Source organism: Flavobacterium poyangense, from assembly GCF_011751075.1.
Classification (GTDB): Bacteria; Bacteroidota; Bacteroidia; order Flavobacteriales; family Flavobacteriaceae; genus Flavobacterium; species Flavobacterium poyangense.
In genome coordinates this window covers 1-57,671 of the sequence record NZ_JAALLN010000025.1, presented here as the reverse complement: position 1 = coordinate 57,671, position 57,671 = coordinate 1, and the positions used below count along the sequence as shown (strand labels likewise).

General features: G+C 34.5%; 59 protein-coding genes and 3 tRNA genes (1 of these 62 running past the window's edge). 38 read left to right on the top strand and 24 right to left on the bottom strand.

Features of this window, described 5'->3' with window-relative positions:
- The 3 genes from G3A47_RS21555 to hpt all read right to left on the bottom strand — a co-directional run.
- Positions 1-144, bottom strand: partial view of a hemolysin family protein gene (locus G3A47_RS21555; protein ID WP_166926214.1) — the 5' end (the start) only. Its footprint begins 1,131 nt before the window's first position; 144 of the gene's 1,275 nt are visible here — the first part of the coding sequence; it begins with the start codon at positions 142-144; its stop codon lies beyond the left edge, outside the window.
- Positions 145-354: 210 nt separating this feature from the next.
- Positions 355-927 (bottom strand): adenylate kinase, encoded by a 573-nt coding sequence (locus G3A47_RS21550; RefSeq protein ID WP_166926212.1) that lies wholly within the window; start codon positions 925-927, stop codon positions 355-357.
- Between the two features lie 79 nt (positions 928-1,006).
- On the bottom strand, positions 1,007-1,537 hold the full coding sequence (gene hpt, locus G3A47_RS21545) for a hypoxanthine phosphoribosyltransferase (RefSeq protein WP_166926210.1): 531 nt from the start codon (positions 1,535-1,537) through the stop codon (positions 1,007-1,009).
- 692 nt (positions 1,538-2,229) lie between these two features.
- On the opposite strand from hpt, the gene G3A47_RS21540 reads away from it, so the two are divergent.
- The 7 genes from G3A47_RS21540 to G3A47_RS21510 all read left to right on the top strand — a co-directional run bounded on the left by G3A47_RS21540 (position 2,230) and on the right by G3A47_RS21510 (position 8,610).
- Positions 2,230-2,781: a hypothetical protein gene (locus tag G3A47_RS21540; RefSeq protein WP_166926208.1), complete on the top strand. Its 552-nt coding sequence runs from the start codon at positions 2,230-2,232 to the stop codon at positions 2,779-2,781.
- Positions 2,782-2,835: 54 nt separating this feature from the next.
- Positions 2,836-3,990 carry a 5-(carboxyamino)imidazole ribonucleotide synthase gene (locus G3A47_RS21535; RefSeq protein ID WP_166926206.1) on the top strand — a complete coding sequence of 385 codons (1,155 nt, stop codon included), beginning with the start codon at positions 2,836-2,838 and terminating at the stop codon, positions 3,988-3,990.
- A gap of 350 nt (positions 3,991-4,340) precedes the next feature.
- Complete coding sequence (purE, locus tag G3A47_RS21530; protein WP_166926204.1) at positions 4,341-4,823, top strand: 5-(carboxyamino)imidazole ribonucleotide mutase; 483 nt, start codon at positions 4,341-4,343, stop codon at positions 4,821-4,823.
- Between the two features lie 408 nt (positions 4,824-5,231).
- Positions 5,232-5,459 carry a hypothetical protein gene (locus G3A47_RS21525; RefSeq protein ID WP_166926202.1) on the top strand — a complete coding sequence of 76 codons (228 nt, stop codon included), beginning with the start codon at positions 5,232-5,234 and terminating at the stop codon, positions 5,457-5,459.
- Complete coding sequence (locus G3A47_RS21520; protein WP_166926200.1) at positions 5,459-5,746, top strand: type II toxin-antitoxin system RelE/ParE family toxin; 288 nt, start codon at positions 5,459-5,461, stop codon at positions 5,744-5,746. Before G3A47_RS21525 ends, G3A47_RS21520 begins: the two co-directional genes overlap by 1 nt.
- 108 nt (positions 5,747-5,854) lie before the next feature.
- Positions 5,855-7,882 carry a M3 family metallopeptidase gene (locus G3A47_RS21515; protein ID WP_166926198.1) on the top strand — a complete coding sequence of 676 codons (2,028 nt, stop codon included), beginning with the start codon at positions 5,855-5,857 and terminating at the stop codon, positions 7,880-7,882.
- Between the two features lie 68 nt (positions 7,883-7,950).
- The gene (locus G3A47_RS21510; protein ID WP_166926196.1) at positions 7,951-8,610 is read left to right on the top strand and encodes a SanA/YdcF family protein; all 660 of its coding nucleotides are present in this window, start codon (positions 7,951-7,953) and stop codon (positions 8,608-8,610) included.
- Between the two features lie 369 nt (positions 8,611-8,979).
- Here G3A47_RS21510 and G3A47_RS21505 read toward each other — a convergent pair whose 3' ends face one another.
- Both G3A47_RS21505 and G3A47_RS21500 read right to left on the bottom strand, forming a co-directional pair.
- Entirely contained in the window at positions 8,980-10,785 is a 1,806-nt protein-coding gene (locus tag G3A47_RS21505; protein WP_166926195.1) for a hypothetical protein, read from the bottom strand.
- A 282-nt stretch (positions 10,786-11,067) separates the two neighbouring features.
- The gene (locus G3A47_RS21500) at positions 11,068-11,487 is read right to left on the bottom strand and encodes a DUF1842 domain-containing protein (RefSeq protein ID WP_166926193.1); all 420 of its coding nucleotides are present in this window, start codon (positions 11,485-11,487) and stop codon (positions 11,068-11,070) included.
- 755 nt (positions 11,488-12,242) lie between these two features.
- On the opposite strand from G3A47_RS21500, the gene G3A47_RS21495 reads away from it, so the two are divergent.
- From G3A47_RS21495 to G3A47_RS21470, 6 genes are all read left to right on the top strand, one after another.
- Complete coding sequence (locus G3A47_RS21495) at positions 12,243-12,746, top strand: GbsR/MarR family transcriptional regulator (RefSeq protein ID WP_166926191.1); 504 nt, start codon at positions 12,243-12,245, stop codon at positions 12,744-12,746.
- Positions 12,747-12,837: 91 nt separating this feature from the next.
- The gene (locus G3A47_RS21490) at positions 12,838-13,185 is read left to right on the top strand and encodes a hypothetical protein (RefSeq protein ID WP_166926182.1); all 348 of its coding nucleotides are present in this window, start codon (positions 12,838-12,840) and stop codon (positions 13,183-13,185) included.
- A gap of 19 nt (positions 13,186-13,204) precedes the next feature.
- On the top strand, positions 13,205-13,588 hold the full coding sequence (locus G3A47_RS21485) for a hypothetical protein (RefSeq protein ID WP_166926180.1): 384 nt from the start codon (positions 13,205-13,207) through the stop codon (positions 13,586-13,588).
- A 58-nt stretch (positions 13,589-13,646) separates the two neighbouring features.
- A complete protein-coding gene (locus G3A47_RS21480) occupies positions 13,647-14,468 on the top strand; it encodes a thiol-disulfide oxidoreductase DCC family protein (protein WP_166926178.1) in 822 nt (273 codons plus the stop codon).
- Positions 14,468-15,382, top strand: coding sequence for a TIGR01777 family oxidoreductase (locus tag G3A47_RS21475; RefSeq protein WP_166926176.1), 915 nt, complete (start codon positions 14,468-14,470; stop codon positions 15,380-15,382). The genes G3A47_RS21480 and G3A47_RS21475 overlap by 1 nt, the downstream gene beginning before the upstream one ends.
- Positions 15,379-15,837, top strand: coding sequence for an SRPBCC family protein (locus tag G3A47_RS21470; RefSeq protein ID WP_166926174.1), 459 nt, complete (start codon positions 15,379-15,381; stop codon positions 15,835-15,837). The genes G3A47_RS21475 and G3A47_RS21470 overlap by 4 nt, the downstream gene beginning before the upstream one ends.
- A gap of 112 nt (positions 15,838-15,949) precedes the next feature.
- Here the strand turns inward: G3A47_RS21470 and G3A47_RS21465 are convergent, their stop codons facing one another.
- Positions 15,950-16,363 (bottom strand): DUF1842 domain-containing protein, encoded by a 414-nt coding sequence (locus G3A47_RS21465; RefSeq protein ID WP_166926172.1) that lies wholly within the window; start codon positions 16,361-16,363, stop codon positions 15,950-15,952.
- A 571-nt stretch (positions 16,364-16,934) separates the two neighbouring features.
- A complete protein-coding gene (locus G3A47_RS21460; protein ID WP_166926222.1) occupies positions 16,935-17,747 on the bottom strand; it encodes a hypothetical protein in 813 nt (270 codons plus the stop codon).
- A 135-nt stretch (positions 17,748-17,882) separates the two neighbouring features.
- Here G3A47_RS21460 and gcvP point away from each other — a divergent pair, with 135 nt between their 5' ends.
- From gcvP to G3A47_RS21430, 6 genes are all read left to right on the top strand, one after another.
- Positions 17,883-20,732: an aminomethyl-transferring glycine dehydrogenase gene (gcvP, locus tag G3A47_RS21455; protein WP_166926170.1), complete on the top strand. Its 2,850-nt coding sequence runs from the start codon at positions 17,883-17,885 to the stop codon at positions 20,730-20,732.
- Between the two features lie 313 nt (positions 20,733-21,045).
- Positions 21,046-22,104, top strand: a complete 1,059-nt coding sequence (locus G3A47_RS21450) for a 3-oxoacyl-ACP synthase III family protein (RefSeq protein ID WP_166926169.1) — start codon at positions 21,046-21,048, stop codon at positions 22,102-22,104.
- A 142-nt stretch (positions 22,105-22,246) separates the two neighbouring features.
- A complete protein-coding gene (locus G3A47_RS21445) occupies positions 22,247-22,768 on the top strand; it encodes a class I SAM-dependent methyltransferase (RefSeq protein WP_166926167.1) in 522 nt (173 codons plus the stop codon).
- Between the two features lie 110 nt (positions 22,769-22,878).
- On the top strand, positions 22,879-23,727 hold the full coding sequence (locus G3A47_RS21440) for a glycosyltransferase family 2 protein (RefSeq protein ID WP_166926165.1): 849 nt from the start codon (positions 22,879-22,881) through the stop codon (positions 23,725-23,727).
- A 77-nt stretch (positions 23,728-23,804) separates the two neighbouring features.
- Complete coding sequence (locus tag G3A47_RS21435) at positions 23,805-24,551, top strand: MlaE family ABC transporter permease (protein WP_166926163.1); 747 nt, start codon at positions 23,805-23,807, stop codon at positions 24,549-24,551.
- The gene (locus G3A47_RS21430) at positions 24,551-25,312 is read left to right on the top strand and encodes an ABC transporter ATP-binding protein (RefSeq protein ID WP_166926161.1); all 762 of its coding nucleotides are present in this window, start codon (positions 24,551-24,553) and stop codon (positions 25,310-25,312) included. The genes G3A47_RS21435 and G3A47_RS21430 overlap by 1 nt, the downstream gene beginning before the upstream one ends.
- Before the next feature lie 563 nt (positions 25,313-25,875).
- Here the strand turns inward: G3A47_RS21430 and G3A47_RS21425 are convergent.
- The 12 genes from G3A47_RS21425 to G3A47_RS21370 all read right to left on the bottom strand — a co-directional run bounded on the left by G3A47_RS21425 (position 25,876) and on the right by G3A47_RS21370 (position 34,644).
- Complete coding sequence (locus G3A47_RS21425; RefSeq protein ID WP_166926159.1) at positions 25,876-26,478, bottom strand: SprT-like domain-containing protein; 603 nt, start codon at positions 26,476-26,478, stop codon at positions 25,876-25,878.
- A gap of 82 nt (positions 26,479-26,560) precedes the next feature.
- A complete protein-coding gene (locus G3A47_RS21420; RefSeq protein WP_166926157.1) occupies positions 26,561-27,238 on the bottom strand; it encodes an SDR family NAD(P)-dependent oxidoreductase in 678 nt (225 codons plus the stop codon).
- Between the two features lie 35 nt (positions 27,239-27,273).
- A complete protein-coding gene (locus G3A47_RS21415; protein WP_166926155.1) occupies positions 27,274-28,242 on the bottom strand; it encodes a M20/M25/M40 family metallo-hydrolase in 969 nt (322 codons plus the stop codon).
- 23 nt (positions 28,243-28,265) lie between these two features.
- Positions 28,266-28,904, bottom strand: coding sequence for a hypothetical protein (locus tag G3A47_RS21410; RefSeq protein WP_243860536.1), 639 nt, complete (start codon positions 28,902-28,904; stop codon positions 28,266-28,268).
- A gap of 23 nt (positions 28,905-28,927) precedes the next feature.
- Positions 28,928-29,962 carry an ATP-grasp domain-containing protein gene (locus G3A47_RS21405; RefSeq protein ID WP_166926151.1) on the bottom strand — a complete coding sequence of 345 codons (1,035 nt, stop codon included), beginning with the start codon at positions 29,960-29,962 and terminating at the stop codon, positions 28,928-28,930.
- 11 nt (positions 29,963-29,973) lie between these two features.
- Positions 29,974-30,684, bottom strand: coding sequence for an NRDE family protein (locus G3A47_RS21400; RefSeq protein WP_166926149.1), 711 nt, complete (start codon positions 30,682-30,684; stop codon positions 29,974-29,976).
- Complete coding sequence (locus tag G3A47_RS21395; RefSeq protein WP_166926147.1) at positions 30,672-31,160, bottom strand: DinB family protein; 489 nt, start codon at positions 31,158-31,160, stop codon at positions 30,672-30,674. Before G3A47_RS21395 ends, G3A47_RS21400 begins: the two co-directional genes overlap by 13 nt.
- Positions 31,161-31,162: 2 nt before the next feature.
- Complete coding sequence (locus G3A47_RS21390; protein ID WP_166926145.1) at positions 31,163-31,549, bottom strand: DoxX family protein; 387 nt, start codon at positions 31,547-31,549, stop codon at positions 31,163-31,165.
- Between the two features lie 7 nt (positions 31,550-31,556).
- The gene (locus G3A47_RS21385; RefSeq protein WP_166926143.1) at positions 31,557-32,015 is read right to left on the bottom strand and encodes a YHS domain-containing (seleno)protein; all 459 of its coding nucleotides are present in this window, start codon (positions 32,013-32,015) and stop codon (positions 31,557-31,559) included.
- Positions 32,016-32,021: 6 nt separating this feature from the next.
- Complete coding sequence (locus tag G3A47_RS21380) at positions 32,022-32,618, bottom strand: peroxiredoxin-like family protein (RefSeq protein ID WP_166926141.1); 597 nt, start codon at positions 32,616-32,618, stop codon at positions 32,022-32,024.
- A gap of 94 nt (positions 32,619-32,712) precedes the next feature.
- Positions 32,713-33,390, bottom strand: coding sequence for a Crp/Fnr family transcriptional regulator (locus tag G3A47_RS21375; protein ID WP_166926139.1), 678 nt, complete (start codon positions 33,388-33,390; stop codon positions 32,713-32,715).
- A gap of 111 nt (positions 33,391-33,501) precedes the next feature.
- Positions 33,502-34,644 (bottom strand): acyl-CoA dehydrogenase, encoded by a 1,143-nt coding sequence (locus G3A47_RS21370; RefSeq protein WP_166926137.1) that lies wholly within the window; start codon positions 34,642-34,644, stop codon positions 33,502-33,504.
- 480 nt (positions 34,645-35,124) lie between these two features.
- Here G3A47_RS21370 and G3A47_RS21365 point away from each other — a divergent pair, with 480 nt between their 5' ends.
- From G3A47_RS21365 to G3A47_RS21355, 3 genes are all read left to right on the top strand, one after another.
- Positions 35,125-35,700: a chalcone isomerase family protein gene (locus G3A47_RS21365; protein ID WP_166926135.1), complete on the top strand. Its 576-nt coding sequence runs from the start codon at positions 35,125-35,127 to the stop codon at positions 35,698-35,700.
- Positions 35,701-35,846: 146 nt separating this feature from the next.
- Positions 35,847-37,073: a Glu/Leu/Phe/Val dehydrogenase dimerization domain-containing protein gene (locus G3A47_RS21360; protein ID WP_166926133.1), complete on the top strand. Its 1,227-nt coding sequence runs from the start codon at positions 35,847-35,849 to the stop codon at positions 37,071-37,073.
- A gap of 364 nt (positions 37,074-37,437) precedes the next feature.
- Positions 37,438-38,337 carry an energy transducer TonB gene (locus G3A47_RS21355; protein WP_166926131.1) on the top strand — a complete coding sequence of 300 codons (900 nt, stop codon included), beginning with the start codon at positions 37,438-37,440 and terminating at the stop codon, positions 38,335-38,337.
- A 65-nt stretch (positions 38,338-38,402) separates the two neighbouring features.
- On the opposite strand, the gene G3A47_RS21350 is transcribed toward G3A47_RS21355, so the two are convergent.
- Both G3A47_RS21350 and G3A47_RS21345 read right to left on the bottom strand, forming a co-directional pair.
- Complete coding sequence (locus tag G3A47_RS21350) at positions 38,403-38,798, bottom strand: ExbD/TolR family protein (RefSeq protein ID WP_047774417.1); 396 nt, start codon at positions 38,796-38,798, stop codon at positions 38,403-38,405.
- A gap of 4 nt (positions 38,799-38,802) precedes the next feature.
- A complete protein-coding gene (locus G3A47_RS21345) occupies positions 38,803-39,498 on the bottom strand; it encodes a MotA/TolQ/ExbB proton channel family protein (protein ID WP_166926129.1) in 696 nt (231 codons plus the stop codon).
- A 131-nt stretch (positions 39,499-39,629) separates the two neighbouring features.
- On the opposite strand from G3A47_RS21345, the gene G3A47_RS21340 reads away from it, so the two are divergent.
- The 6 genes from G3A47_RS21340 to G3A47_RS21315 all read left to right on the top strand — a co-directional run bounded on the left by G3A47_RS21340 (position 39,630) and on the right by G3A47_RS21315 (position 43,758).
- Positions 39,630-40,856, top strand: a complete 1,227-nt coding sequence (locus G3A47_RS21340; protein WP_166926127.1) for a bifunctional folylpolyglutamate synthase/dihydrofolate synthase — start codon at positions 39,630-39,632, stop codon at positions 40,854-40,856.
- Between the two features lie 180 nt (positions 40,857-41,036).
- Positions 41,037-41,114, top strand: a tRNA-Val gene (locus G3A47_RS21335).
- Positions 41,115-41,176: 62 nt separating this feature from the next.
- Positions 41,177-41,254, top strand: a tRNA-Val gene (locus G3A47_RS21330).
- Between the two features lie 62 nt (positions 41,255-41,316).
- A tRNA-Val gene (locus G3A47_RS21325) sits at positions 41,317-41,394 on the top strand.
- Between the two features lie 531 nt (positions 41,395-41,925).
- Positions 41,926-42,801 (top strand): AraC family transcriptional regulator, encoded by an 876-nt coding sequence (locus G3A47_RS21320; RefSeq protein WP_166926124.1) that lies wholly within the window; start codon positions 41,926-41,928, stop codon positions 42,799-42,801.
- 282 nt (positions 42,802-43,083) lie between these two features.
- On the top strand, positions 43,084-43,758 hold the full coding sequence (locus G3A47_RS21315) for a hypothetical protein (protein WP_166926122.1): 675 nt from the start codon (positions 43,084-43,086) through the stop codon (positions 43,756-43,758).
- Between the two features lie 188 nt (positions 43,759-43,946).
- Here G3A47_RS21315 and G3A47_RS21310 read toward each other — a convergent pair whose 3' ends face one another.
- The gene (locus G3A47_RS21310; protein ID WP_166926120.1) at positions 43,947-44,747 is read right to left on the bottom strand and encodes an MBL fold metallo-hydrolase; all 801 of its coding nucleotides are present in this window, start codon (positions 44,745-44,747) and stop codon (positions 43,947-43,949) included.
- Positions 44,748-44,819: 72 nt separating this feature from the next.
- On the bottom strand, positions 44,820-45,383 hold the full coding sequence (locus G3A47_RS21305; protein WP_166926118.1) for a Crp/Fnr family transcriptional regulator: 564 nt from the start codon (positions 45,381-45,383) through the stop codon (positions 44,820-44,822).
- A 340-nt stretch (positions 45,384-45,723) separates the two neighbouring features.
- Here G3A47_RS21305 and G3A47_RS21300 point away from each other — a divergent pair, with 340 nt between their 5' ends.
- The 10 genes from G3A47_RS21300 (at position 45,724) to G3A47_RS21255 (ending at position 56,846) form a co-directional block, all read left to right on the top strand.
- Positions 45,724-46,374: a Crp/Fnr family transcriptional regulator gene (locus G3A47_RS21300; protein ID WP_208328384.1), complete on the top strand. Its 651-nt coding sequence runs from the start codon at positions 45,724-45,726 to the stop codon at positions 46,372-46,374.
- 90 nt (positions 46,375-46,464) lie between these two features.
- Positions 46,465-46,905, top strand: a complete 441-nt coding sequence (locus G3A47_RS21295) for a hypothetical protein (RefSeq protein ID WP_166926116.1) — start codon at positions 46,465-46,467, stop codon at positions 46,903-46,905.
- Between the two features lie 157 nt (positions 46,906-47,062).
- On the top strand, positions 47,063-47,479 hold the full coding sequence (locus tag G3A47_RS21290; RefSeq protein ID WP_166926114.1) for a hypothetical protein: 417 nt from the start codon (positions 47,063-47,065) through the stop codon (positions 47,477-47,479).
- A 683-nt stretch (positions 47,480-48,162) separates the two neighbouring features.
- Positions 48,163-49,899 (top strand): amidohydrolase family protein, encoded by a 1,737-nt coding sequence (locus G3A47_RS21285; RefSeq protein WP_166926112.1) that lies wholly within the window; start codon positions 48,163-48,165, stop codon positions 49,897-49,899.
- Between the two features lie 240 nt (positions 49,900-50,139).
- The gene (locus G3A47_RS21280) at positions 50,140-50,796 is read left to right on the top strand and encodes a hypothetical protein (protein ID WP_166926103.1); all 657 of its coding nucleotides are present in this window, start codon (positions 50,140-50,142) and stop codon (positions 50,794-50,796) included.
- Between the two features lie 61 nt (positions 50,797-50,857).
- Entirely contained in the window at positions 50,858-51,892 is a 1,035-nt protein-coding gene (locus G3A47_RS21275; RefSeq protein ID WP_166926101.1) for a PDDEXK-like family protein, read from the top strand.
- A 93-nt stretch (positions 51,893-51,985) separates the two neighbouring features.
- Positions 51,986-52,573 carry a Zn-dependent protease gene (locus G3A47_RS21270; RefSeq protein ID WP_166926099.1) on the top strand — a complete coding sequence of 196 codons (588 nt, stop codon included), beginning with the start codon at positions 51,986-51,988 and terminating at the stop codon, positions 52,571-52,573.
- A 93-nt stretch (positions 52,574-52,666) separates the two neighbouring features.
- The gene (locus tag G3A47_RS21265) at positions 52,667-53,065 is read left to right on the top strand and encodes a VOC family protein (protein ID WP_166926097.1); all 399 of its coding nucleotides are present in this window, start codon (positions 52,667-52,669) and stop codon (positions 53,063-53,065) included.
- A 96-nt stretch (positions 53,066-53,161) separates the two neighbouring features.
- Positions 53,162-54,304: a helix-turn-helix domain-containing protein gene (locus tag G3A47_RS21260; RefSeq protein WP_166926095.1), complete on the top strand. Its 1,143-nt coding sequence runs from the start codon at positions 53,162-53,164 to the stop codon at positions 54,302-54,304.
- Between the two features lie 154 nt (positions 54,305-54,458).
- The gene (locus G3A47_RS21255) at positions 54,459-56,846 is read left to right on the top strand and encodes a TonB-dependent receptor domain-containing protein (protein ID WP_166926093.1); all 2,388 of its coding nucleotides are present in this window, start codon (positions 54,459-54,461) and stop codon (positions 56,844-56,846) included.
- A gap of 63 nt (positions 56,847-56,909) precedes the next feature.
- On the opposite strand, the gene G3A47_RS23675 is transcribed toward G3A47_RS21255, so the two are convergent.
- Positions 56,910-57,278 (bottom strand): hypothetical protein, encoded by a 369-nt coding sequence (locus tag G3A47_RS23675; protein ID WP_208328383.1) that lies wholly within the window; start codon positions 57,276-57,278, stop codon positions 56,910-56,912.
- Positions 57,279-57,671: the final 393 nt, after the last annotated feature.

Here is a 57,671-nt window from a genome sequence, read left to right as displayed (position 1 = left end):
CAGATCCAGTGCTGTTTTGGCACTTTTATTCCCTTTTTTTGCTGCGGTCTCCAATCTGTTTTTCCTCGCCGAAATTAATGCAATCTCAGACATAGAGAAAACTCCATTTAATAGAATTAGAAAAAATATTATTAGTATTTCCAATTTGTAGTTAATTCGTTATTTAATAGTCGTTATACTATAATTTATAGTCCAATTGTGTTATCATCCGGAAGTCATCAAAAGCTTAATGCTAAAAAAAACTAATTTTTCCTCCCAAAAAACAGCGACCTGAAGAGGCTTATTTTATGGTATGGAAAAATAGTTTTTTATATCCCAAAACCCTCGGGATGCAACGACAGCCGGAAAAAGTTTCTACAAATTATCTATAACTGACGTTAATCGTTCTGTAATTTCTTCAATAGTTCCAATACCATTTACAGCATGGAACTTATTCTGTGTTTTATAATATCCAATCAATGGAGCAGTTTTTTCATTGTACTCCTGATATCTCACGCGGATTTTCTCCTCGTCCTGATCATCAGCTCTTCCGCTTGTTTTTCCTCTTTCTAACAAACGAGCTACCAAAATTTCATCATCCGCTTCTAATGCGATTGTTGCTGTTACGCTTGAATTAATGGTTGGCAAGAATTTATCTAAAGCCTCAGCCTGATCTAAAGTTCTTGGATAACCGTCGAATAAAAATCCTGCAGTATCCGGATGTTTTTTCACTTCGTCAATTAACATTGCAGTTGTCACTTCGCAAGGTACCAACTCTCCATTATCCATAAAAACTCTTGCTTTTTTACCTAAATCTGTATCGTTTTTTAAATTAAAACGAAAAATATCTCCGGTTGAAAGATGTGTTAATTTGTATTTTTCTTTTAAAAATTCTGCCTGAGTTCCTTTTCCCGCTCCAGGCTTTCCAAATAAAACAATGTTAATCATAATAAGTGTGAGTGTTGCTTGACTTCTTACTATTAAAGAAGTTTAAAATGAATATATAGTTGTGTGTTTGTTTTAAAATTTATTCTGCTACTTTATATACTTCAGGCAGATTTCTTCCTAATCCGTCGTAGTCTAAACCATAACCAACAATGAATTTATTTGGAATTCTGATTCCAACATAATCAATCTTAATGTCTTTTTTATATGCTTCAGGTTTAAAAAACAAAGTTGCAATCTTAAAATGTTTTACGTTTTGCGCTTTAAACATTGTCTTTAACTCCTCAATTGTGTTTCCCGTATCAACAATATCTTCAATAAGAACCACACTCCTGCCGGACAAATTCTGATTAATTCCTATTATTTCTTTAACCGTATTTGTTGATTCTGTTCCTTCATATGAAGCCATTTTGATAAATGAAACCTCACATGGGCTTTTATATTTTTTCAGAAAATCGGCGACAACCATAAATGCACCATTCAAAACTCCAATAAAAATTGGCGTTTCATCTCCAAAATCATCTTCTACTTGTGCAACTATTTTCGTTAAAGCAAAATCAATTTCATTTGCCGAAATAAACGGAACAAATTGTTTATCGTGAAGTTGTATCATTATTTTTATATTTAAAATAATGCGCAAAGATACAGAATTACAACCAAAGGTCAGTATCAAAATACACACTGAGTTATTTTTTTTCAGATTGTTTGTGATCGCTTGACAATTAGTTTAAGTTGCTAGTTATGAGTTTTGAGTTGTGGGTTGCGAAATGTAAGTCTGAAATTTGATACTTTTTGTTTTACAGCTTCATTTTCAGTTTCTAAGTAAGATATTAAATCAATGAAATAGAAAACAGTATTATTTTTTACTTTCGCAAGCATTCTATTCATTAAAGTTTGGTTGTTATAAAAAACGTGGAATTTCTCAGACTCCCCTTTCACATTTCACATTTCACATTTCACATTTTACATTTTACATTTTACATTTTACAACCAGCAACTTGAGTTAATTACAAATTTTTAGTTTAAAATATTTCGATTCCGATTAAACATTTATACTTCGAAACCTTAAACCAAATCAAAAACCAAAACAATCCATAAAAGACCAAAATACCAAATTCAAAAAAAACCGAGCTTCCACCTCATCGTTAACAAATAACAAGCAAAAAAAATGCTTCTTTTGTTCCATTAAATAATACACTAAACGATACTGTTTCACCTTTATGATGACTGATAAATATTCCTACAAATCTTATTCGTATTCACACTAAATTACCTATTTTAGTTGCGTATTTAAAACCCAAACCAATGTCCTCTGAACTCCAATCAAAACTTGATTATTTAAAAGCTTACCGGGAAAACCGACTTAAAATTGCACAGGAAGTTTTAGAAAATAAGGATCAATTCAAAGAATTAATTTCTATCTCCTTTTCTCCACTTGACAAAAACAACCATAAAGCGTGCTGGATATTAGAATTTGTCTCTTACGAAGAACTGATCTGGCTTCAACCTCATCTTGATTTTTTCTGCTCCAATCTTAAAATTTTAAAAGACGAAAGCGCGATTCGTCCGATTGCAAAAATCGTTCAGCTTTTGGTAAAATCACATTACAAAAAAAACGAAAACAGCCTTTTACTTTCCGAAGAAAATCTTCAACATTGTATCGAAGCTTCTTTTGACTGGCTCATAAACGACACCAAAGTAGCCGCAAAAGCGTACTCCATCAGAACTTTATACATCTTAGGAAATCATTACGACTGGATTCATCCCGAGCTGCAAATCATTCTAAACAAGGATTATGCGGATCATTCGGCCGCATACAAAGCCGTTGCCAGAGAAGTTTTAACGAAACTAAAATAGCGTTTTCCTATTCGATCATTATAAAGTATCTTTGCGGTTCACAAACACACAACAATGAATTATTTTTCTTCTGATTTTAAATTAGGAATTTTAGGTGGTGGACAATTGGGCAAGATGCTGTTATTTGACACCCGAAAATTTGACATACAAACTTATGTATTAGATCCGAGTGATGAAGCTCCAAGCAAAATTGCCTGCAATCACTTTTTTAAAGGCGATTTAATGGATTATGAAACGGTTTACAATTTTGGAAAACAGGTTGACGTTTTGACTTTCGAAATTGAATTAGTCAATCTGGAAGCTTTAACACAATTAGAAAATGAAGGCCTAAAAGTGTATCCTTCTCCAAAAACGTTAAAAGGAATCCAAAACAAAGGAACTCAAAAAGATTTTTACGCTGCCAATAACATTCCGACTGCTCCTTATAAAAGATTCAATACATTGAATGATTTGCAGGAAGAAGTACAAAACAACAAAATCGATTTGCCTTTTGTCTGGAAATGTACCGAATTTGGATATGATGGAAATGGCGTAAAAGTGATTCGCAAAAGCACCGATCTGGAATCTTTACCCAATGTAGAATGTATTGCAGAAACGATGATTCCGTTCAAAAATGAATTGGCTGTTATTGTTTGTCGCAATCCATCGGGTCAGATCAAAACCTATCCGGTTGTTGAAATGGAATTTCACCCCGAAGCCAATCAGGTAGAATATGTAATCTGTCCTGCCCGTATCGATGAAAAAGTTGCTGCAAAAGCCAGAGCAATTGCTTTGAATGTTTCAGAAAAATTCAATCACGTTGGACTTTTAGCAGTAGAAATGTTTCAAACTAATGATGATGAAATCCTGGTAAATGAAGTCGCACCGCGTCCGCACAATTCGGGTCATTATTCTATTGAAGCAAGTTACACTTCACAATTCGAAAATCATTTGCGTGCAATTTTAGATCTTCCGTTGGGAGATACAGAAAGTAAAGTTGCCGGAGTGATGGTCAACTTAGTAGGTGCCGAAGGATTTTCAGGAGATGTTGTATACCAAAATATCGAAACCATTTTAGGATGGAATGGTGTTACGCCACATATTTACGGTAAAAAACAAACCCGTCCGTTCAGAAAAATGGGGCACGTAACGATTGTCAATGAAGACATGACAGAAGCCAGACGAATTGCTGAGGATGTTAAGAATACTATTAAGGTAATTAGTTTATAATAACCAAAAATCAAAATTTTCAAGATTACAAATCTCATCAAAAAGATAAAATGGATTTTTTAGATTTCTTAAATAACCTCAGCAATGTAACTAATAATTCAAATTTAATTAAAGTTAACTTTGAGAGATTTACGGATAAAAATGAATATTTAGGAGAACGAATTAAAAGCTTTATCGCATTCACAACTATAATAATTTGTCTTATTATTTTGGTTTTCGGAATTGCATTTCTGATTTATAGTTCAAGTATATTTAAACAAAAATAGGTCAATTTTCAATCACAATGAAAACCTGAAACTTGAAACCTGAAACCTGAAACAAAACACCACACAACAAAAAAACAAAAAAACATGAGCAAAGTAGCCATCATAATGGGAAGCATTTCAGACATGCCGGTCATGCAGGATGCCATCGACATACTAAAACAATTTAATATAGCAGTAGAAGTTGATATTGTTTCGGCACACAGAACGCCGGAGAAATTATTTGATTTCAGTAAAAATGCACACACACGAGGTATTTCGGTGATTATTGCCGGAGCCGGTGGTGCCGCACATTTACCGGGAATGGTTGCTTCAATGTCTCCATTACCTGTAATTGGGGTTCCCGTAAAATCAAGCAATTCTATAGACGGTTGGGATAGTGTATTGTCTATTCTTCAAATGCCGGGTGGTGTTCCTGTAGCAACAGTAGCATTAAACGGTGCAAAAAATGCCGGAATTTTGGCTGCACAAATCATCGGAAGCCATGATAAAACAGTTCTTGAAACGATTATTTCATACAAAGAAGAACTAAAAGCTGCGGTTAATAAGGCTGCTGAAGGTTTAAAATAATACTTAAAACCCATTGGGTGTCCTATTTTCTAACACATAGAAACATAGTTTTCAAAACGGGAAAAGGCGTTTCACTTATTTAAGTTATCATAGTTTGACTATGTGAAAGGAATGAGTTTCTTTTTTTATACTCTTTTTCATAAGTAAAACCTATGTATCTATGTGTTAAATATAATTTTTACGACCCGAGCGAAGCGAATTGACGAAGTAATTGCACCCTACGGATTATTTAAATTTCTACACCAATACCTGCAGGGTTTCCAAAACCTTGTAGGTATTTTAGTTAGTATAAAAAATCCGACTAACAATTGAGACAGAGATTTAAACGTATATCAATTTAGCAAGCAATCAGATTTAAAATACTTTAAAAACTTAAAAGAAAAACTTAACTTTGATAAAAAAGCTGTAATGAATATCCAAACCTCTAAAATAGAATTAGCAAAAATTGTTCTAGACATAGACAATCCCGATTTGATTCAGGAAATAGCTGATTTTATTCAATCGAAAGAAGGTTTATCTGAAGAACAAAAAAGCAAAATCAATGAAGCTATTTATTCTTTAGAAAACAAAGAAGGAATCCGACATGATGTTGTAATGGAAGAAACCAAAAACCGTTATTCAAAATACTTTAAATAATGGATGTAATTTGGGCTCCGCAAGCTAAAAAAGATTTTTGGAACAACATCGATTATCTCGAAACAGAATGGTCTGAAAAAAGTGCTTTACACTTTATCAAAAAAGTAAATATAACAATTGCCCTTCTGAAAAATGGTAATGTTTTATTTCTAAAGACCAACTACAAAAGTGTTTTCAAAATTGTCATTACAAAACACATTTCACTTTATTACCGAATAGAACACAAAACGATCCAATTACTGCGCTTTTGGAACAATTTTCAAGATTTAGAAAAATTCAAACTGTAATTTTGAATCCTAAATCGGCAAGGCTTTTAAACCCTGCAATGCTATAAAAATTAAACTTAAACAGACTTGTAAGATTTTATAAACTCTTGCAGAATAAAAAACAATACGATGAGTATCTTAACACAATATTTCAGCACTAAACACAATACAGCACCCTTTTCGCAAATCAAAATCGAAGATTATCTTCCTGCTTTTCAGGAAGGAATTGCTTTGGCTAAAGCCGAAATTGATGCGATCGTCAACAATCCGGAAACGCCAACTTTCGAGAACACCATTCTTCCTCTCGAATATTCGGGTGATACACTGGATCGTATTTCGAATATTTTCTTCAATTTGAATTCGGCGGAAACGAATGATGAAATGCAAAAAATAGCTCAGGAAGTTTCACTTCTATTATCAGAATTCGGGAACGATATTACGCTAAACGCAGCTTTATTTTCTAAAGTAAAAACCGTTTACGACCAAAAAGAAAGCCTTAATCTAAATCCGGAACAAACTACGCTTTTAGACAAACAATACAAAAGTTTCTCCAGAAACGGAGCCAACTTAGCAGAAGATAAAAAAGAACAACTACGCGAAATCGACAAAGAACTATCCAGACTAAGTTTACAATTTGGCGAAAATGTTCTGGCAGAAACCAATGCTTTCGAATTGCATTTAACAAATGAAAGCGACTTAGCCGGATTACCGGAAGGAACTATCGAAGCAGCCCGATTACTTGCTAAAAGTCAGGAAAAAAAAGGCTGGATTTTTACTTTAGACCACCCAAGTTATCTCCCGTTTTTAACGTATGCCGACAATCGCGAATTGCGTAAAAAAATGGCTATTGCCTTTGGTGCCAAAGCATTTCAGGGTAATGAATACGACAATCAGGAAAATGTTTTAAAAATAGCTAAATTACGTTTCGAAAGAGCCAATTTGTTAGGTTATAAAACACACGCTCATTTTGTACTGGAAGAAAGAATGGCAGAAAGTCCTGAGAAAGTATTTACTTTCCTGAATGATTTACTGGCTAAAGCAAAACCTGCCGCTCAAAAAGAGTTTGCAGAATTAACGGCTTTTGCAAAAGATCTGGACGGAATTGAAGAACTTGAAAAATGGGATAGCGCTTATTACTCTGAGAAATTAAAACAACAGCTTTTTAACTTAGATGACGAAAAACTAAAACCTTATTTTCAATTAGAAAAAGTATTAAACGGAGCTTTCACTGTTGCCAAAAAACTATATGGATTAACCTTTACGGAGGTTTTTGATATTGACAAATACCATGACGAAGTTACAACCTACGAAGTAACCGATGCTCAAAACAATTTGGTTTCGATTTTCTATGCCGATTTTTTCCCGAGAAAAGGAAAACGCAACGGTGCCTGGATGACTTCATTCAAATCACAATATATAAAAGACAGCGTAAACGAAAGACCACATATTTCTAATGTTTGCAATTTTACAAAACCTACAGAAACCAAACCTTCCTTACTAACTTTTAATGAAGTAACGACTTTATTCCACGAATTTGGTCATGGCTTACACGGTATGTTGGCCAACACCACTTACCCGAGTTTGTCCGGGACTTCTGTTTTTTGGGATTTTGTAGAGCTGCCAAGTCAGATTATGGAGAACTGGTGTTACGAATCGGAAGCTTTAGCTTTGTTTGCAAATCACTATGAAACAAATGAAATCATTCCGATTGAGTATGTACAGAAAATAAAAGAAAGCGCCAGTTTTCAGGAAGGATTAGCCACTTTACGTCAATTGAGTTTTGGCTTACTTGATATGGCATGGCACGGACAAGATCCGACTGGGATTACGGATCTAAAAGCTTTCGAAACCAAACAATTTGCCAATACTAAATTGTATCCTGATGTAAAAGAAAATGCAATGAGTACCGCATTTTCGCATATTTTCCAAGGGGGTTATTCTTCCGGATATTACAGCTACAAATGGGCGGAAGTATTAGATGCAGATGCTTTTGAATATTTCCGTGAAGAAGGAATCTTCAATACTGAAGTGGCTACAAAATTTAAAGACAATGTACTTTCTAAAGGAGGGACAGAACATCCGATGCTTTTATACAAACGTTTTAGAGGACAAGAACCTAAACCTGAGGCTTTATTGAAACGTGCAGGATTGCTTTAAAAAAGTTTTCTGTTTTTGGTCGCAGTTTGTTGCTGCGACCGAAATTTTAACCTTAAAAACAATTGTTCTTGAAAAAGTATTTTAAAATATTCCTTGGTCTTTCGATCATAGGTTTGCTTGCGATTATTTCTGTTAATTACTATATAAAATCAACTACGGAACCACTTATTTACCACTCGTTAAATAAACTTCCCAAAAACAATGTCGGAATTATTTTTGGTGCCGGGATAATGGGAGACCAACCCAGTAAATACTTAAAAGACAGACTTGATGCCGGAATCTTATTGTACAAAACAAAAAAGATTAATAAAATTTTGCTTTCCGGCGACAACGGGCGTGACGAATATGACGAATTAACCGTAATGAAAAAGTACTGTTACAAACATGGTGTCGACACCACTAAAATTTTTGTCGATTACGCCGGTTTTGATACTTATTCGACGATGTACCGAGCGAAGCATATTTTTAAAGTTGAAAACGCCACTTTACTATCACAGGAATATCATTTAAACCGAGCCATTTATTTAGGAGATAAATTAGGGGTAAAAGCAATCGGTTTCTCTGCAAACAACGGAGGCTATCATGGTTATAATTATGTTAGATTGAGAGAATGTCTCTCTATAACCAAATCCTTTTTTGATGTTCTCAGAGACAGAAAACCTCGTTTTTTAGGAGGTCCTATTCCTATTAATGGTGAATCTAATTATTCTAAAGAAGATAAAAGATAACAAAAAAACCGATGTCAGTGACTTCGGTTTTTTTGTTATTACTATTTAACTCAGGCTGCTAATTGTGAAATGTAAAATGTGAAAAGTAATACGTTTTGTTTAATTGTTAATACTTACTTTCTACGAACATATAGTTGTTTCGGATCACTGAAATACAGTAACTCATCTAAATGCTATTGCTTCGTCTGGAGACAAGAAAAATCCATCAATTAAATCATACGCCTTTTCGGACTAGCACGTCACATTTTACATCTTACATCTTACATTTCACATCTCACATTTTACATTTTACATTTTACATTTTACATTTTACATTTTACATTTTACAACTAGCAACTTAAGACATTTAGACTAATGTGCTTTCTTCATTTACCGAATAGTTTTCTTCGTATTTCCCGGTGGCAATGATATAAGTTCACCAAAAACATGGCTTAAATCTTTTGGCTCCAAACCATTATTTTTATTATGACAGGAAAAACAAGAAACTGCAGTACTCTCTGTTGAAGCTGTTGACGAAGGCTGAACATAAGTTTCCATTGTACTATTAGACAATTGTCCGGTACCGATTGCATCTCCATTAGGAATCGAGTCATTCGTTTCTCCATATGGGAACACATTCCCATTTGGAGCTGTACCACCAAAAGTCCAGGTTGCTCCTATTAACAGATAGTTTTTTCTAATATCATTCCCTACCAGCATACCGCGAACAGCATTATTTATTGAGATTATCTCACTGTTAGAATCTGCCGGTGTTTTATCTTCTTGATTAGGAACGGTGTTGGAAGCAACTCCCCAAGCCATAATTCTCCTTGCAGTAGGACTATTTACTGACGGGTCTTTAATCAGAATTGTATCTCCGCTAACGGTCATATTCTGAATATTTTGTGCTCCCGTTGTATCATTGGCGTTGGCATTAAAAAGCCATCCTGTACCCGTATCGGCACTAACCTGTTTTATGTTATTCTGATTATCTCTATACGAATAAGCATCATTAGGCGCATTTTTATCATGTTCAAAAGTAGCCCAGATCATTTCAGGATGCCCTGCTACACTCCCGACAACATGTATTCCTACCAGTGCCAGTGTGGTTTTCTTTTGTCCTTTTTCTACCCATGCGTTTGGATTGGATTTATCATAAGTAGGGATTATCGCTTTTATCTTCACATAAGTGTCCGCATTGGGTAAATCTTTCACTTCTACCCATGATGTTTTTAATTCCATTGCCAACGCATTCGGATCAGGGGGTGCTGTCCAACCTTGTGTTTTTGCGTATGCCAAAATACTGTCTCTGGCCGCGGCTGTTGTAGGAAATTGATTTCCGTTTAATTTGCCCTCATTTACTCCGGTTAAAAAATAAGCATATACATCATTAACCATGGTTATGTAATATACTAATGATTTATTTTCCCCCATTAAGGCTCCGTGCGAACCAGCCTGTCCCTCTTGTGACTGTACTTCGTTTCCTTTAGAATCCAAAAAAATCGATTTACGACCTACTTTAAATTCCTGCACAACATCTGCCGGATTGATTTTGCTGTCAATAACCGGTTTTGGACTCTTAATCACTTTACCTTTTAGATCAACAAAAGAATGAATTCCGGAAGCATTGGTTAAGATACGACCTACTTGTATCAATTTATTACCGTCAGTTTTAACCTTTTCATCTTTTTTTGCAGCTTCGATCTCAAACCTTCTCCCTTTCTTGTCAATTAAAATAGGCAATCGGTTTGGCCCGCTTTGATTAATATTACTTACAGCAGTAAGTATTTTATTTGATTTATGTTGCGTCAAAGTACGTTTGCCTAAAGAATCGGGCGGAGAAACATTATAAAAAACCGAAGATTCTAAAACAGTACCTTTCTTACCAAGCGCTCCCGTCGTAGGAGACATTAGCCATAAAACCATTTGTTCAGACCATTTATAAAAATCGCAATTGTTATTATGAGGAAATGTAACACTGTTTGCCGGTGTAACCAGTCCGTTTTCGGTTGCGGTGCCCGAAGCAAACCAGGAGTTAAACTCAGCCTCAGATACCGTACAGGTTTCTTTTACGTCCTGTGGCAAATACTCATAATCATTAGAACCCAAAAGATCCTTCTTTTTATCACATCCTAAAAACAGGATTACTATTACCATAAACGATACAGTAATAATCTTTGCAGTTGTTTTTTTCATTTTTTCGCAGTTTTGATTTGGTTTATTCAGGGATAAAATTTCATACTTTAACAGACCTGCAGCAACTCCAAACTTCAAAATCAGAATCATTTGCAGTTCATCATTCTAATCAATTCAACTTAAAAAAATATAATAACCCATTGGGCTTAATTATTTTCCAACACATAGAAACATAGTTCCGAGATAGAAAAAAGGCGCTTCATTTATTTAAAACTTCAATTGTCAGCCTGAGTGAAGTCAAAGACCTCATTATTGGATAACAAGATTATATCGTAGTCATTTTTAGTTTACACCAAATTCCTCTTTCAGGCTTTCTGCCAGAGCAACCGGTTCATTTTCGATTTGGTGATTGTGGCAAGAGAAACCTCCTGTACCTTCCCAACAATTATCGATAGCGAAATAGGCATCAAAATCAGCCAGAAAAGAACCGTTTTCCGATTTCGGCAAAGACGGTCTGTACTGTCCTTGCAGACTAACTACTTTTGTAAATTGTCCTAATCGAGTAACATTAATTTTTCCTTTAACCTGAATTGCTATATCATTTTCCGGATCATTTTCGGTTTGTTTCAATATAACGGTACCTGTCACAACATTTTTCTTAGGCATAACCAACAAACTAAACGCAGCAATGGGAGCGCCCGGCATTGCAACATTTCCAATAGTTCCTTTTGCTAAATAATCTTCTGTTACTAAATTTTCCATTATACTTTGATTTATGTTTTTGGCTTATTTAACTCATTGGGTGCATTTTTTTTTTAACACATAGAGACATAGATTTGAAAATGATAAAAGGCGTTTCACTTATTTAAATTATCATAGTTTAACTATGTGAGAGAAATGAATTTCTTTTTTGCACTCCTTTTTTATATGTAAAATCTATGTTTCTATGTGTTAAGTATATTTTTATGAATTGTACCCAACTGGTTTACTTGATTAGAACTTTTCAGAATTGAGCTGTTTTTGTTTGAATGGATGCTGCTCTCTTTATTGAAAAGTAATCCGGTATAAAAATGGAGCGCAATTCTGTACTCCATCTCCTAATTTCACTATCAAAGCTATAACAGCCCTACCGCTTGGAGTAAAAAAATGTTATGAGAGCGCTTTTTTTTGTCATGAAAAAGATAAAAAATGCGGCAAGACTCATTTTCTATGTCATGAAAGCATTATTATTAAAGAAGAGATAAATAGTATACAAAGGGATTAAAGGAAAAAATCCTTTAAATCAGTGAAATCTGTAGCTCCCTTTTTTACCACAGATTAAAAGAATTAAAATGATTATTTCTTAGTCTGAATTTGGTTGTTGAAAGGCAATGTGGGTAGATCAATAATCGGGTTCCGGTTCATTGAGAAGCTTAAAATACAGTTACGAGACCACTCTAAAAGGCCAGATTATTTTATTTTCAAATTATCTTTCAATTATTATTGAAAGTTTAAAAACTTTTACTTACATTTGAACTATGGAATTCAAAGAAGCAAAAAATAAATTCGTACAGACCTGGGGAGCTTTAGGCTCTCAATGGGGCATCAATAAAACCATGGCACAGATTCATGCTTTACTGATGGTTTCTAACGAGCCTGTTTCTATGGAGGACATTATGGAGGAATTGCAGATTTCCCGCGGAAATGCAAGCATGAATCTAAGAAGCTTAATGGATTGGGGAATTGTATACAAAGAATACAAAGCCGGAGAAAGAAGAGAATTCTTTACTGCGGAAAAGGATCTGGACGAATTGGCCGTAAAAATTGCAAGGGAAAGAAGTAAAAGAGAAATTAAACCCGCTCTTAAAATTCTAAAAGAAGTTTCCTCGATCGAAGTAAAAGATACCGCTGAAGAAAAACACTTTATTGATCAAACCAATAAATTGTATGACTTTGTGCTAAAAGCAGACAATATGCTCGATAAAATAACGGAGTTTAACGAAAACTGGCTGGGACGTCTGGTTTTAAAAATCATGAAATAAAAAATTTTAATCAAAACTTTCATTTTTTTCTGAAAGTTTAAAATAGTCAATAATTACAAAAACACCATTATTAACTCTAACTAAACAGACCATGAATCTCAACATTATTGGGTATATCTTCTACCTCAGCATTACGATTTTCATCATTATCAGAGTTGGAAAAATCTGCTATACCAATGGAAACATTTATGTCGAAGAACTGATTCCGAATCACATCGAAATTTGTCAAAAAACAAATCAGGTTTTATTACTGGCTTATTATCTGCTCAATATTGGTTATTGTGCTATGACCTTAATTTCATGGCAGAAAATTGCCTCCTTACCACAGCTTATCGAAACTATCGGAATAAAAACGGCGATCATCATTTTTATCATTTCGATTCTACATTATCTGAATATTATACTTATTACCAAATACATTCAAAAATTAATTAAATAACATATTAAATTTAACTATCATGGAGACTACAAAAATCTTAATCGGCTACAGTATTTATTTACCAATTGCATTGTTCCTTACCTATTATGTTTCTAAAACACTTTTTAAAAACGGGAAGATTTTTATGCTTGATATTTTTAAAGGAAGAGAAGATATCGCTCAGGCTACCAACAAACTTTTTGAAACCGGTTTTTATTTACTAAATATAGGATTCGCCTTAATGATCTTAAAACTACAGTTAGACACAGACAGTTATCAGGAATTAATCGAAAACCTGAGCTATAAAATTGGCGGATTCTCTATATACTTAGGTATTATGTTGTTCTTCAATTTATACTTTTTCTTTAGAGGAAAAAGAAAAGCAAAAGAAACAAGAGAAGAACGATTAGTCTTTAAAGCTTAAATTTAGTCACAAACCTAACAGGTTCTAAAAACCTGTTAGGTTAAATATCGGATACCTTATGAAAACGCTACAAAACCAAACACTACTTTATGATGAAGACTGTCCGTTGTGTCAGGTTTACACTACAGGTTTTATAAAAGCAAAAATGCTGGACGAAAACGGTCGCAAATCTTATAGTCAGTTGAGCGAAAACGAACAAAATTTTGTAGATGTAAACCGTGCGTCAAATGAGATCGCATTAATTGACAACAAAAATCAAACGGTTCTTTACGGAATTGACAGTTTGCTAAAAGTCATTGGATATTCTTTTCCTGCAATTGAAAAAATCGGAAACCTAAAACCACTAAATTTCTTTTTAAAAAAACTGTATTCTTTTGTCTCTTACAATCGAAAAGTCATTATTCCGAACAAAGTAAATAAGGAAGCGAAATTACAATGTGTTCCAAATTTTAACTATAAGTACCGTTTTCTGTTTATTGGTTTTGCTACTGCGGTAACCACAATCGTATTATATTATTATGCTACACTTATTCCGGGTTTACCAAACGCAAGTATCACAAGAGAATTGGTCATTGCTTTGGGGCAAATCTTTTTCCAGTCTTTGTTTCTTTTGAAATCTGACAGAAAAACAATCCTCAATTATAGCGGTAATTTAATGACCGTTTCTTTAATGGGCTCCTTATTACTACTTCCAATGTTGGCACTGCAGGCTGTTGTACCTATTCCGACAAATGTGACTTTGATTTGGTTTGCTATTACTGCTTTTCTTATGTTTATGGAACATTACAGAAGGACTAGAATTCTTGAATTACCAGCCTATTTATGCCTTACTTGGGTTATTTACAGGCTAATTGTTTTACTACTAATTTTTAATTTTTAATGATCCGAAATAAACTAATCATCGCAGCAGGAACCGGCTTTTTAGGTCAGAGTTTGTTAAATCACTTTAAAAACAGATTCGGAGAAATCGTAATCTTGACAAGGGGAAAATCAAAAACCAGTAACGGAGTTAAATATGTCAATTGGAATGCTAAGACATTTTCAGGTTGGGAAAAAGAACTGGAAAATACAGCCGTTCTGATCAACCTTGCCGGAAAATCTGTTGACTGCCGCTATACCAAAGAAAACAAAAAAGAGATTTTACTGTCCCGAATTGAAAGCACCAAGATTCTAAACAAAGCAGTCTTAAATTGTACCAATCCACCTAAACACTGGCTGAATTCCTCTACTTCAACTATTTATCGCTTCTCTTTAGATAAAGAAATGGATGAAGTTAATGGCGAAATTGGCAATGATTTCTCTATGAATGTGGCACAATCCTGGGAAAAAGCTTTTTTCAAAACCGAAACTCCAAATACCCTAAAAACTGCCTTGAGAACTTCTATCGTTTTAGGAAAAAACGGTGGTGCCTTAATGCCCTTAAAGACTTTAGCTAAATTGGGTTTTGGCGGAAAACAAGGAAACGGAAACCAATTGGTAAGCTGGATTCACGAAACAGATTTTGCCAAAGCAATAGATTTTATAATTGATAAAGAAATAACCGGAGTCCTGAATATTGTTTCTCCAAAACCCGTTCCTAATAAAAATTTCATGTCTGAATTACGAAAAGCAGTTCACGCTCCGTTTGGGATTCCAATAAACGAATCGCTTTTAAAATTTGGAGCCCTGCTTATTCGAACAGAACCCGAATTGGTTCTGAAAAGCAGAAATGTGATTCCGAAACGATTGCTCGAAAATGGCTTTCAATTTGAATTTGACACCCTAGAAAAAGCATTAAAAAATCTACTAAAATGACAACAATAAACTTAGTCACTAAAATAAACGCCCCAAAACAAATTGTTTTTGATACCGCAAGAGATATAGATTTACACCAAAAATCAACAGCCACTTCCGGCGAAAAAGCAATTGCAGGTGTTACATCCGGTTTAATTAATTACAATGAAACAGTAACCTGGCGCGGAAAACATTTCGGATTTTATCTGACTCATAAAAGCCGAATTACCAAAATGGATCTTTATGATTATTTTCTCGACGAAATGGAAGAAGGAAAATTTAAATCGTTCCGACACCAACATTTTTTTGAAGAACAAAATGGGGTTACAATTATGAAAGACCATTTGCAATATGAAACACCCTACGGAATTTTTGGAGAATTGTTTGATATTATATGCCTCGAAAAACATCTGACCAATTTTCTTCTCGCAAGAAATAAAATCTTAAAAGAGACCGCAGAAAACAGCCACCATTAAAAAAGACCGTCTGGATAGAACGGTCTTTTTACATCAAAACTTTATAAGGTTTGGAATTCATATGCTTATTCATATTAGTCCCGAATGGAATCATTGGGCGTAAATTTTATATTTACGCCAACTCTTCCTTTAAGTTTTTAATTGCTTTAACAGGTACATTTTCGATATGGTGTTTCCAATAAGAGAAACCTCCGGTTCCGTTCCACGTTTTATCGATCGCAAGATGCGCGTTAAACTGAGCCGGGAAAGCACCAATTGCCGGAGGAGGGAAAGACTGAATGTATTCTCCTTCTAAACTAACGACTTGTGTATACTGCCCGAGTCCCGTGCCGTATATTTTTCCTTTTACCTGAACAACAATATGGCTGTCCGGCCCATTTACTGCTTGAGTAATGACAACAGTACCTGACACTGAATTTTGTGATGGTACAACTACTAAACTAAATGTAGCAATTGGAGCTCCCGGAGTTCCAACATTTCCGATTGTGCCTTTTGCTAAATAAGCACCGGCTAATAAATCTGACATAACTTTTCAATTTAATTTTTTCTTACTCGTAAGGCTTTTCAGAACCGCCTCGTTTTTTAAAGTGGGTTCTGCTCCACTGGTCTAATTTGTTGTTTTGGGAAATAACATTTATGAAAAGTCAATACGATCTAATAAAAACCGACCTGAAAGAATTTTCTTCCGTTTTATTTCCTTACACAAAACTATACTAAATACATAGAACTAATAGAGTAAAATGTCACAAAACAGCTTTTTATTGTTACAAAAAAGTGGAATTCAGGTATAAAACCCCTTTATAAGTAGTTTTATTCTTAGAAAAATCTGTAAAATCCCCGTTTGCATTTTTTTTTGCCATCAATTGCACGAATTTTCACGAATTGTTTTGCTTTAGCACATAACTAGGTAATTAAATAGCAATCCGACGCAAAAAAAAATCTTTATAATCTGCGAAATCTGTGGCAACACTTTTTCCGCAACGATTGAAGCGATAGCGAACAGACAAAGCAATTTCACAAATTGCTTTATTCTAAAATTTAATTCGTGAAAATTCGTGCAATTCGTGGCAAGCTTTTCTTATCACTGCAGATTGTGGTTAAAGTAGAACCAGCATAAGCCACCAGAAGATCGGCACGCTCTCTACCCAAAAAGAAGTATAGTATTTGGATCTGTTAGTGTTTGCAAATACAATAAACAAACACAATAGTACAATCATAATGATATTAATAAAAAGATCCCGGTAATTAAATGTTGAAATCAAAAATTCCAATAAACAAAACGGAACCAGTAATAACAATCCTAAAAGTTTAGTTTTTTTTACCCCTATCGTTTGCGGTACAGTCTGCAGATGCGGATCGTCATTGGCCAGATCAAGAATTTCGAAAACTAAAATCAGAACAAAAACGAGGATAAAACGCTGGATGCATTTTATAAAAAAATCGGTCGTAAAAGGAATTTCAGCATTGATTAAAGGTAAAACCAAAGTAGCACCAACCCAACAAATGGCCACCATATAAATTTTTACACCGGCCCAGTTTCGCGCATTTCTTCTATTCGGGAAAAACGGAAGTGTGTATAATGCCGTGATCGCAAAGATCCCCGACGAAACAATTTGAGTAATTAGCTTCAAATGAAAAAAATAATACCCGACCAAAACCAGCGAAATGATACTCAAAAAAGCGATAATTTTCAGTTGATTCCCGATCGGATTTTTTTTCACCCGAACCAAAGCATCATATTTAACAAAATTATACCCTACTATTGTTCCAAAAAAAACAAACAATGCCATTGATGTATCGTACTGAATATGAAACACATGAAACGTAATTTGTACCAATGCAAAACAGGATAAAGCAACATGAATACTGCTGTTGAGATAAAAATCTAATATTAGTTTACTAAGTTTCATCATTCAAATCTAATCAATTATTAAGAAATCAACCCATTAGTTATAAATTTCACAAAATTTGAAGTTAAAAATACCGAATAAATTATTATTAATACTTAATTTTGCACCACAAAAAAACAACACTTTTACAACTATATGAAAACAGATGCTTTTGCTTTAAGACACATTGGTCCAAGAGAAACAGATCTTCAACACATGTTACAAACCATTGGAGTTGAATCGATCGAACAACTTGTTTATGAAACCCTTCCGGATGACATTCGTTTAAAAGCGCCCTTAAACTTAGATCCTGCGATGACTGAGTATGAATTCTCTAACCATATTCAACAATTAGGAAACAAAAATAAAATCTTCAAAACTTATATTGGTTTAGGATACAATCAGGCCATCGTTCCTGCTGTAATCCAGAGAAATGTTTTTGAAAACCCGGGATGGTATACGGCTTACACACCGTACCAGGCAGAAATTGCACAAGGTCGTTTAGAAGCCATTTTAAATTTTCAAACTACTGTTATTGAATTGACAGGAATGGAAATCGCTAATGCTTCTTTGTTAGATGAAGGAACAGCTGCTGCAGAAGCTATGGCACTGTTGTTGGACGTTCGTTCACGTGACCAAAAGAAAAACAATGCAAATAAATTTTTCGTTTCAGAAGAAATTTTACCTCAGACACTTTCTGTTTTACAAACTCGTGCGACTCCAATTGGTGTTGAACTGGTAATTGGAAACCACGAAACGTTTGACTTTTCTACTGAATTCTTCGGAGCTATTTTACAATACCCTGGAAAATACGGACAAGTTAACGACTATACAGCTTTTATTGAAAAAGCTACTGCAAGCGAAATTAAAGTTGCCGTTGCTGCAGACATTTTAAGTTTAGCAAAATTAACTCCTCCGGGAGAAATGGGAGCTGCTGTTGTAGTAGGTACTACACAACGTTTCGGAATTCCGTTAGGATATGGAGGACCACACGCTGCTTATTTTGCAACTAAAGAAGAATACAAACGTAGTATGCCGGGTCGTATCATTGGTGTTACCATTGACACAAACGGAAACCGTGCCTTGCGTATGGCTTTGCAAACCCGTGAACAACACATCAAACGTGATAAAGCAACTTCTAACATCTGTACTGCACAAGTATTATTGTCAGTAATGGCCGGAATGTATGCCGTTTATCACGGACCAAAAGGTTTACAATATATCGCTGATAAAGTACATGCTTCTGCTGCTACTTTGGCAAACGAATTGCAAAAAATAGGAGTACAACAATTGAACTCTGCTTTCTTTGATACTATTCTTGTAAAAGCAGATGCTAAAAAAGTAAAAGCGGTTGCTGAAGCTAAAGAAGTAAACTTTTACTACGTTGATGAAAATACAATTTCAATTTCATTAAACGAAACAACAAGCATTTCTGATGTTAATGATATCATTGCCATTTTTGCTGAAGCTCTTTCGTTACAAGCTACTACAATTTCTGAATTAACAGAAATCAACCATTTCCCGGATGCACTAAACAGAACTTCTGCTTTCTTAGAGCATGATGTTTTCAACAAATACCACTCAGAAACAGCCTTGATGCGTTACATCAAAATGTTAGAGCGTAAAGATTTAGCGTTAAATCACTCGATGATTTCGTTAGGTTCTTGTACGATGAAACTAAATGCTGCTGCTGAAATGTTGCCATTAAGTAATCCAAACTGGAATAACGTTCACCCTTTTGCTCCACTTGATCAGGCACAAGGGTACCAGGAAATGTTGAAAAAATTAGAGCAACAATTAAACGTAATTACAGGTTTTGCCGGAACTACTTTGCAACCAAACTCTGGTGCACAAGGAGAATACGCAGGACTTATGGTGATTCGTGCTTACCACCAATCACGTGGAGACGATCACAGAAATATTGCTTTGATTCCTTCTTCTGCACACGGAACAAACCCTGCTTCTGCAGCGATGGCCGGAATGAAAGTGGTTGTGACTAAAACATTAGAAAACGGAAATATTGACGTAGAAGATTTACGTGAAAAAGCCATTCTTCATAAAGACAATTTATCTTGTTTAATGGTAACTTACCCATCTACACATGGTGTTTTTGAAAGTGCTATTCAGGAAATTACAAAAATCATTCACGATAACGGCGGACAAGTTTATATGGACGGTGCCAACATGAATGCTCAGGTTGGATTAACAAATCCTGCTACAATTGGAGCTGACGTTTGTCACTTAAACTTACACAAAACTTTCGCTATTCCTCACGGAGGTGGAGGTCCTGGAGTTGGTCCTATTTGTGTGGCACCTCAATTGGTTCCTTTCTTGCCGAGCAATCCGGTAATCCCAACAGGAGGAGAAACAGCCATTACTGCTATTTCTGCTGCACCTTGGGGATCTGCATTAGTTTGTTTGATCTCTTACGGATACATTTCGATGTTAGGAGCTGAAGGTTTAAAAAGCGCTACAGAACATGCGATTTTAAATGCCAACTATATCAAAGAAAAACTAAACGGTCATTACGATACTTTATATTCCGGAGAAATGGGTCGTGCAGCACACGAAATGATTTTGGAATGTCGTCCTTTTAAACAAAAAGGAATCGAAGTTACCGATATCGCAAAACGTTTAATGGATTATGGTTTCCATGCACCAACAGTATCTTTCCCGGTAGCAGGAACCTTAATGGTTGAACCAACTGAAAGTGAAAACTTAGAAGAACTGGATCGTTTTTGTGACGCTATGATTTCTATCAGAAAAGAAATTGAAGCGGCAACAATTGAAGACAGCAATAACGTATTGAAAAATTCTCCTCACACTTTAGCTATGCTAACAACAGAGACCTGGAATTTCCCTTACACCAGAGAACAAGCAGCTTTCCCATTAGAATATATCGCTGAAAACAAATTCTGGCCTACCGTTAGAAGAGCTGATGATGCGTTCGGAGACAGAAACTTAATCTGTAGCTGTGCTCCTATTGAAGCTTACATGGAAAATTAAAAAAATTAATTTTCGGCATATCAGTAAACCCGATAACTTCAAAATTATCGGGTTTACTTTTTTATAACATTCTGCAAAAAACTTGCTCTTTTATTGCAATAACAAGAATGTTTTTACAAAATAAAAATACACCCAAAAATCAAACTCAAACGTTTGAAATCTCAGATAAAGCTATAGTTCATTATAAAATAACCAATAATTAGAGGCTAAAAATTCTTATTTCATAATTATATGCATGCATAGTATATTTTATGATAGTTATCATCATTTTATTTATACTTTAGCAATAAATTTATCGGCTAACCAAGGAATAATGAAAATAAAAATAATTGGTATAGGAAGCTATATCCCAAGCAAAGAAGTACGTAATACTGACTTTGACAAACATGTTTTTTTGAATGAAGACGGAACTCCCTTTGCTTATCCAAATGAAGTTGTAATTAAAAAATTTAAGGGAATAACAGGAATCCAAAACCGTCGTTATGCCGATGATCAATATACCGCATCAGATTTAGCGTATTTTGCAGCCGAAAAAACCATTGAAAATGCTCAAATCGATCGCGAATCTTTAGACTACATTATCTTTGCCCATAATTTTGGCGATGTAAAATCAGGAACCCATCAAACCGACATACTTCCGAGTTTAGCTACCCGTGTAAAAAATAAACTGGGGATTAAAAATCCTAAATGCGTGGCTTACGATATTCTTTTTGGATGTCCGGGCTGGATTGAAGGTGTCCTGCAAGCCAATGCATTTATCAAATCCGGAATGGCAAAACGAGTTATGGTAATCGGTGCCGAGACATTATCAAGAGTTGTTGACGATCATGATCGCGACTCTATGATTTACTCTGATGGAGCCGGAGTTTCAATTTTGGAAGCTTCTGATGACGAAGCAGGATTACTATCTTACGAAAGTGCTACTTTCGCAAACGAAGAAGCCAATTTCTTATACTTTGGTAAATCATACAATGCCGATTTAGATCCGGATATTAAATACATCAAAATGTATGGCCGTAAAATCTACGAATTTGCATTAAGCCAGGTCCCTTGTGCGATGAAAAGCTGCTTAGACAAAAGTGGTATCGCAATCGATGATGTTAAAAAAATCCTGATTCATCAGGCCAATGAAAAAATGGACGAAGCTATAATTGACCGTTTTTATAAATTATACGACAAAACCGCTCCTAAAAACATTATGCCAATGTGTATTCATGATTTAGGAAACAGCAGTGTTGCCACCGTACCTACTCTTTATGATTTACTGATACAAGGCAAACTGGAAAACCACGAAATCAACAAAGGCGATGTAGTTATTTTTGCTTCTGTTGGAGCCGGAATGAATATTAATGCATTTGTTTATCGTTACTAATTTGAACCCCTGAAGTTTCAGCATCAACAATACCAAGAAAGCCCGCAATTTTTAACGCGGGCTTTTCATTTCTATCTGATTTAAAATATTAAAACAGAAGATATCTTCGTATATTTGCGCCTTTGCCGATAAAAAATAAAAAATGTACGAAAAAACGTTTCCGAATAAAAGATTCAAACTTACCTTAGAATTTTTACAAAAACACATTAATACATCTGAAACAATCCTTGATTTAGGAGTCGAAAATCCTTTTTCTAAAATCATGAAAGAAGCAGGTTTTTCAGTAAAAAACACCACTGGAGAAGATTTAGATTTAGACCAGACTGTTTTTAAAAACGAAAAAACGGATGTTGTAACGGCATTCGAAATCTTCGAGCATTTATTAAATCCGTTTACCATTTTAAACGAAATAAAATCAGATAAACTTCTAATTTCAATCCCAATGCGTTTGTGGTTTTCTCCAGCATACAGAAGCAAAACAGATATGTGGGACAGACACTACCATGAGTTTGAAGACTGGCAATTAGATTGGCTTCTGGAAAAAACAGGCTGGAAAATTATCGACAGACAAAAATGGACAAATCCTGTAAAGAAATTTGGTATACGACCTCTTCTTCGCAGTTTTACCAACAGATACTATATTATTTATGCAGAAAAAGCCTAAAGGCAAATTCCAAAATAAATAAATATCAAAAATAAATTCCAAATTCCAATTTGAGCGCTGCTTCGGTTGGAATTTGGAATTTCAAAAAATTGGAATTTTACACCAAGTATATGAATTATTACATCGTCATTCCCGCGCATAATGAGCAAGAGCTTATTGGTCTTACTTTGCAGTCTTTGATCTCGCAAACCGTTTTGCCAAAAAAAGTTGTGGTTGTAAATGACAATTCAACAGATAAAACTGAAGAAATCGTTTTAGGTTTTGCGAAAGAGAATCCGTATATTTCTGTTGTCAATAAAACTTCAGATGCCATACACATGCCAGGAAGTAAAGTAATCCAGGCTTTTCAAAAAGGGTTTGAGACTTTAGATTCTGATTACGATATTATTGTAAAGATTGATGGTGACCTGATTTTTCCTCCTAATTATTTCGAAACAATTATTGCTCACTTCCAGTCTGACGCAAGAATCGGAATGGCCGGAGGATTTTGTTATATCGAAAAAAATGGAGATTGGGTACTGGAGAACCTAACCGACAAAGACCATATTCGCGGTGCATTGAAAGCATATCGAAAAGAAACTTTTCAGCAAATTGGAGGATTGAAACCCGCCATGGGCTGGGACACCGTAGACGAATTGTTATGTAAATTCTATAATTGGAAAGTGGTAACAGATACTTCGCTACACGTAAAACACCTTAAACCTACCGGCGCCAATTACAATAAAACAGCACGTTACAAACAAGGCGAAGCTTTTTACACCCTCGGATACGGTTTTTGGATCACCGCCATTGCATCGGCCAAATTGTCGATGATGAAGAAAAAACCACTTTTATTTTTTGATTACATTAAAGGATTCTGGAAAGCCAAATCAGCTAAAACTCCTTTATTAGTAACTCCTGAACAAGCTAAATTTATTAGAAAATATCGTTTGCAGAAAATGAAACAAAAGCTTTTTTAGTTTAAAACTTAAAAAACTCTAAACTGAAACCGTTAACTGTGAACTAATCCTTAATTTAGCCAATATTTGTAAAAACTATGATGCTTATTCGTTATTTATCCCAAATAGGAAAATATTTTTTAATGCTGAAAGAAATTTTCAACAAACAGACCAAATGGCCTGTAATGAAAAAATTAATCTTCAAAGAAATAGACGATCTGATTATTGACTCTCTCGGAATTGTATGCTTTATCTCTTTCTTTATCGGAGGAGTTGTAGCCATTCAGACCGCTTTAAATTTAACCAATCCGTTAATTCCAAAATATTTAATTGGTTTTGCCACACGACAATCCGTAATTCTGGAATTTGCTCCGACTTTTATTTCTGTTATTATGGCAGGAAAAATGGGATCATACATTACTTCAAGTATCGGAACAATGCGTGTTACAGAACAAATTGATGCGTTGGAAGTTATGGGGGTTAACTCCCTAAACTATCTTGTTTTCCCAAAAATAATAGCTTTACTAATGTATCCTTTCGTAATCGGAATTAGTATGTTCCTTGGAATTTTTGGTGGATGGCTTGCTTGTGCTTACGGAGGATTCTCGACCAGTCAGGATTTTATTCAGGGAGCCCAAATGGAATTTATTCCGTTTCACATTACTTATGCTTTTATCAAAACTTTGATTTTTGCTATGTTATTAGCTACAATTCCTTCTTTTCATGGTTACTATATGAAAGGTGGTGCCCTTGAAGTTGGTAAAGCAAGTACCGTATCGTTTGTATGGACATCAGTTTGTATCATTCTTTTTAATTATATATTAACTCAACTATTATTAGGATAATGATAGAAGTAAAAAACATAGAAAAATCATTTGGTGACAGCAAGGTTTTAAAAGGTGTTTCGACAGTTTTTGAAACCGGAAAAACCAACTTAATTATTGGACAAAGTGGATCTGGAAAGACTGTTTTACTAAAAACACTTTTAGGAATTCATAGCCCTGACTCGGGAAATATCGAATTTGACGGACGTGTTTACTCCGCGTTAGATCCGGATGAAAAAAGAGAACTAAGAACTGAAATCGGAATGGTTTTTCAGGGAAGTGCTTTATTCGATTCGATGACCGTTGCAGAAAATGTGGCGTTCCCTTTAAGAATGTTTACCAATGACAATAAAACAAAAATCAAAGAACGCGTTGATTTTGTTTTAGAAAGAGTAAACTTAGTTGACGCGCACCAAAAACTTCCATCTGAAATTTCAGGTGGTATGCAGAAACGTGTAGCGATTGCCCGCGCCATTGTAAACAATCCGAAGTATTTGTTTTGCGACGAACCAAACTCAGGACTTGATCCAAACACCTCAACTTTGATTGACAACCTTATTAAAGAAATTACCGAAGAATACAATATCACAACCGTAATCAATACGCACGATATGAACTCTGTAATGGAAATTGGTGAAAACATCGTTTTCCTAAAAAAAGGCCTAAAAGCATGGCAGGGAACGAAAGAAGAAATCTTCAGAACAGACAATAAAGACATTGTGAAGTTTGTTTATTCTTCTAATTTATTCAAAAAAGTAAGAGAAGCTTATTTAAAAGGTTAAAACCTTTATTTAAAATTCCAAAAAAAATATAAATCCCAAATTCCAACTATCATGATTGGAATTTGGGATTTCCTTTTTGGGTTTTCCTTTTTGGGTTTTCCTTTTTGGGTTTTCCTTTTCTGCAATTTGGGATTTCTTTTGGACGCAGATGAAATCACATCCGTAATTCGACAAAGATTGGCGACATACTGCGTGGAGTTTCTGGTGCGATTCCTCATTCTTCGGAATGACAAAGGGCGCTTGATATGTCATTTCGACTTTAGGAGAAATCACAGCAGTAATTCGGCAAAGATTGACGACATACTGAGTGGAGTTTCTTGTGTGATTCCTTATTCTTCAGGAATGACAAAGGCCGCGCTTGATATGTCATTTCGACTTTAGGAGAAATCACACCAGTGATTCGGCAAAGATTGGAGACATACTGTGTGGAGTTTCTTGTGTGATTCCTTATTCTTCAGGAATGACAAAGGCCGCTTGATATGTCATTTCGACTTTAGGAGAAATCACACCAGTAATTCTGCAAAGATTGGCGACATACCGCACGGAAAATTCGTCATTGGAATTTAATTCCCAGGCAATAACTCTACTTCCGCATTTGGATTAAACAAATAGGTTTTTCCGGAGCTTAATTCAACACATTCAAAACGTTTGGTTCTTACGGCGAGTTTTTTAAATACTTTTCCGTTTTTGATCCTGAAGACACTGCCATATGGAATCTCGAACACATAGTTTTTATCGTCTCTGGCGTCGTATTGCTTCAAAGCAAGTGATAAAGTCGTATCGGTATCACTACTAGCGCTAGGATTCTTAAAATGCCTTGCTAACAGCGGCAACAAATGGCCCGGAAATATTTCAGGACGAATGAACGGTATCATCAAACGCTGAAAAGAAAATTTCCATTCATTCCCATGAGGTTTTATATTCCTTCCAAATTTTTCAAAGGCTACCAAATGCGAAATTTCATGAACCAAAGTAATTAAAAACCTGTATTTATTGAGACTTGCATTTACCGTGATTTCATGTTTACCACTCGGTCCACGTCTGTAATCGCCATGACGCGTCTGACGCTCATTTACGATTTTCAGATGAACCTGATTGGCAACAATCAAATCAAACACAGGCTTCACAGCATGTTCCGGTATATATTTGGCTAAAGTCTCGTTCAAACCTTTTTATAATTAGTAAATAATAGTTCCACTCTAAATTTGGAATTTGGAATTTGCTTTTATTGGAATTTAATTTTCCCCACTAAGGATTCGTCGAAGAAACCTCTAATACTTTTCCATTAAAATATTTATTCCCGTTAAGCGTAAAATCATAAATGTAAGTCGCCATTCCTTCTGCAGAAATTGGTGCCTGATAACCCGGAAAGGCTTCCTGCAACATCTCTGTCTGAACAGAACCTAACGCCAATACATTAAACGAAATACCTTGTTCTTTATATTCTTCCGCCAATAACTCCGTCAAGGTAATTACCGCTCCTTTACTCGAACTATAAGCTGCCAAACCTGCAAATTTCAGACTTCCGCGTACACCACCAATTGAACTGATAGTCACCACATGACTACCCTTCTCCAAAAAAGGCAAACAAATTCGGGTAAGATTGGCAACAGCGAAAACATTCACTTTATAAATGCTTTCAAAATCGGCCTGTGTTGTTTCTGCGAAAGGCTTCAATAACAAAGCACCGGCATTGTGTACTAAAGCATCCACTTTCTTCCAGCTCGAAGAAAGAAAATCTTCCACTTTATATAATTCTGACTCGTTAGCTAAATCAACTGATAAACATGTTACATTCTCATGTTCCAAAAGTGCTTTGGGCATTTTTCTCGAAATAGCCAATACTTTATTACCGGCATTCGCAAATTGCAAAGCCAACTCGTAACCAATACCTCTACTCGTTCCCGTTATAATAATATTTTTCATGCAGCAAAAATAAGCAAAACCTCTAAAAAGAAGAATTATTTAGTCATGGTAATTTCCTGTGTTTTAGAACCGGCAATTTGAGTTACTGCAGGCAGAAATTCCTGAATAAAAGAAGTCATATGCGCAATATCCATTACTTTGAATTCATCGGAAGGATGATGATAGAATTCAAAATTCTCAAAATCAAAAGTACTTATCGATTGACAAGGTTTTTTGAAAACATCGTAAAACGAATAATTATCTGATCTGTAAAACAATTCATATTCTGCTTCTTTTGGCAGGAAGCCTATTGTTTTTTTACCAGTATACTCATTTATTTTTTCGGCCATATTCGATTTATCAAAACCGGTGATATAAGCTAAATAATCCCTTTTCATTGGCACACCGATCATTTCGATGTTTAATTGGGCATACAAATTAAAGTTCTGCACTTTTAGTTTCTGAACCAAACTTTTAGAGCCTAACAAGCCTTTTTCTTCTCCGGCAAAAAACACGACCAGAATACTGCGTTTGTTAGATTTTGTTTTGCTGAAATATTTCGCCATTTCGGCTACTGCAGTTACTCCTGACGCATCATCATTTGCACCGTTATTTATATTGTCTCCCTGTTTCGTTTTATCGATTCCGATATGGTCATAATGCGCACTCAAAACCACAAATTCTTTTTTAAGCTCAGGGTCATTGCCTTCCACAACTCCAACAATATTAAAAGCCGGCGTTGCAAAGTTCGTCAATGTATCACGATAGGTTTTAAAATAAGGCTTTACATTATTTTTCTTTAGAAAGTTTTCTAAAAAAACAGCAGCTTTGTTGATTCCTTCCGTTCCTGTATCACGACCTTCTAACTCATCAGAAGAAAGATATTTTAAGAATTCTGAAACATCAGACTGATTGACTTTATAAGCCGTCTCGGTTGCTTTTGAAGTTTTATCACCTAAAGTTGAATTATTTGATTTACAAGACAGCAAAACAAACGGAAGAAAAAGAAAATACAATTTTTTCATAAATAGAATTTTAGCTTTAGAAGCTAAAATTCCAAAGCAGTTGATTTAAAATATTTTTTATACACCTTAAATACCTGAATACTCCCCAGAATAACAAAAAACAGCGGAATAAAAACAGGCATTATATACTTTGAAAATGAGTTTGTCTTTTGAAAAATAGTCTGTAAAACCAGAATCAGACTTAACATTCCTAAAAACACTCCCGCCAAAGTACCTGCAATATAATAATATTTTAGCTTCTTTTCGGTTGTAATAAATTTCGCATTGACTAAATATAAATTCCAACTGGTCCAGAAAGGCAATTGCAAAAAATTAAAACAATTCAAAATAACCCCAATTACAAATGGCGAGTACATTAAGTAATGGTTCAGATTACCATTCATCCCTGAAGTTTGGTTTGCATTTGAATAAAATAAATACGCCAGAACAAACATAAATCCGACAGCAAAAAAATCAATAATTTTCATCAGTTTTGTATTCTTTACCAATCGTTTTGCAAAAAGTAGCGTAAAATAAATCACAAAGGATTCTACAAAAACAACGCCTAGCAAAAACAAAACCAAATTATCAAATCCTAATTTCGAATAAATTTCCAGACCTGCCAGATTGAGATATCCCAAAGGAATTGACCCAATAAAACTTACCAGAAAACCGACAGCCATATTTTGAGCCCTTTTTAACATCCTTAAAAGTTTACAATTTTTCTGTTCTGCATCTGATGCAAACGGTATTGTTTCATCCCTTCTTTATGAGGCATATAATCGAAACCTCTTTTATGGTTAGCAGCACTTATCTTATACATATAGGTAATATGACGCGCGAGTTCTTTCCAGGCAAACCAAATAGAATGTTTCGGATCGTAAATATGAGTTGGCTCACTTGCCGCACCGTTTAATTCGACAATCTGAAAATTCTCGCCCCTTTCCAGTTCTTCAAAAGTGTTGTACATAATATCAAATCTTCCAAAATAAAACTCCGGAATTTCGGAGCAGATTTTATTTATGGTCTCCGTTAATTTTGGGGTAATCCAATGACTCCCGTCCAAAAACTTGGCTCCACGAGCATGATTCCCAAACGGAACTAATTTTATTGGCTCCCCATTAGATAAAGTGTGTTGCAACAATTCGCCATACTCTTTCTGCAAGGCTTCCAACTGTAGCTCAAATCTCGGAGTTTGACGAATTAAATCTTCTATCGTTGAAATTCCGTCTCCAATTACAATTAAAAATTCTTTAGAAACCAGTCCGGTAATTCTTCCTTCTTTTTCATTAGGATGACGTACGTAAAAGATTCCGACTTCATTTTCAAATAAAATCAAATCCTGAATTAAAAAATCAAAATTGGCCTTTTCGACATAATTTGTCAATTCAGAAATCGTGTAGATTTTTTTTACTCCCGAACCACGCAGACCAATATCAGGTTTTGCAATTAGAGGAAAGAAAATTCCTTTTTCTACGACGTCAACAATAATTTTCTCTAAATCGGTATTTTCTTTCACCAGAATAGTTTTAGGATAATACCGCTTTGGCAGCAAATCGTAAATCTGTTTTTTACTGTCCATAATAAATCCCCCATTTTTCATATTGGGATTTGATGTACTAAAGAAAAAGATAGATCGCGATCTGATCGCGTAGTAGCCCCAAAGGAAATAAATAGGAATGTATATCACCTGAAACGGCCAATACTCCCAATTTGTGATTTTATGATACAATAATTTCATTTTAGATGCTGTTAAATACTAATAAATGCATTAGAAAATTCCGTTTCGTCAACTAAATCATGATAGGTTATAATGCCTTTGTTCTGATCTATCAGAACCTGAGTGATACTTAATGTTTTTAAAGTATTCTCTCTGTTAATCACCAAACCATTTTCAGAATCGTCCCCTTCTGTATTCCGATGAAATTCTAACATATCTGAGGTTGAAATTTCTTTTTTCTCTTTCAAAAAATCAAAAAACCACCCCGATCGTTTCTGTCTGATGCGATCAGAATATAGGGTAACTGATGACCATATGTGATTCTGATCTTCCTCTAACTGGGTCGTTCTTTTTATTGCACCATCCCAGATTAGCTCGTATAGTTTTTTCTCCTGATACAAAACCAACGTAAAAGGTTCTATGTTTTCCAGATTTATCTCTTTCCAAAAATCCTTTGGAGAATCACTGGAAATAATATCCAATGCAATTAATCCTCTGCTTTTTCGATATAGAAACTGAACTTTATGTTTTGTGATTCCACCATTTAAAAGCACTAAAACACTTCCTTTGGCATCAACCACAAACCAGGTTCCTCCGGCTTTTGGATCTTTCGGATACATTACGTTTTTGCCATTAATCGTATAAGTCCTAGGAGGAATTGCACTTGGCCGGATCACTTTCTCATCCCGATTAGAAGTTATAATAACCGTTCCGCTATGAGATACAAAACTTACTGTACACATTGATTCCTGTAGGCTATGGTAGAACGTGCTACACCAAAATTTTTATCCAGTAAAACATGTCCATATGGCAAAACAGCTACTTTTATTAAAGCCTGGTGGTGAATACAATGTTCTAAATTGTAAAGCAACTCCCTGTAATAATTAGTCATAATTCTAAATACAAGCCCATCAATCATTTGCTCTAAGTAGAGTATTTTATTTTCTTTTTTCAACCCCAATTTTACATCCAGAATCGACTGTTTTGCAAATTCTATTTCAGTTTGAATTCTTTTATTACGTTCACGGTTATCATAATTTAAAATTCCGGAATCGTATCCGTTCTCCAGACATTGAAACATTTCGAGAATATGACGAATGTGTTCGCCTATACTCGAGTTGCCCAACGCTTCGCAGGGTTCTGAATAAGACTGATCTGATAATTGAGATAACAAATCAGTTAACTCGTTTAAACTGTGGTTTATTGATTTTAGTAGCATAATTATTTCGTTTTTAAAAGGTTAATAATTACATTTCTATTTTGATAAAGTAACACCAGACAACACAATAATGTAATCACTGCAAGAGAAAAGAGTAAACCTCCATCTCCTTTAACATCAATTCCTAAAACAAATAAATGCGAGAAGACCGCACCGGTCATAAGACCAAATCCGCCCAAAGCTCCTAACCAGGTTGTTTTAGGAACTAAAATTAGAATAGCAACAATCAGTTCGATAATTCCGGATCCGATTCTTCCATAAGGTTCAACTCCTAAAGTGGTGAAAATATAAACACTTTCAGGCGCAGCTGTAAACTTAAAGTATAAGGTTTGTAATAAAATAACTGAAGCTGTTATTCGTAAAATCCAAGTAATTTGTTCCGTTTTCATAAGCTTTCTATTTATATACTTTTTTCCAGTTAACCTCAGCCTTAGCTTTTAAATTTGCCTCGTCTTTGTTCCAACTTTTCAATGTATTATTAAAGTAAGCATTGTAAAACAAATACAATTTTCCGTCAACAACTTTAAAAGTTTCCGGATTTATGTCTACTTTTTCTCCACTACTCCCCAATGCATAAGCACACCAACCACCAAACTGCGGCTCATAAGCAGCCGGGTTTTTTATAAAAAGATCTTTATTCGCAGCAGATGAAAATTTATACACAACTCCTTTATAAGAAGCTACGAAATCATTCTTACCCTTTAACGCTTTATTTTGTTTAAAATAAGCCACAGGATCATACCCCTGAACAGCCACTTTATTTTCTAAATTATACTGAGAAACTCGCTTTGCATCCTCTTGTGAAAAGGAAGAAATGGATGCAAAAACTAATAGTATTACAATTAACTTTTTCATCTTAGTCTATTTTATGGTTTTTAAAACTGAAAGCAATAATTCAGACGATATCCTGTTTTTATAGTCCGGAGAAATATATTCGAACAAAATGGTACCATCAGTGCCAACAACAAAAACAGAAGGAACAGGTAAAAAATCCTTGTTCACTCCATTTGAATGTACGTTAATAAGTGATTTATAGTTTTGTGGCGCTTTATAAGAAATTCCAAATGCGCTACTCAATTCTCCTTTTGAATCCGACAGCAAAGTATATTTTACTTTGTCTTTTTGTCCTGTAGTTTTCAAATTCTCAACAGAATCAGGACTTACGGCAATAACCTGATATCCCGCTGCTAAAATCTGATCTTCAATTTCTGCTAAACTGGCTAAATGCAAATTACAGTAAGGACACCAGCCTCCACGGTAAAAAACCAAAACGGTTTTCTTTTTTTCAACTAAATCAGAAAGACGGATCTCTTTATTTTCAGCTGATTTTAAAGTTTGATTTGGAATTTTCTCTCCAATCAATAAGGGGGAAATATCGGTTGCAGCGTTGGCAACTGTATTCTGTGCATTGGCAATAGTACTAAACGTTACGAATAGAATAAAAAGTGTTTTTTTCATTAGGTCCATAGTTTTTCATCTTTTTTGATGTTGTAAAACTACTTCAGTCTGAAAAACCAAAATGTCGGCTAATTTACACTTGAGGCAAAATAGTCTATAATTGGGTAATATCCTGTATAATAATCTCTTTTCTGGTGTAACTTATCAGCTGATTGGTTTCCATTTCATTGAGCAATTGTGTTGCGGTCTGTCTTGAAGTACAAATGATCTGCGCAATATCACTTTGAGTCAGATAATTTTCGATGGAAACTGACTTTCCATCAACGACTCCTTCTTTTTCTGCCCAGTCTTTTAAAAACTGATACAATCTTGACTTTGCATCTTTAGAAATTAAATTGGCATAATTATTTTTAATGCGTTTCATTTTCAAACCGACAAACTTAGTATAGGAAAGTGCTAATGTTGGATTTCTCAACAACAAATTCTCAAAGTCCGCAAGTAGAAAACTGCAAATGGCAACATCGTCAGAAAGCACTTTTGCATATTCGTTGATTTTATCATCTGTTTCTAAAGTTAACTCTCCAAACAAATCTCCTTTCTGAATGATGTCTTTTATTACTTCATTTCCTTCTTCATCAACGGCAACAATTTTAATGGTCCCTTTTTTCAGAACAAAAATACGAGGCACTTCTGAAGAAGAAAAATAAATAATTTCTCCTTTGGAAGCTTTTTTAAAACCGGTGATAATACACAATTGTTTGATTTGTCCAAAGCTCAAGGTTCGAAACAATTTATGATCTCGCAAATACCAATATTTTAATTCTTCATACATAATCAACTAATTCTATTATTGTAAAAGTACTTAAAATTTTATCTCAAAAGCAAAACCCTTTCAAAGCCAGAGCTTCGAAAGGGTTTTTTATATGAATTAATTTACGAAAAATTATCCTGCGATAACTGCTCTCGAAATTACAATTTTCTGAATTTCTGAAGTTCCTTCATAAATCTGAGTAATCTTAGCATCACGCATTAAACGCTCTACGTGGTATTCTTTCACGTAACCGTTTCCTCCATGAATCTGAACTGCTTCAACAGCTGTATCCATTGCCACTTGCGAAGCAAACAATTTAGCCATTGCACCACTTACATCATAGTTTTTATGTTGGTCTTTATCCCAGGCTGCTTTCATACATAAATGACGTGCTGCTTCAATATTAACTGCCATATCTGCCAATTTAAATGCGATTGCCTGATGATTGCAGATTTCTGTTCCGAAAGCTTTACGTTCTTTTGAATATTTCAAAGCCAATTCATAAGCACCTGAAGCAATACCTAAGGCCTGAGAAGCAATACCGATACGTCCTCCGGCTAATGTTTTCATCGCAAATTTAAATCCGAAACCATCTTCTCCGATTCTGTTTTCTTTAGGAACTTTCACATCGCTAAACATCAATGAATGCGTATCAGAACCACGGATTCCCATTTTTTGCTCTTTTGGACCAATAGAAAACCCCGGCATATCTTTGGTCATAATCAAAGCATTGATTCCTTTGTGTCTCAACTCAGGATTTGTCTGTGCAATTACCAAATAAACAGAAGCAGTGTTTCCGTTTGTGATCCAGTTTTTTGTTCCGTTTACCAGATAATGGTCACCCATATCTATAGCAGTAGTTTTTTGCGAAGTTGCATCACTACCTGCTTCCGGCTCACTTAAGCAAAAAGCACCGTGAATCTGACCTGAAGCTAAACCCGGTAAATATTTTTGTTTTTGCTCTTCTGTACCAAACTCCTGCAATCCCCAGCAAACTAATGAATTGTTCACCGACATTACCACAGAAGCTGATGCATCAACTTTAGAGATTTCTTCCATCGCGATTACATAAGAAATAGCATCTAATCCACTTCCGCCGTATTTCGGATCCACCATCATTCCCAGGAAACCCAGTTCACCCATTTTTTTTATTTGCTCCGTCGGAAAAATTTGTTTTTCGTCGCGCTCGATAACACCCGGCAACAATTCATTCTGAGCAAAATCTCTTGCAGCTTGTTGAATCATTAAGTGTTCTTCGGTAAGATTGAAATCCATAGTTTTATTTTTTTGTTTTTTGCTAAACCAAATTCAAAATCCTTGCTTTAGCTCTTTGTTGGTTTTATTTTTTTGAATTGCTTTTCTTAAATTAAAGGCTCCCAAAGATAATTTTAAAATACGAATTAACAATGCATGCATAAGATTTTAAGAAATTATCCCACATCACGATAACGTTTTCGTAAAATTATTGAATTTTAAACTTCGTAACATCAAATTTGCAGCATTTTCTTTAAAATTTAAGAGTAAAATTAGCAATCAAAAATAATATTTTACAATTATCTTAAATTATTATAATCATAAAAAAACCAAAACCCGTCTAAACCCACGCCAGCACGTAAAATAAGTCCTACTATTATGATTATGAATCCCCTACAAATGCCGGGAATTGGATTTCGTTTAAAAAAACATCCCTCATAAATAGCCAAAAATTATAAATTACATTATTTTTGCCCACAAAAAATAAATAATTGATAACCTATGAAAAAGATTTTACTCGCATTAACACTCCTCTTCAGCTTACATTTCTCCACTCTTTCCGCACAAACCCAATTAGACATTAATGGCGTTACAGTGCCCCGAAAAATTGAATTCCAAAATAAAACTTTACAACTTAACGGTGCTGGCGGAAGATCAAAAATGTGGTTGGAAGTTTATGTTCAGGCGTTATATTTATCTCAATTGAGCCAGGACCCACAATTTATTATTGACAGCGATACCGAAATGGCAGTTCGAATAGAAATTACCTCTTCTATGGTTTCTTCCAATAAATTAACCAAAGCGATGAATGCCGGTTTCGAAAAATCTGCAGGAAATAATTTTGAAGAATTGCGTCCAAGAATCGAGGATTTCAAAAAACTTCTAAGCGATCCTATTACAGAAAAAGATGTTTTTGTATTAGCTTACAATCCTCTTGATCAAACCATAAATGTTTACAAAAATGAAATTTTAAAAGGAAAAGTTCCGGGATTTGATTTCAAAAAAGCCTTCTTCGGAATCTGGCTTTCTGACAAACCGGTTGATGAGACCTTGAAGAATAACTTACTAGGAAAATAATTTCCTCAACATTTTTACACCTTTTTAAAGCCGGAAGCTATAACGTTTTCGGCTTTCTTATTGTGTTTAAATAAAATTGACTCTAAATACATTATTCGCATTATTCTATTTTATACTTTTACGGAAAATAAACATACGACAACAAAATGAAAGATTTATTACAACAATTTGAAAATAAAGAACCTGAAATTGTTTTTAACTGGAAAGATTCTGAAACAGAAGCAGAAGGTTGGACAGTAATTAATTCACTTCGTGGAGGAGCCGCAGGTGGAGGAACCAGAATGAGAAAGGGCTTAGACATGAATGAAGTTTTATCATTAGCCAAAACCATGGAAGTTAAATTTTCTGTTTCGGGCCCGGCAATTGGCGGTGCTAAATCAGGAATTAACTTTGATCCTAACGACCCTCGTAAAAAAGGAGTTTTACAACGTTGGTACAAAGCCGTTTCGCCTTTATTAAAAAGTTATTACGGAACCGGTGGAGATTTAAATGTTGACGAAATCCATGAAGTAATCCCGATGACGGAAGAATGTGGTGTATGGCATCCGCAAGAAGGTGTTTTCAACGGACATTTCAAACCAACTGAAGCTGATAAAATCAATAGAATTGGTCAATTACGTCAGGGTGTTATTAAAGTAATCGAGAATCCTAAATTCTCACCGGATGTAACCAGAAAATATACTGTTGCTGATATGATTACCGGATATGGTGTTGCAGAAGCAGTTCGTCATTTTTACACCACATACGGTGGTGATGTAAAAGGTAAAAAAGCAATCGTTCAGGGATTTGGAAATGTTGGTTCTGCTGCTGCTTTTTACTTAGCAGAAATGGGAGCCAAAGTAATCGGAATTATTGATCGTGACGGAGGATTAATCAAAGAAGAAGGTTTTTCTTTTGAAGAAATCAGAACCTTGTTTTTAAACAAAGACGGAAACAAACTGGTTGCCGACAACATGATTCCGTTTGAAGAAATCAACGCTAAGATATGGACAATTGGTGCGGAAATTTTCACACCATGTGCTGCTTCAAGATTGGTAACTCAAGCTCAAATTGACAGCCTGATTGCAAACGGATTAGAAGTTATTTCTTGTGGAGCCAATGTACCTTTTGCTGACAAAGAAATTTTCTTTGGCCCTATTATGGAACAAGTAGACAGTAAAGTAAGTTTGATTCCTGATTTTATTTCAAACTGTGGAATGGCAAGAGTTTTTGCTTACTTCATGGAAAAGAAAGTACAAATGACAGATGAGGCTATTTTTAACGATACTTCAGACACTATAAAAAATGCGATTGTAAAAGCACATGCTTTAAATCCATCTAAAACCAATATCAGTGCAACTGCTTTTGAAATTGCATTGAAACAGTTAGTGTAATTTTTTTTATACTTCATTCTAAACGAATCAAACAAGGTTTTCAAACCGGTTTGGTTCGTTTTTTTTTTATATAGCTTCTCTACTTTTTTTACTCACGCAGATTTGGCAGATTAAAATGGAGTATGCAATATTCGCCAATTTTTATTCGATCACCACTTAAATAAAATCTGCCCAATCCGCCAAATCTGCGTGCTAAAACATTACATTAAAACACATTCTACCCTTTCAGAACTTTACCTCTAAACTCAGACAATCAAGACATTGATGAACTTTGCGTTTAAATCCTTCACTCCCTTCAAATACAAACAATTTTTACTACTTTTAAGCGTTTTTATTTAATACAATTACAAAACTCAGAATCAAAATGACTTCTAAGGATTCTTCAGATAAAAAGAAATCACTACTCATCTCGACTGCAATCTATGCAGCGCTGCTACTATTGTTGTTTTTCATTCGTTTTTGGCCTCCTTATAATCCCGAAAACAACGTCGCCCTTGCTTCCGGCGGTGGCGGTGGTGGCGTAACGGTAAATTTTGGAGACAGTGATTTAGGATCCGGTGCGAATTACAAAAGCGAAGTTCTCGAGGTGAAAAACGAAGCCAAACAAACTCCCGCAAAGGCGACTCCTGAAGAAGCCATTATCACACAAGAAAACAACAATACAGACGAAAGTGTCGTTATTCCAACGAAAGAGAAACCTAAAAAAAATACTCCGGTTGAAAAACCAACAGTAAAACCGGTACCGGAAAAACCAAAGGTATCCAATTCTACAAATGATGCCTTATCGAGTATCTTAAAAGGATCCAACAAAGGTGGAGACGGAAATGATAAAACGGCAGGAAACAAAGGAAAAGCCAACGGAAGTTTAGGTTCAAACGATTATTACGGAACGGGAGGTTCAGGCGGAGGAACCGGAGGCGGTCATGGAACCGGAAACGGCACTGGCACAGGGAGTGGTTATGGCCCCGGAAGTGGCGGAGGATCAGGTGGAGGCTCGGGCTATTCCCTTGGAAATCGAAAAGCATTATCAAAACCTGCCCCAAAATACACTTGTGACGAGGCCGGAAAAGTGGTAGTTGAAGTTACAGTAGATCAAACCGGAAAAACAATCAGTGCAACCGCAGGAATAAAAGGAACAACCAATTTAGCGAGATGTTTATTAGATCAAGCCAAAATTGCCGCCCTGAATACAAAATGGGAACCGGACAACAATGCTTCGGCAAAACAAGTTGGCAGGATTGTTTATAATTTCAGTTTAAACTAAAAAATAAAAAATATACCCGACAGTTTTTTGAAAACTGTCGGGTATATTTTTTATACGTCACCTAATTATTTCGGACTAGTAGCGATTACAAACTTCAAATTATTCTTTACTCCTATCTGCAGTACATCGACTAAATCCTGTACTTGCAAATTAAACGGAATACGCACTACAACCGTTTGTTGTTTGTCTGCTCCTATTTTGGACATTAAGGAAGTTTCCAGGTTTTCAAAATCTACCGGTTCTTTGTCTATATAAAACTTTTTATCTTCTGTAACCGACAAACTAATCAGCTGTTTATTCGTTTTTTCGTTGGCTTTGGCTTTAGGCAAAGTCATTTTAATAACATTCGGATTTGCAAGTGTTGAGATAATAAGAAAAAACAACAACAGGAAAAACATAATATCACTTAATGACGATGTCGCCACCTCAGCATGAAATCTTCTTTTTCTTTTAATAGACATGGGCTTATGCTCTTTGAATTATATTGACAAATTCTAATATCTGTTTTTGAATTTTTAAAGCAAAATCATCAATCTTTCCATTCAGTAAATGGTAAGCACTATAGGCAATAATCCCCACAATTAACCCCGATCCACTACTGATCATTTTTTCGTACAAACCTCCTGAAATATTACCGATACTAATATTCTCCGTAACCGAAATACTGTAGAAAATTTTAATAACTCCCGAAATTGTTCCAATAAATCCAAGAGTTGGTGCAATACCGGCGATAAGTCCTAAGTGCCCTAAACGCCTTTCCATTTCTCCAATTTCGATATCCGCAGCACGGTCCATATTCGATTCGATTTCGGCAATCGGTCTTCCGATAACCAATACGCCTTCTTTCAGAATATTTCCGACAGCGGTATTACTTCTTTCTACAATTGTTCTGGCCAATTCAATATTTCCGGCATTCAGTTTATCCCCCACATCCTGCATCAATCTATTGTCAATTTTAGAAGCCTTACTGATGTATAAATAACGTTCAATAATAATGTAAAAAGTATAAAACAGTAAGAGAGCAATCGGAATCAGAAAAAAACCTCCTTTTAAGATAAATCCTAAAACAGAGATTTCTGTATTTGGGGCAATTTTTTCGATAACTACATTAGATGCGGCATTTGCTATAGTATCAGTTTGTAATTGAATGAGGCTAAACATATTTTAATTCTTGTTTTTAATAATTAATTCTAAAAAATATTCCAATTTTGCAATAAAGATAATTTTCATTGTAGTATTAAACTAAAAAAAACGGAAATTATTTCAATTCACCACCATTTTATCCAAACAAAATGAACTATCAAGAGACCACCAATTGGATGTTTAACCAATTACCTATGTACCAGCTACAGGGGGCTTCGGCGTACAAAGAAGATTTAACTAATATTAAGTTGCTTGCGGCGCATCTTGGCAATCCTGAGCATCAGTTAAAATGCATTCATGTTGCGGGAACAAATGGCAAAGGTTCTACATCACATATGCTGGCCTCCGTATTGCAGGAAGCCGGATACAAGGTCGGATTGTATACTTCTCCACATCTCAAAGATTTCAGAGAACGAATTAAAATAAATGGTCTTGAGATTTCGGAAGATTTTGTTTGTTCCTTTATCGCCAAACACAAAAGTTTCTTCGAATCTAACGACATGAGTTTCTTCGAAATGTCGGTTGGTTTGGCATTTGATTATTTTGCAACAGAAAAAACAGATATCGCAATCATTGAAGTTGGCCTGGGCGGGCGTCTCGATGCCACCAATATTATCACTCCACTGGTTTCTGTTATCACCAATATAGATTTAGACCACACCCAATTTCTAGGAAATACTCCAGCAGCAATCGCAGGCGAGAAAGCAGGAATCATAAAATCCGACATACCTGTTGTTATTGGAGAATACACTACTGAAACGCAACCTGTTTTTTTAGGCAAAGCCAAAGAAAAAAACGCTCCGATTTATTTTGCCTCTGATTTGATTCAGGAAGTTTTTCCATCTGACTTACTTGGCGATTATCAATTTCACAATAAAAAAACGGTACAAGAAACGATCGCTGTTCTAAATGAGCAGAACGAGTTTAAAGTTAGCGCTGAAAACCTAAAAAACGGATTATTAAACGTTAGCAAAAATACCGGCCTTCAGGGAAGATGGCAACAGTTGGGCGAAAATCCGAAAATAATTTGCGACACGGCGCACAACAAACACGGGCTTACTGTGGTAATGAATCAGATTCAAAAGGAGACTTTTGAAAATCTTCATATTGTTTTGGGGGTTGTCAACGACAAAGACCTCGATTCTATTTTACCTCTTTTCCCTAAAAAAGCACATTATTATTTCTGCCGACCGGATTCATCAAGAGGTTTGAGCACTGAGATTTTACAAAACGAAGCAAAAAAATACGATTTACTGGGCGAAAAATACGATACTGTCGAAGCTGCTTTCTCTCAAGCAAAGAAAAATGCCTCCCCAAATGACTTTATTTATGTTGGAGGAAGCACTTTTGTCGTTGCCGAATTGCCATTAAAGTAAGCAAAGCCAAAATAGTTGTAAAAAAATCATTTTTTTCGTTCTTTATAATAAATTCAACACCAGCGGAATATAGCATTTCAAGAAAAAAACTTTAAAATTTTACGGGATTTTCTTTGCAGAAATCAAAAACAAGAGTATATTTGCACTCGCAATCACAAACGATAGCAACCTAGTAAAATAGGGCGATTAGCTCAGCTGGTTCAGAGCACCTCGTTTACACCGAGGGGGTCGGGGGTTCGAACCCCTCATCGCCCACCAAAAAAGTTCTTTAAAAAAAACAAAGCGTTTTTTTATATTGAAAACGCAACCCTAGTAAAACAGGGCGATTAGCTCAGCTGGTTCAGAGCACCTCGTTTACACCGAGGGGGTCGGGGGTTCGAACCCCTCATCGCCCACCAAAAAAGTTCTTTAAAAAAAACAAAGCGTTTTTTTATATTGAAAACGCAACCCTAGTAAAACAGGGCGATTAGCTCAGCTGGTTCAGAGCACCTCGTTTACACCGAGGGGGTCGGGGGTTCGAACCCCTCATCGCCCACCACTTTTTAACAAACCTCCAAAGTCATTGATTTTGGAGGTTTTTTTATTGTTCGAAAAAACTGCTATTTTTTCGAGATCAAGAAGCCAATCTCTATAGAATAGTTTGTTAGCTTTTATCGCAAATAGCCTGCAAAGTATTAACACAAAGCAAAGTCTTTTGCACGCAGATTTTGCAGATTAAGCCGATATTTGTTTTGTGCTCAGATAAAAACAATCTGAATAAATCTCCTAAATGTGTGTGAAAAAATTTCACTGCAAACATAGGAGCCCGCAAAGCTTTTATCGAAACTGCTATTTTTTATCTTAGCGAACCTTGCCAAAACCTTTGTGGCCCTCGCGGTTAAACAAACACGATACTCTCGAAGATTTTTATCTCTCCAAAGTTTTTCGTGTTGATCCATAGTTTAGGTTTAAATAACTACTTTTAACAGCTTCTATTGGATTGTGTAAATGATTCCTAGCAAAATGAGCCGACCTATTCTCTTCGAATTTATATATCCGTATACTAAATAATGCGAAAAATGTGTTAACAATGAAAACATTTAAATTCTTAAAAAATAAGTATAATGTTGAGCTCCTGATAGACATAGGCACCTATAAAGACATTTCACATTATTTTTTTGAAAGTGAGCTTCATGACACAGATTTTTATGAGCTTATATTCTTCTCTAAAGGAAATGGCTATCTAGAACTCGATCAGCAAAGAATTGAAATTTCTGACAACATAGTCATTTTTATTTCTCCATTTCAAAAAAGAAGATGGTTTTTGGACAAGACTAAAGTTGAATGTAGTTTCTTGTTTTTTCAAGAGGGCTTTTTGTCTAATTTCTTCTCGGATAAACTATTCTCTTTCAGGCTACAGTTTTTCTACAACAAAACCAAACCACTCTATCTAAAGACTAATGATGACTTTTCATCACAGTTGTCGAATACAATCCAAGAACTGCTCAATGAGATAAAAACATTTAGATCAGATAGCGAACATATTATAAGAGCACTGTTATACTTTATACTAATTAAACTCAATCGAGCCTATGCAGAGCATTACCTTCTATCTTCAGAAACAAAAAATAATAGCATTGCATTTATGTTCAAAGAAATTCTGCAAAATGAAGTCAGAAAAACAAGAAACATTGATTATTACGCACAAGAATTAGGCATTAGTAGAGTAACACTAAATAAATGCATCAAAAAACAGTTCGGAACTACCGCTTCTGAAATGGTAAATGAATTTATTCTCTTCGAAATAAAGTCTCTGCTATCTTATACGAAACTAAACATAAATGAAATTTCGTACATACTGCAATTCTCCCATGCAAATCATCTGACACGTTTCTTCAAGGCACAAACAGGAATTTCTCCAAAAGAATTTAGAAATGCTTATCAAAATGGTAGTTCTGTTATCTAACTGGTAATTATTCTGTTTCCTTAATATTATACTTTTGTAGATGATACTAATTTATCAAAAAACAGGCACTATTCCTTATCGAAATCATTTTAGAATATTATCTATTTTTCAGTCATTAATCAGATTGTCTCCAAAAACGAATTTCAACACTTATAATACAATATTTCCATCATCAAAATATACCTTAATTAAACCTTAGCACAAATAAAAAAATCCAGGGAAACATTGTTCAAAACACAGAATGAGCCACTTAAATTTTTAGACAATTAAAATATCCTTTCAATGAAAAAGAGAACAAAATTTAAATATATTTTTACTCTGATATTACTCCCCTACTTACTATTAGGGCAACGACAACAAGTCATCGAGCTCGCCAATCTATACAAAAAAGGAAAATTGAAATCAGTAAATAGAGAAATCAAAATTGTTTCCAGTGATAATGGAAGCTATCTAAAAATATCGGAAAGTAAAAAGGAAGGCATTGTATGGTTGCCTGTTAAAGACTTTGAAAACGGTACAATTGAAATTGAAATGCGAGGAAAAGATGTTTTTCAACGAAGTTTTATTGGGATTGCCTTTCATGGTGCCGATGATATTAATTATGATGCTGTTTATTGTCGTCCTTTCAATTTTTTTACTAAAGACTCTGTTCGGAGAATTCATGCTGTGCAATATATTTCACATCCATATTACACGTGGGAAAAATTGAGAAAGGAAAGAAATGCCCTTTTTGAGCAAGAAATCATCAATCCCCCGAACCCTAGTGATTGGTTTACAATGAAATTAGTAATCGACAGCACAACTGTTAAAGCTTATATAAACAATGCAACTCACCCTTCGCTAATAGTCAAAAAACTCAACAATCAAACAGCAGGAAAAATAGGGCTATTTACAGCAGATAGTAGCGGAGGAGACTTTAAAATCATTAAGATATCTAAAAATAAAAGCAACCACTAAGATGTGTTTTTCGTAAATCGGGTTGATGTACAAATCCAAAGCCCGAAATCTTTTATTATTTATTTTATGTTTTCACAAAAGGTCAAAATTAGCATTAAGCGTTCAATTGACATTCCTGGCGCTCCGCAAAGAAACTCCTTAAAAAATTTAAGGAGTTTTTTTTATGATCATTTTTTTTCTCATCACTATTAAATTTCCAATTCCGCCTCAACTCCACTTTTCAACCATAGAAATTTTTCCTTTAAGCCTGACTTCTCAATCTCCGCTTTCAATGATTTAGCAGATTGCTTAAAATGCCACCAGCCTTCATAGTGAATTGGAATTACAATACCGGGATCTAAAAGCCTCGTTGTTTCAAGAGCTTCATCGCCATTCATTGTAACTCTTAGATTCTTTTTTAAATACGGAAATGCTCCGGCTCCCAAATGCAGTATCGCTATGTCGACTTTTTTTCTTTCTTTCAATTCATACAAACCTTCAAAAAGAACCGTATCGCCGGAGATATAAATACAACCTTTTGTTTGCCCTTCCCATTCTATGGCAAAACCTATTACTTTGCCCATCACTTTATCCAGTCTTTTGATATTGGTGTGCTGAGCGGGAATAGCTGTTATTTTTAAACCTTTTACTTTTGCAGTCTCAATAGCATATTCCTCCCAATTATCAAGACCAATTGTGTTGTTGTTTTTCAAACGTTTTACAGCATCTTTTGTCGAAAGAACAATGGGAACAGTTTTGATAAACGCTCTGCCATTTTTATCTAAATTATCGCTATGATGGTCATGGCTCAACAAAACCAAATCTACTTTTCCAATTTCTTCTACTGATAATGCAGGGTCAATATATTTCTTCGAAAATGCCATAGGCCGACTCACATACTGCGGAAAAAAACCGTCTTTTTTATCTAATGTCGGATCCGTAATAATTTTAAATCCATTTATGTTCAGCAAAACACAGGCTGTGTCAATATGCGTAATGGTAACTTTCATTTTGTTCTAAATTTAAGGATTAAATACTAGCACAAAATTGAACTTAATACCTGTTTTGAAAATTGACTTTCGTCAAGAAATGCGTTTTCGGATTCTACTTAGCGTTTCGGGAACAACGCCAATATAGGATGCCAAATATTTCAACGGAATTTGTTGAATGTATTTTGGTTGCTCTTCAAGAAGATTCTCATACCTCTCCTGTGGTGTTTTGGTCAAAAGATTTAATTCTCTCTTTACTTTTTTACTCAACAGATATTCTGTGGCAATCTGACCTAACTTTCGGGCAGCTTCACATTTTTCATAAAGTTCCTGCAACTTATCATAAGAAACAGAATACAATACACAATCTGTCAGAGCCTGAATATACACTTGGGTTTTAGCTCTGTTGTAAAACGAATCATAGGCACAATAAAAGGAATGCTCAAAAGCAAAATCAAATGTAATTTCTTTATCCTCAATTAATACAAAATAACGAACAATCCCCTTGTCTATAAAAGACAAATAATTCTCAGACTGACCACTTGATAAAATCAACTCATTTGCCGAAAATTGACGTGTTTTGACACCACTCAAAAACTCCGCAAGATCCCGTTCCGAAAAACCAAGTTTTGAAAAATACGATACCAATGAATTCATTTATAGTTTTATTTCCTTAAAGGTTATTTTTTTATTCTAATTCACTTCTAACACAATCGTGGTAACCACTTCTCTCAACAAGTCCCGAATGTAAATATACTTCATTCCATACACAAAAAAATCTTCCTATTCAAGCGAATAAGACTCGCTTCTTAATTCTACACCTTAAATATATTATATTATGACTTTCCCTCTGTTCACGACAACTTTCCAACTTAATCCTAAAAACACTATTTTAGTTGTTTATAATTCCTTTTTTAAAACCCTAAGCAAATTTCAACATCCGATAAAAAATTTAAAATGCCATTTCAGGAAAAAGAAAGTCAAAACTACTTTTTCAATGTTTCCTTTGAGAACAATAACCAAATTAAAGTTTCGATTGACAGCTAAGTTAGACATGAAAGACACATCACAAATAGAGAATGCAATAGAGCTAATAAGCAACAATTATACACCTCTAACTACCGATTGCAAAAAAGACCTGACGAACGCTTGCAGATTAGTAAGCCTCAAAAAAACAACAATAATAGAAAAAGAAGGACAGTTTTCCGATAAACTGTATTTTATTATCAGTGGATGTGTGAGGGCATTTTACTATAAAGAAGACAGAGAAATTACGGATTGGTTTGCTTTTGAAAATGACTTTATATGTTCCAATAACAGTTTTTATCAAAACATCCCAAGCAAACACAATTTTGAATTACTGGAACCTACAACCTTCCTGGAAATTACAAGAGAGGTAATTTTTGACTTAATAGACAAACACCATTGTTTTGAACGATTAGGCAGAATTGCAGTAACAAAAACGATGCTTCATCTTCAGCAAAGAATTGTTTCTATACAATTTGAGACCGCACAACAGAAATTTGAAAACCTGATCAATGTACGTCGGGATATCATACAAAGAGTACCTCTAACCCATATTGCATCTTATTTAGGGATAACACTTGAAACATTGAGCAGAATTCGCAATCCTAAAAATCGAATTTGATTTACATCAAATGGGAACTGTCTTTTTTGAAAGATATTTGTAAAAGAAAACAATCAAACACAAAAAATAATCATCCCAATTTTACATACAATGCAACAAAAAAACAGATTACTAAGTCTTGGAGGATATACAAATATTTTAATTGCAATAGCACATTTAGTCGGACTCCTTTGGGCCAACAAAATGTTTGAAGTAACAGGAATTGGGAAAGAAATGGAGAGACTTGCCCAAAAACATTTTTCGCTCCCCTATTTAGTAACAATCTTTGTCGCAATCGTCTTTTTTATTTTTGGTCTTTATGGACTTTCGGCAGCTAATAAATTTAGAAAACTGCCTTTTTTAAAACCTGCGATTTTTGCTATCGCCGCAATTTATCTGTTTCGCGGGGCAGGTGAACTTATTTATGATATTAAACAACAAGAGGCCAGTCAATTTCTGGAAATATTGTATTCACTAATTGCCCTATTTATAGGTTTGTTATTTTTAATTGGAGGGTTTAGAAAATGGAATATCGGGACATCAAAAAAATAACAAACGCATAACACCAACTGGCTACCAAACAAAACCTGCTATGATGTTAAAGTTTGGAACACCCTTTTCTTTACCTGCTATAATTATTTTATTACATTTGAACAGAGTAAACGTTTTTTCTTTCTAGACCATAATAATTCAACATTATAAACCAATCATGACCTTTAAATATTCAATTTGCCATCCCGACAAAGAAGACATCGAGTACAAGAATTACCCCATTTCAGAAAGTGAGGTATTAAAAATAGCAGAAAACTATCCCTGGATTCAGCTATTAGATTTTTCTGAATCTATTCCTGAAAATCAAGTTCAATACAATCCCTCTTTAGATTTCACCTGTATAGAAAGCAAACAAAGTTTTGGCCTAACTGCAATATATGATGACCAAAGAAAGCTTTCATTCTCGATATGGTACAAGCGACCAAAAAAAGTTAAAGTTTGGTTTGGTTTATTTGGCGAGTCTGAAAAAATGATTGTCGATGATTATTGGTCATTGAATTTTAGTGATGCTTTAAAATTTCTTCAATACTTTGTTAATGGAAATTATCAAAAAGTAGAGGAATTATATACCTAATAAAGATCGCAACAATCAATAATTTTTTCAAAATAAAAAAAGTGCATGAATCAGATCTTTAAACTAAGTGCAACTATATATCAATTTTTGCTAATCCTGATTATTCCACTGTTAGTAATCGCTAAATTTTTAGTTGGAGCTGCGGGGCATAATTCAGAATTCAAAATCTCAGATTATATTCTTTTCATGTATCTCATTATTGTTTTAGCCCTATTAACTTTTCTAAAAAAATCAAATCCTTCCAGCACAATAAAAATAGCAGTACGCAATATACTTCTACTCCTAATTTTCGCTAGTATAATTTACGAATTTTACGCCCTTTATGATATTTATCTCCTTTATAGCAATCACCAATTTCAATATGGGGATAATATTTCAATTGTAGTTATTACTCTAATTATAACACTTAGCTCTACTCTATTCATTGGCCTTTTAAAAAATAAAATATACTGCTGAATTCGTAGGAATTTCTGAAAGCTCCTTAAGAAATTAAGGAGTTTTTTTTATGTCTTATTTTTCGTATTCTTCACGAATCCTTAAAAAGGAACTATCTTATTTTGTATTTTCGTTTAGCTAAAACCTAAACTTACAATTTCAAAACAAGCCTCAGTTTAAAACCGTAAGATTCTGGCAAAACCAACTATAAGCGAAAAAGTTACAAACCAAAAACAACCAAACCATTTATGACCAGAAAATTAATCCTTATCACTTTACTTCAAGTTTTATCTTTTCCACTTTTTGCGCAGACCTACATTACCAATGTAACACTAGCCGATGTTGAAAAACAAAAATTGATTCCCAATCAAACTGTTGTAATTACTAATGAATTGATTTCTAAAATTCAATCCAGTAAAATAAAAATACCTGCGAATGCTACTGTAATTGACGGAACCGGTAAATATCTCTTTCCGGGACTGACGGATGCTCATGTTCATTTTTTTCAAAATGGCGGCTTATACACCCGACCAGATGTGATCAATTTAAGCAATGAATTTCCATATTCAAAGGAAATCGAATTGGCACACCAAACCATGGAAACTAAATTGAGAAGATATCTCCAAAACGGTATTACCAATGTGATCGATGTGGGTGCGTCATATAGCTATCTAAAACAAAGAGCATTATTTAAGGATTCGAATTATGCTCCAAGTATCTATATGACAGGTCCATTATTGACAACTTATGAACCTAAAGTATATGAAAATTTAAAAGACGAAGCTCCATTTAGCCTGGTAAAAAGTGTTGATGACGGAATAAAGATGGTACGCGAACAATTGCCATATCATCCCGACTTTATCAAAATCTGGTACATAACCGGAACAGACGGTTTAGAAACCGAAGCCAGTGCCCTGAAAAACCTACCCGTTATAAAAGCCATTATTGAAGAGGCTCACAAAAATAAATTAAGAGTAGCCGTACATGCCACAGAAAGAATTACTGCACAACTGGCTGTAGAAAATGGCTGTGATTTCCTGGTGCACAGCGTAGATGATGAGATTATAAAAGACGATTTTGTAAAATTGCTGAAAAAGAACAAAACAATCCTTTGTCCTACGCTGCAAGTATCCAGTGGTTACGAAAATACCTTGGGACAAAAATTAAAAATAAGCAATCACGAATTACAAACCGCAGATCCTTTTCAATTGGGATCACTTTTAGACCTGAGACATTTATCTGACACGCTGCTTGTCAATAAATACAAAAAATACATGAATTCAGAAGATAAAGTTGCAAAAGACATTAAAACCAATGCTATCCTTTTAGAAAATCTAAAAAAACTATCAGACGCAGGTGTTCTAATCGCAACAGGAACTGATGCCGGAAACATAGGTACATTGCATGCTTCCTCTTATTTGAACGAATTACTGGCCATGCAAAAAAGCGGAATGAACAATTGGCAGATCATTCAGGCTTCTACTATAAACGGAGCAAAAGTATTAAACAAAGAAAACGAATTTGGAACAATTACCGCAGGCAAAAAAGCCAATCTTATTTTACTGAATGCGAACCCTGTCGACACCATTGAAAACTTCACAAAAATATATCGTGTAATCAACAAAGGAGTTGTTCTGGATCCTGCAACACTAATCGAAGAAACTCCAATTGCACTGGCACAAAGACAATTAAATGCTTATAATTTCAGGAACATAGATGCTTTCCTGGAACCATACGCTGATGATGTAGAAATTTATCTTTTTCCTGATAAGTTAATGTACAAAGGCAAAGAAGAAATGCGGAAAGAGTATTCGCAAATGTTTGACAGCACTCCCAATTTACATTGCCAATTGTTAAACCGAATAGTTCAAAAAAACATTGTAATAGACCAGGAGCGTGTTCAGGTTAGAGATAAAATAGTGGAAGCTACCGCAATCTATCATATCAAAAATAACAAAATCCAAAAAGTATATTTTGTTTATTAATCATAAAAATAGAACTACACTTTCTTTTACCTCTACGATGACACAGGAACAAAAGCGTTACTTATCTTGGGTTATTACTTTTAATTAGCAGATTTAAAAAAACAGATTTTATAAGTATAAAATAATTCTTATGTTTAGTTATCACATTAAATCCAATACTTCTTTCGATAGGATGTTTAAATCAAAAAGGATCATAGTCGATTTTGGAAAGAAGTATCCAAATGCTTTAAAAATTTCGAAATGAAAAGAAAAGCACAACAAAAAACTTATAAAATAAATCCGCTACTAATTTTAGTACTAATTCTGGTTTCGACTACGGTACAAAGTCAAAAAGCAGTAAATGGCTTAGATACTTTAATCTCCAAAACCCGTATAAGGATGAGTACAAAACAGATTACAAATTATGTAATATTGACAAATAGTAATTATTCTAACATTACTACTTATTACGAAAGTTTAGAAGAAAAGAAAGAAACTTTTTTGACCAACTTATTCCAAGCCTATATCTTTTGGCAGGAAAACGCTAAATGTTTTGTACAACTTATAGATAAGGACTTTACCTATGAACCTTTGCCGATTGACAACTGCGGTTTCTTAAAATTGGATTCTAAAACCATAGATCAAATTTCAAAAGAAGAAGTACTTCCAATAGTAGTACTATCAAATAAAGAAAAAGTATACATAGAGGTCTCAAATCATTATAAAACCAAATTTTACTTTAGTCGGAAAAATTCAAAGGAATTTCCGAATTTCTATTTGTCCGAACCAGAAAAGCGAAATATCAATAACTTCAAAAACAGCAAGCTTCAAATTACCAAACTATATAGGGCCTGTGAAAAAATAATAATTGATAATTTCCCAACAATTAATAGCAGTAAAAGACAAAAACACTCTTAAAAAATAATCTTTTTTAAATTAAAATCGATTTTAGACAACATCAAAAAAACCACAAATTTAAATGCCAACATTCAGCGAAATCGAAGATTTTTTTACTAATAACGATTTTAAAAAAGTAAAACTTGAAGACAATTTTTTCAATATCGGTTCACGTAAATTCTACGAAAATCCTTTTACTGAAGTTTTAAGTTACATTTTAGATTCAGAAACTCAATATAAAGGAAGAGCCAATTTCATTGAAATCCTTCTAAAAGAAAATGTGTCCGATGATTCTTTACAAAGTCTTATAGGATACGGTAAAACATCATCCCAATTTTCAACAGACAATGGAAAACTTATCGATTTAGTCTTTTACAATGAAGACAGTATAGTGGTTTTCGAAAATAAAATCTTTCATACTGCGAATAATCCGTTTGCAGACTATGTAAATGATATCGAAAAAAAATACCCTAATCATAAAAAGTTCTTTATTCTTTTATCATATAAAAAGGAAACCCCGCCTATAAATTGGGAGTATATTTCAATTAAAGAGAAGTTTAAAGACATACTTGATACCGCAGAATTTAGCATTGATAACAAATGGGACTTCTTCATCAAAGATTTCCTTACTCACTTTTCATCCAACGGAATAAAAATGACAAAAACCGAAAAAGAATTTTACGAAAAAAACTTTGCCAAAATAATTAAGGCCAACAACAATCTTCATCAATACGTTTTAGATCTTGCGAAGTCTTTTGTTGAAAATAACAACTTAAGTAAGTACGAACACAATTCAAACTGGAACTCCGAAACAAGAGCGATACGATTTTATCCATTTGATGATAGCAAAAGTAATGTTGTCCTGATTTTTGAGACAAATGGTACTTTTAAAATCTCGGTTTATTACTATAACGATTATTATATATTTAACGAAGCGATTTGGGCTCTTGTAGGGAAAGAAAAATATCGTAACTGGAACGAAGGTGCTATTTGTTGTTTTACGCAAATAGACGGCACCTCCTATACAAATTTAGCAGCAGCTTTAGAGGAATGCGCTAATCAAACTGAAAAGATGAAAAATTATTCTTCTAAGCAAGACTCCCGTGAAGCTATCTGATCTTTACAAATCAACTCAGAATAGCCGATATGGTTTCGCAAACTACTTCAAATCCCTAAAAAATTATAAAAACTCATCATTAATCGTAAAACCATGAACAAACTGTTTTTACTCTGTTTTTTACTTCTTGTCTCATGTGAAAAAGTAAAAACAGAGCAACATCCAAAAATTATTGTATTACAGCCTTTGGGAAACTTCCAATCCGGTTCAGCTAGTGAGGTATTAGAAAAAATCAAGGAAATCAATCCAAATGTTGTACTTCGAAAGTCAATAGATTTTCCTATCGGTTCTTATTATCAACCCAGAAACAGATTTCGCGCTGACAGTATAATTAAAAATTTAAAGACGCATGTTGGCAAAGATTCTGTTATTGTTGGGCTTTCTCATAAAGACATTAGCGTCACAAAAAACGGTCATCGGGATTGGGGTGTAATGGGACTGGGCTATCATCCCGGAAGAGCCTGTGTTGTTTCGGATTTCAGGTTAGCGGATAAAAATAAAAAAGAACAATTCTACAAAGTGGTTTTACATGAATTAGGCCATACAGAAGGCTTACCACATTGTAAAACAAAAACCTGCCTTATGCGAGATGCCGAAGGAGGAAATCCAATCGATCAGGAAAAGAACTTTTGCAAAAATTGCACTTCTTTCCTGAAAGCTAAAAACTGGAATTTACGATAAATTGCTTCTCCAAAAAAAGAGACAACATTTCGCATACAACACAAATCCCCAAAAATCATAACTTTACTTCTACTAATCTAAAAATCAGGAAAAATGGAAACGAAAATGATTTGGGCAAATTTAGCTTCAGACAATCTAATAGCAACCTATGAATTTTATACGAAACTAGGATTTGAATCGAATAATAAACACAGTTCAAATGAGAACGCCAGTTTCAATTTCGGAAAAAACAAATTCATCATTAATTTCTTCAAAAGATCCAAATTGGAAACAGATATAAATGGCGCAATCGGAAAATGGAAAACTCAAAGTGAAATTATATTTTCACTTTCTGCCAGTAATAAAGAAGAGGTAGATAAATGGTGCGAAAAAGTTCGTGAAGCCGGTGGAACAATTTTTTCTGAACCACAAGATTACGAACTGGGATATACCTTTTGCTTTTCAGATCCCGATGGTCATAAGTTTAATGTTTTGTACTGGCCGGGCATGTAATAAAACCTTTTCTGTTTATTTTTTACTATAACTAACAAATTCAATCTACCTATAGTTTTTCATCAATTAAACATTATTTTTGATAAAAAAACAGTAATGAATAAATTGATCTTTTTAAGCATTGTTGCCACAATTGGTATTTCTGTTTCGCTGCTTCTTGCTATTTTCCTATTAACCGTAAAAACTAGTAATAAACAGGCTAACCGATTGTTTGCAGCTTTTCTTATTCTATCAGCAATTGACCTTAGCGGATTTTTTATTTACGATTTCATATCTGATCATTTAAATTTAGAGATTCTCAGATGGACGACCTGCCTCTTAGTAATGCCCTTGTTTTACCTCTATGTTTTATCGGTTTGCTACACTGATTTTAAATTAAAAGCGAAACATTTACTCCATACACTTCCCTTTATACTGGTAAATTTAATGCTGACTCCGAGATTTTATCTGGCCGAAGGTGCAGAAAAAGAGCACATTTTTGAGCTTCATAATAAATTGCCGGAAATCTATTCGTTTCAAATTATAGTCGAAATTCAATACTTGTTCTACATCATAAGTGTTTTTCTAATTCTAAAAAAGTACAGAAAGGTCTATCTTGAAAATTATGCCAACGCCAGCACTTCAACCTACAAATGGTTAATGCAGATGACTATTGCCTTTTTTATAGCTCATAGCGTTGTAGTCATCAAAAATTTATTGAGATATACGGCTTACAATGATATTTTTCTTTGGGCAAATGTACTAGTGGGACTTTTTGCATTGTGCATAACCTGTTGGTTTGTTTTAAAAGCATTGAATTACCCCGAACTTTTTAGAAGCATCAACTCTCAACTAGAACTAACAAAAGACATTCTTCCTAAATCAGGCAAGATTCCGGAAGAATCTAAAAATAGTAACGATCCGGCTGTTGTTTCTCAAATCGAAGCATTAAAAAAATACATGACCGAACACGAACCTTACCTTGATCCCTCCCTTACCATTCAACAACTTTCGAATCAAATTAATATGCCCGTTCGTGATTTATCGATTTTAATCAATCATCAGATGGATCAGCATTTTTTTGATTTTGTGAATGAATACCGCATTCAAAAAGCCATGGGGATTCTAAAAAACCAATCCAAAAACCATTTAACGGTTTTAGAAATCTTATATGAAGTTGGTTTTAATTCAAAATCATCTTTCAATACCTCATTCAAAAAATATACAGAACTTACCCCAACCGCATACCGAAACAGCTAATTTTAAGCAGTTTGTAAAAAGTCGAACTTCGCAAATTAAAAGTCGAACCAATTTCATTTCAAGAAAATGGTTCGACTTTTTTTTATCGGTCGCCTATCGAAGATTTCTAAAGCAACTTTGTCTCAAATTAATAACAAGTTTAAAATTAGAAATCATGAAAAAAGCGAACCTCTTTATTTTTTTACTACTGCCTTTCTTTTGTTTAGCACAATCGACACTAAAACTAAAAGGAAAAATAGCAGACGAAACGGCTTCATTACCTTGGGGAAATATTGTAATTTCAACTCCCGAAGGAAAAGTCGTTAGCGGAACTACCAGTAATGAAGAAGGCACTTTTGAAATAAACGTCAATAAAGGCCTCTACAGGGTAAAAATTAATTCCTTTGGTACAACTGAGTGGGAAAAAGAAATTTTACTTGAAAAAGACACTGATTTAGGTCTAATTCTTCTAAATAAAAAGGCATCCAAGCTAGACGAAGTTGTTATTAAAACACAAAAAAGAACAATCGAACAAAAAATAGATCGTCTGATTTATACGATTGAAAACAACGTTTCAAATATCGGAGGTGATGCACTTAGTGCCATAAATACAGCTCCCGGAGTAGTGGTGCAAAACAATGCTATAACTATTTTAGGAAAAGGCTCTTCCCGTGTCATGATTGATGGCCGCATCCTGGAATTATCAGGAGAAGAACTAAATGGTTTTCTGAAATCAATTGCTGCAAATGATATCAAGAATATTGAGATCATTACCAATCCACCTGCAAAATACGATGCAAACGGAACTGGCGGACTTATCAATATCAACTTGAAAAAAGGAACTCGTGATTCCTGGAAAAATACCACTACCCTTTCTTATGATCAAAACAAATATGGAATTTATACTTTGAGAAATAGTTTTTTCTACAACAAAAATAAATTCCGCTTTAATATGAGCTTGAACGCAAAATCAGGCTACAGGAACTCCGAAGAAAATTTAGAACTTTATTTTCCTGACGGATTACAGCAAATGAATGCCCAATCAAAAATTAACGAACAGAATATTTCAGGGAAACTCACTCTTGATTATGACATTTCTCAACGTACAACAATTGGTTTTCAATATCTGAACGACCGTAATAATCCTAATTTCGCATCTAACATTATCATTAAAAATTATGATACTGAAAACAATATCAAAAACATTATTTTGAATGATGGTTTTAACAACAGGAATTCAGGCAACCAAACTTACAATGTACACTTGCTGACAAAATTTGATACATTGAATAAAAAACTATCCGTAGATTTTGATTATTTCAATTACGACTCCAAATTTGATCGCGACTTTACAACAAAAAAATATTCCCAAGACATGACTTTCATTAGTTTAGATCAATATGGCAGAAACATTTCTAATCAGGAAATTGCCAACAAAAGCATAAAAGCTGATATGGAACATCCTCTCGAATTTATGAATTTGTCTTATGGTGCTAAAGTAAGTTATACAAAAAGCAAAAGCAGCTTACTTGCTTATGATAACATGAGCGGAATACCAATGCCGGATCTGAATCAGTCTAATGAATTTGAATACGAAGAAAACAATCAGGCACTTTATGTCAATGGGAATAAAAAAATCAATGATAAATTTACTATTCAATTAGGATTAAGAGCAGAAAACACGCAGACTAATGGGTATTCGGCAAACCTAAATCAACAGATTAAAAACAATTATTTCAAGTTATTCCCTACCTTCTATTTTACTTATAAAAAAGACGAGAACAATAGTTTTAATTTAAATTACGGTAAAAGAATCAATAGACCCCGTTTTGATTTATTAAATCCATTCCGCACTTATATTAACAGTAACAGTTATTCAGAAGGAAATCCGTTCTTAAAACCTTCTTTCAGTAATAATTTTGAATTATCCCATTCTTATAAAGAAATACTAAGAACAAGCATTTTTCTAAATAGCATTACCGATGGTTATGGTGTAATCTTCACTTCTGATGCCGCTACAAATACCCAAGTCGTAACCCGCGAAAATTATTATAAAGGAATAAATTATGGCATTGGAGAAAGTTATACTGCAGAAATTACCGATTGGTGGTCAACAGAAAACACTTTGTATGTCCTAGGATCAAAAACTAGCTTTACATCGGCAATAAATGCCACTCCAACAAACGGCCTTCAGTTAGATTTTTCTACAAGCAATACATTTTCACTAGGAGCCGCAACAAAATTGCAACTTGATTATACCTACAGCTCTCCTGTAAAAAGTGGGTTGTATACCATTGGCTACACCTCAGGTTTAACTATAGCCATAAAGCAAAATCTATTAAAGAAAAACATGCAGATCGCGTTTCTGGCCAATGATATTTTTAATACCGCTTACTTAAAAGATTTTATTTCTGTTGTAAATGGCATAAAACAAGTTTACAGCCAAAATGAAAGCAGTCGTTTTTTCAGAGTTTCCTTAATTTACAATTTCGGAAATACTAAGATAAACGCAAAACAAAGAGATTTTGGAAATGAAGAAGAGAAAAGAAGAATAGGTAATTAGTTCCCCTATTTCAATAAAAAGCTGCTTAAGAAATTAAGTAGCTTTTATAGGAGTGTGTTTTTCTTAATCTCCTCCACAACCACCGCAGGAACTTCCGCAAGAACTACCACAAGAGCTATCTGACGAAGAACTACAGGATCCCGAACTACTCGACGAATTATTACCAGAAGAAAAATTCGAATTATAATTTGTTAATGGTATAAATGAGCTTGCCAGAATTACATTTCCGTAAAGGAAATAATTCCATTCCCAACTAGTACCATTTATTCTACTTCTTTGTACTTCTGCGATAAAATACGAAGGTATAATCTTGGTAAACATCAAATTTAGTATCCTGTCCAAATAGTACAAAGCAATCATAACCACCGGAACAATTACAAACAATAAAAGGACTAAGGGTTTATCCCTCCATACTCCCGTGATGAAAAGCATACATTCAGTTTATTAAACAACAAAACTTTGATTTAACAAATAACATACTACTTAGCGCGCTTTGCGTAAACCTTTGCGAACTTCGCGGTTAAATAACATCCCTGATCCCAAGGATTACACAGAGCTACACAAAGCAAACACAGAGATTCGCAAAAATTTAGATTAACAACCACGGTGTCATCCTGAGCGAAGTCGAAGGCTTTACAGGTAACAAGGTCTTCGACTTTGCTCAGACTGACAATTGGGATTTCAATAAAATTTAAAAAAAATTAAAATGAACTTACATCGCTTATATGGTTTAAAAAAAGCAAAAGTATATAAAACAAAAAACCCCGTTCGTTAGAACAGGGTTTTTAAAAGAAAGGCGACGACATACTCTCCCACATAACTGCA

What these genes read in the sequence shown, in the direction of transcription:
- G3A47_RS21515 (WP_166926198.1), top strand. Translation starts at nt 5,855, where the DNA reads ATGAGTATCTTAACACAATATTTCAGCACTAAACACAATACAGCACCC.
- G3A47_RS21305 (WP_166926118.1), bottom strand. Translation starts at nt 45,383, where the DNA reads ATGAATTCATTGGTATCGTATTTTTCAAAACTTGGTTTTTCGGAACGG.
- G3A47_RS21320 (WP_166926124.1), top strand. Translation starts at nt 41,926, where the DNA reads ATGAAAACATTTAAATTCTTAAAAAATAAGTATAATGTTGAGCTCCTG.
- G3A47_RS21380 (WP_166926141.1), bottom strand. Translation starts at nt 32,618, where the DNA reads ATGAAAAAAACACTTTTTATTCTATTCGTAACGTTTAGTACTATTGCC.
- G3A47_RS23675 (WP_208328383.1), bottom strand. Translation starts at nt 57,278, where the DNA reads ATGCTTTTCATCACGGGAGTATGGAGGGATAAACCCTTAGTCCTTTTA.
- G3A47_RS21445 (WP_166926167.1), top strand. Translation starts at nt 22,247, where the DNA reads ATGTACGAAAAAACGTTTCCGAATAAAAGATTCAAACTTACCTTAGAA.
- G3A47_RS21550 (WP_166926212.1), bottom strand. Translation starts at nt 927, where the DNA reads ATGATTAACATTGTTTTATTTGGAAAGCCTGGAGCGGGAAAAGGAACT.
- G3A47_RS21460 (WP_166926222.1), bottom strand. Translation starts at nt 17,747, where the DNA reads ATGAAACTTAGTAAACTAATATTAGATTTTTATCTCAACAGCAGTATT.
- G3A47_RS21410 (WP_243860536.1), bottom strand. Translation starts at nt 28,904, where the DNA reads ATGGCTGTCGGTTTTCTGGTAAGTTTTATTGGGTCAATTCCTTTGGGA.
- G3A47_RS21540 (WP_166926208.1), top strand. Translation starts at nt 2,230, where the DNA reads ATGTCCTCTGAACTCCAATCAAAACTTGATTATTTAAAAGCTTACCGG.
- G3A47_RS21300 (WP_208328384.1), top strand. Translation starts at nt 45,724, where the DNA reads ATGTTTCCTTTGAGAACAATAACCAAATTAAAGTTTCGATTGACAGCT.
- G3A47_RS21400 (WP_166926149.1), bottom strand. Translation starts at nt 30,684, where the DNA reads ATGTGTACAGTAAGTTTTGTATCTCATAGCGGAACGGTTATTATAACT.
- G3A47_RS21345 (WP_166926129.1), bottom strand. Translation starts at nt 39,498, where the DNA reads ATGTTTAGCCTCATTCAATTACAAACTGATACTATAGCAAATGCCGCA.
- G3A47_RS21420 (WP_166926157.1), bottom strand. Translation starts at nt 27,238, where the DNA reads ATGAAAAATATTATTATAACGGGAACGAGTAGAGGTATTGGTTACGAG.
- G3A47_RS21390 (WP_166926145.1), bottom strand. Translation starts at nt 31,549, where the DNA reads ATGAAAACGGAACAAATTACTTGGATTTTACGAATAACAGCTTCAGTT.
- purE (WP_166926204.1), top strand. Translation starts at nt 4,341, where the DNA reads ATGAGCAAAGTAGCCATCATAATGGGAAGCATTTCAGACATGCCGGTC.
- G3A47_RS21265 (WP_166926097.1), top strand. Translation starts at nt 52,667, where the DNA reads ATGGAAACGAAAATGATTTGGGCAAATTTAGCTTCAGACAATCTAATA.
- G3A47_RS21355 (WP_166926131.1), top strand. Translation starts at nt 37,438, where the DNA reads ATGACTTCTAAGGATTCTTCAGATAAAAAGAAATCACTACTCATCTCG.
- G3A47_RS21260 (WP_166926095.1), top strand. Translation starts at nt 53,162, where the DNA reads ATGAATAAATTGATCTTTTTAAGCATTGTTGCCACAATTGGTATTTCT.
- G3A47_RS21395 (WP_166926147.1), bottom strand. Translation starts at nt 31,160, where the DNA reads ATGCTACTAAAATCAATAAACCACAGTTTAAACGAGTTAACTGATTTG.
- G3A47_RS21430 (WP_166926161.1), top strand. Translation starts at nt 24,551, where the DNA reads ATGATAGAAGTAAAAAACATAGAAAAATCATTTGGTGACAGCAAGGTT.
- G3A47_RS21360 (WP_166926133.1), top strand. Translation starts at nt 35,847, where the DNA reads ATGAAAGATTTATTACAACAATTTGAAAATAAAGAACCTGAAATTGTT.
- G3A47_RS21365 (WP_166926135.1), top strand. Translation starts at nt 35,125, where the DNA reads ATGAAAAAGATTTTACTCGCATTAACACTCCTCTTCAGCTTACATTTC.
- G3A47_RS21490 (WP_166926182.1), top strand. Translation starts at nt 12,838, where the DNA reads ATGAATCTCAACATTATTGGGTATATCTTCTACCTCAGCATTACGATT.
- hpt (WP_166926210.1), bottom strand. Translation starts at nt 1,537, where the DNA reads ATGATACAACTTCACGATAAACAATTTGTTCCGTTTATTTCGGCAAAT.
- G3A47_RS21485 (WP_166926180.1), top strand. Translation starts at nt 13,205, where the DNA reads ATGGAGACTACAAAAATCTTAATCGGCTACAGTATTTATTTACCAATT.
- G3A47_RS21525 (WP_166926202.1), top strand. Translation starts at nt 5,232, where the DNA reads ATGAATATCCAAACCTCTAAAATAGAATTAGCAAAAATTGTTCTAGAC.
- G3A47_RS21440 (WP_166926165.1), top strand. Translation starts at nt 22,879, where the DNA reads ATGAATTATTACATCGTCATTCCCGCGCATAATGAGCAAGAGCTTATT.
- G3A47_RS21375 (WP_166926139.1), bottom strand. Translation starts at nt 33,390, where the DNA reads ATGTATGAAGAATTAAAATATTGGTATTTGCGAGATCATAAATTGTTT.
- G3A47_RS21495 (WP_166926191.1), top strand. Translation starts at nt 12,243, where the DNA reads ATGGAATTCAAAGAAGCAAAAAATAAATTCGTACAGACCTGGGGAGCT.
- G3A47_RS21295 (WP_166926116.1), top strand. Translation starts at nt 46,465, where the DNA reads ATGCAACAAAAAAACAGATTACTAAGTCTTGGAGGATATACAAATATT.
- G3A47_RS21500 (WP_166926193.1), bottom strand. Translation starts at nt 11,487, where the DNA reads ATGGAAAATTTAGTAACAGAAGATTATTTAGCAAAAGGAACTATTGGA.
- G3A47_RS21255 (WP_166926093.1), top strand. Translation starts at nt 54,459, where the DNA reads ATGAAAAAAGCGAACCTCTTTATTTTTTTACTACTGCCTTTCTTTTGT.
- G3A47_RS21310 (WP_166926120.1), bottom strand. Translation starts at nt 44,747, where the DNA reads ATGAAAGTTACCATTACGCATATTGACACAGCCTGTGTTTTGCTGAAC.
- gcvP (WP_166926170.1), top strand. Translation starts at nt 17,883, where the DNA reads ATGAAAACAGATGCTTTTGCTTTAAGACACATTGGTCCAAGAGAAACA.
- G3A47_RS21435 (WP_166926163.1), top strand. Translation starts at nt 23,805, where the DNA reads ATGATGCTTATTCGTTATTTATCCCAAATAGGAAAATATTTTTTAATG.
- G3A47_RS21535 (WP_166926206.1), top strand. Translation starts at nt 2,836, where the DNA reads ATGAATTATTTTTCTTCTGATTTTAAATTAGGAATTTTAGGTGGTGGA.
- G3A47_RS21315 (WP_166926122.1), top strand. Translation starts at nt 43,084, where the DNA reads ATGAAAAAGAGAACAAAATTTAAATATATTTTTACTCTGATATTACTC.
- G3A47_RS21275 (WP_166926101.1), top strand. Translation starts at nt 50,858, where the DNA reads ATGCCAACATTCAGCGAAATCGAAGATTTTTTTACTAATAACGATTTT.
- G3A47_RS21450 (WP_166926169.1), top strand. Translation starts at nt 21,046, where the DNA reads ATGAAAATAAAAATAATTGGTATAGGAAGCTATATCCCAAGCAAAGAA.
- G3A47_RS21475 (WP_166926176.1), top strand. Translation starts at nt 14,468, where the DNA reads ATGATCCGAAATAAACTAATCATCGCAGCAGGAACCGGCTTTTTAGGT.
- G3A47_RS21505 (WP_166926195.1), bottom strand. Translation starts at nt 10,785, where the DNA reads ATGAAAAAAACAACTGCAAAGATTATTACTGTATCGTTTATGGTAATA.
- G3A47_RS21290 (WP_166926114.1), top strand. Translation starts at nt 47,063, where the DNA reads ATGACCTTTAAATATTCAATTTGCCATCCCGACAAAGAAGACATCGAG.
- G3A47_RS21480 (WP_166926178.1), top strand. Translation starts at nt 13,647, where the DNA reads ATGAAAACGCTACAAAACCAAACACTACTTTATGATGAAGACTGTCCG.
- G3A47_RS21340 (WP_166926127.1), top strand. Translation starts at nt 39,630, where the DNA reads ATGAACTATCAAGAGACCACCAATTGGATGTTTAACCAATTACCTATG.
- G3A47_RS21285 (WP_166926112.1), top strand. Translation starts at nt 48,163, where the DNA reads ATGACCAGAAAATTAATCCTTATCACTTTACTTCAAGTTTTATCTTTT.
- G3A47_RS21270 (WP_166926099.1), top strand. Translation starts at nt 51,986, where the DNA reads ATGAACAAACTGTTTTTACTCTGTTTTTTACTTCTTGTCTCATGTGAA.
- G3A47_RS21465 (WP_166926172.1), bottom strand. Translation starts at nt 16,363, where the DNA reads ATGTCAGATTTATTAGCCGGTGCTTATTTAGCAAAAGGCACAATCGGA.
- G3A47_RS21350 (WP_047774417.1), bottom strand. Translation starts at nt 38,798, where the DNA reads ATGTCTATTAAAAGAAAAAGAAGATTTCATGCTGAGGTGGCGACATCG.
- G3A47_RS21280 (WP_166926103.1), top strand. Translation starts at nt 50,140, where the DNA reads ATGAAAAGAAAAGCACAACAAAAAACTTATAAAATAAATCCGCTACTA.
- G3A47_RS21520 (WP_166926200.1), top strand. Translation starts at nt 5,459, where the DNA reads ATGGATGTAATTTGGGCTCCGCAAGCTAAAAAAGATTTTTGGAACAAC.
- G3A47_RS21370 (WP_166926137.1), bottom strand. Translation starts at nt 34,644, where the DNA reads ATGGATTTCAATCTTACCGAAGAACACTTAATGATTCAACAAGCTGCA.
- G3A47_RS21385 (WP_166926143.1), bottom strand. Translation starts at nt 32,015, where the DNA reads ATGAAAAAGTTAATTGTAATACTATTAGTTTTTGCATCCATTTCTTCC.
- G3A47_RS21405 (WP_166926151.1), bottom strand. Translation starts at nt 29,962, where the DNA reads ATGAAATTATTGTATCATAAAATCACAAATTGGGAGTATTGGCCGTTT.
- G3A47_RS21470 (WP_166926174.1), top strand. Translation starts at nt 15,379, where the DNA reads ATGACAACAATAAACTTAGTCACTAAAATAAACGCCCCAAAACAAATT.
- G3A47_RS21415 (WP_166926155.1), bottom strand. Translation starts at nt 28,242, where the DNA reads ATGAAAAAATTGTATTTTCTTTTTCTTCCGTTTGTTTTGCTGTCTTGT.